The sequence below is a fragment of the Streptomyces sp. NBC_00986 genome, from assembly GCF_045162565.1.
Taxonomy (GTDB): Bacteria; Actinomycetota; Actinomycetes; order Streptomycetales; family Streptomycetaceae; genus Streptomyces.
This window is the reverse complement of record NZ_CP108733.1, coordinates 1,775,157-1,832,827: the sequence shown is the minus strand read 5'-3', so window position 1 is coordinate 1,832,827 and position 57,671 is coordinate 1,775,157. Positions and strand designations below refer to the sequence as shown.

39 protein-coding genes and 4 pseudogenes (1 of these 43 only partly in view) are annotated in these 57,671 nt (G+C 68.1%); 22 read left to right on the top strand and 21 right to left on the bottom strand.

Annotated features, from left to right (window positions below):
* Positions 1–464, top strand: the 3' end of a protein-coding gene (locus tag OG504_RS08105; RefSeq protein ID WP_405989135.1) for an alcohol dehydrogenase. The gene continues 559 nt to the left of window position 1, outside the view; 464 of the gene's 1,023 nt are visible here — the last part of the coding sequence; the start codon falls outside the window, past its left edge; its stop codon occupies positions 462–464.
* Here OG504_RS08105 and OG504_RS08100 read toward each other — a convergent pair.
* Together OG504_RS08100 and OG504_RS08095 are read right to left on the bottom strand one after the other, a co-directional pair.
* The gene (locus tag OG504_RS08100) at positions 454–1,449 is read right to left on the bottom strand and encodes an LLM class flavin-dependent oxidoreductase (RefSeq protein WP_405989134.1); all 996 of its coding nucleotides are present in this window, start codon (positions 1,447–1,449) and stop codon (positions 454–456) included. The two genes, OG504_RS08105 and OG504_RS08100, sit on opposite strands and share 11 nt — an antisense overlap.
* A gap of 67 nt (positions 1,450–1,516) precedes the next feature.
* Complete coding sequence (locus OG504_RS08095; protein ID WP_405989133.1) at positions 1,517–1,939, bottom strand: (2Fe-2S) ferredoxin domain-containing protein; 423 nt, start codon at positions 1,937–1,939, stop codon at positions 1,517–1,519.
* A gap of 72 nt (positions 1,940–2,011) precedes the next feature.
* On the opposite strand from OG504_RS08095, the gene OG504_RS08090 reads away from it, so the two are divergent.
* A complete protein-coding gene (locus tag OG504_RS08090; protein WP_405989132.1) occupies positions 2,012–2,503 on the top strand; it encodes an HAD family acid phosphatase in 492 nt (163 codons plus the stop codon).
* A gap of 21 nt (positions 2,504–2,524) precedes the next feature.
* Here the strand turns inward: OG504_RS08090 and OG504_RS08085 are convergent, their stop codons facing one another.
* From OG504_RS08085 to OG504_RS08070, 4 genes and pseudogenes are all read right to left on the bottom strand, one after another.
* Positions 2,525–2,740, bottom strand: coding sequence for a dodecin (locus OG504_RS08085; protein WP_019057614.1), 216 nt, complete (start codon positions 2,738–2,740; stop codon positions 2,525–2,527).
* A 100-nt stretch (positions 2,741–2,840) separates the two neighbouring features.
* Positions 2,841–3,005 (bottom strand): annotated as a pseudogene (locus OG504_RS08080) (L-histidine N(alpha)-methyltransferase); the annotation flags it as partial.
* A gap of 59 nt (positions 3,006–3,064) precedes the next feature.
* A pseudogene (locus OG504_RS08075) lies at positions 3,065–3,442 on the bottom strand (DUF6083 domain-containing protein); the annotation flags it as partial.
* A gap of 159 nt (positions 3,443–3,601) precedes the next feature.
* On the bottom strand, positions 3,602–3,865 hold the full coding sequence (locus OG504_RS08070) for a helix-turn-helix transcriptional regulator (protein ID WP_405989131.1): 264 nt from the start codon (positions 3,863–3,865) through the stop codon (positions 3,602–3,604).
* Between the two features lie 1,593 nt (positions 3,866–5,458).
* Between OG504_RS08070 and OG504_RS08065 the strand changes: the two genes are divergently transcribed.
* Entirely contained in the window at positions 5,459–9,472 is a 4,014-nt protein-coding gene (locus tag OG504_RS08065) for a helix-turn-helix domain-containing protein (RefSeq protein WP_405989130.1), read from the top strand.
* Positions 9,473–9,946: 474 nt separating this feature from the next.
* On the opposite strand, the gene OG504_RS08060 is transcribed toward OG504_RS08065, so the two are convergent.
* From OG504_RS08060 to OG504_RS08045, 4 genes and pseudogenes are all read right to left on the bottom strand, one after another.
* Positions 9,947–10,324 (bottom strand): DDE-type integrase/transposase/recombinase, encoded by a 378-nt coding sequence (locus tag OG504_RS08060; RefSeq protein WP_405989129.1) that lies wholly within the window; start codon positions 10,322–10,324, stop codon positions 9,947–9,949.
* The gene (locus tag OG504_RS08055) at positions 10,260–10,505 is read right to left on the bottom strand and encodes a hypothetical protein (RefSeq protein ID WP_405989128.1); all 246 of its coding nucleotides are present in this window, start codon (positions 10,503–10,505) and stop codon (positions 10,260–10,262) included. Before OG504_RS08055 ends, OG504_RS08060 begins: the two co-directional genes overlap by 65 nt.
* A gap of 8 nt (positions 10,506–10,513) precedes the next feature.
* Positions 10,514–10,651 carry a hypothetical protein gene (locus OG504_RS08050; RefSeq protein ID WP_405996639.1) on the bottom strand — a complete coding sequence of 46 codons (138 nt, stop codon included), beginning with the start codon at positions 10,649–10,651 and terminating at the stop codon, positions 10,514–10,516.
* An 89-nt stretch (positions 10,652–10,740) separates the two neighbouring features.
* Positions 10,741–10,803: pseudogene (locus OG504_RS08045) on the bottom strand (transposase); the annotation flags it as partial.
* A 114-nt stretch (positions 10,804–10,917) separates the two neighbouring features.
* On the opposite strand from OG504_RS08045, the gene OG504_RS08040 reads away from it, so the two are divergent.
* Positions 10,918–11,112 carry a hypothetical protein gene (locus OG504_RS08040; RefSeq protein ID WP_405989127.1) on the top strand — a complete coding sequence of 65 codons (195 nt, stop codon included), beginning with the start codon at positions 10,918–10,920 and terminating at the stop codon, positions 11,110–11,112.
* 22 nt (positions 11,113–11,134) lie between these two features.
* Here the strand turns inward: OG504_RS08040 and OG504_RS08035 are convergent, their stop codons facing one another.
* From OG504_RS08035 to OG504_RS08005, 7 genes are all read right to left on the bottom strand, one after another.
* Positions 11,135–12,205 carry a pyridoxal-phosphate dependent enzyme gene (locus OG504_RS08035; protein WP_405996275.1) on the bottom strand — a complete coding sequence of 357 codons (1,071 nt, stop codon included), beginning with the start codon at positions 12,203–12,205 and terminating at the stop codon, positions 11,135–11,137.
* A 109-nt stretch (positions 12,206–12,314) separates the two neighbouring features.
* Positions 12,315–13,298: an aspartate carbamoyltransferase gene (pyrB, locus tag OG504_RS08030; protein ID WP_405989126.1), complete on the bottom strand. Its 984-nt coding sequence runs from the start codon at positions 13,296–13,298 to the stop codon at positions 12,315–12,317.
* Between the two features lie 29 nt (positions 13,299–13,327).
* On the bottom strand, positions 13,328–14,347 hold the full coding sequence (sbnB, locus tag OG504_RS08025; RefSeq protein WP_405989125.1) for a 2,3-diaminopropionate biosynthesis protein SbnB: 1,020 nt from the start codon (positions 14,345–14,347) through the stop codon (positions 13,328–13,330).
* 25 nt (positions 14,348–14,372) lie between these two features.
* Positions 14,373–15,401 carry a 2,3-diaminopropionate biosynthesis protein SbnA gene (gene sbnA / locus OG504_RS08020; RefSeq protein WP_405989124.1) on the bottom strand — a complete coding sequence of 343 codons (1,029 nt, stop codon included), beginning with the start codon at positions 15,399–15,401 and terminating at the stop codon, positions 14,373–14,375.
* Between the two features lie 107 nt (positions 15,402–15,508).
* The gene (locus OG504_RS08015; RefSeq protein ID WP_405989123.1) at positions 15,509–16,804 is read right to left on the bottom strand and encodes an MFS transporter; all 1,296 of its coding nucleotides are present in this window, start codon (positions 16,802–16,804) and stop codon (positions 15,509–15,511) included.
* 90 nt (positions 16,805–16,894) lie between these two features.
* Positions 16,895–29,854, bottom strand: coding sequence for an amino acid adenylation domain-containing protein (locus tag OG504_RS08010; protein ID WP_405989122.1), 12,960 nt, complete (start codon positions 29,852–29,854; stop codon positions 16,895–16,897).
* 139 nt (positions 29,855–29,993) lie between these two features.
* The gene (locus OG504_RS08005) at positions 29,994–30,212 is read right to left on the bottom strand and encodes an MbtH family protein (RefSeq protein ID WP_405989121.1); all 219 of its coding nucleotides are present in this window, start codon (positions 30,210–30,212) and stop codon (positions 29,994–29,996) included.
* 859 nt (positions 30,213–31,071) lie between these two features.
* Between OG504_RS08005 and OG504_RS08000 the strand changes: the two genes are divergently transcribed.
* From OG504_RS08000 to OG504_RS07915, 18 genes are all read left to right on the top strand, one after another.
* Positions 31,072–32,235 carry a glycine amidinotransferase gene (locus OG504_RS08000; protein ID WP_405989120.1) on the top strand — a complete coding sequence of 388 codons (1,164 nt, stop codon included), beginning with the start codon at positions 31,072–31,074 and terminating at the stop codon, positions 32,233–32,235.
* 245 nt (positions 32,236–32,480) lie between these two features.
* Positions 32,481–33,584, top strand: a complete 1,104-nt coding sequence (gene dpgA, locus OG504_RS07995) for a 3,5-dihydroxyphenylacetyl-CoA synthase DpgA (RefSeq protein ID WP_405989119.1) — start codon at positions 32,481–32,483, stop codon at positions 33,582–33,584.
* A gap of 14 nt (positions 33,585–33,598) precedes the next feature.
* On the top strand, positions 33,599–34,327 hold the full coding sequence (dpgB, locus tag OG504_RS07990) for an enoyl-CoA-hydratase DpgB (RefSeq protein WP_405989118.1): 729 nt from the start codon (positions 33,599–33,601) through the stop codon (positions 34,325–34,327).
* A 3-nt stretch (positions 34,328–34,330) separates the two neighbouring features.
* Entirely contained in the window at positions 34,331–35,692 is a 1,362-nt protein-coding gene (gene dpgC / locus OG504_RS07985) for a (3,5-dihydroxyphenyl)acetyl-CoA 1,2-dioxygenase DpgC (RefSeq protein WP_405989117.1), read from the top strand.
* A gap of 56 nt (positions 35,693–35,748) precedes the next feature.
* Positions 35,749–36,987: a PLP-dependent aminotransferase family protein gene (locus OG504_RS07980; protein WP_405989116.1), complete on the top strand. Its 1,239-nt coding sequence runs from the start codon at positions 35,749–35,751 to the stop codon at positions 36,985–36,987.
* A complete protein-coding gene (locus OG504_RS07975) occupies positions 36,984–38,180 on the top strand; it encodes a cytochrome P450 (protein ID WP_405989115.1) in 1,197 nt (398 codons plus the stop codon). The genes OG504_RS07980 and OG504_RS07975 overlap by 4 nt, the downstream gene beginning before the upstream one ends.
* Before the next feature lie 31 nt (positions 38,181–38,211).
* Positions 38,212–38,409, top strand: coding sequence for a ferredoxin (locus OG504_RS07970; RefSeq protein ID WP_405989114.1), 198 nt, complete (start codon positions 38,212–38,214; stop codon positions 38,407–38,409).
* Between the two features lie 33 nt (positions 38,410–38,442).
* On the top strand, positions 38,443–39,591 hold the full coding sequence (locus OG504_RS07965) for a glycine amidinotransferase (RefSeq protein ID WP_405989113.1): 1,149 nt from the start codon (positions 38,443–38,445) through the stop codon (positions 39,589–39,591).
* Between the two features lie 90 nt (positions 39,592–39,681).
* Complete coding sequence (locus tag OG504_RS07960; RefSeq protein ID WP_405989112.1) at positions 39,682–41,265, top strand: AMP-binding protein; 1,584 nt, start codon at positions 39,682–39,684, stop codon at positions 41,263–41,265.
* Entirely contained in the window at positions 41,262–42,443 is a 1,182-nt protein-coding gene (locus tag OG504_RS07955; RefSeq protein ID WP_405989111.1) for an Ldh family oxidoreductase, read from the top strand. The genes OG504_RS07960 and OG504_RS07955 overlap by 4 nt, the downstream gene beginning before the upstream one ends.
* On the top strand, positions 42,433–43,731 hold the full coding sequence (locus tag OG504_RS07950; RefSeq protein WP_405989110.1) for a 3-phosphoshikimate 1-carboxyvinyltransferase: 1,299 nt from the start codon (positions 42,433–42,435) through the stop codon (positions 43,729–43,731). The genes OG504_RS07955 and OG504_RS07950 overlap by 11 nt, the downstream gene beginning before the upstream one ends.
* 20 nt (positions 43,732–43,751) lie before the next feature.
* Positions 43,752–45,056: a 3-phosphoshikimate 1-carboxyvinyltransferase gene (aroA, locus tag OG504_RS07945; RefSeq protein ID WP_405989109.1), complete on the top strand. Its 1,305-nt coding sequence runs from the start codon at positions 43,752–43,754 to the stop codon at positions 45,054–45,056.
* A 77-nt stretch (positions 45,057–45,133) separates the two neighbouring features.
* On the top strand, positions 45,134–46,468 hold the full coding sequence (lat, locus tag OG504_RS07940) for an L-lysine 6-transaminase (protein WP_405989108.1): 1,335 nt from the start codon (positions 45,134–45,136) through the stop codon (positions 46,466–46,468).
* The gene (locus tag OG504_RS07935) at positions 46,465–47,196 is read left to right on the top strand and encodes a TauD/TfdA family dioxygenase (protein ID WP_405989107.1); all 732 of its coding nucleotides are present in this window, start codon (positions 46,465–46,467) and stop codon (positions 47,194–47,196) included. Before lat ends, OG504_RS07935 begins: the two co-directional genes overlap by 4 nt.
* Positions 47,197–47,225: 29 nt before the next feature.
* Positions 47,226–48,779 (top strand): aldehyde dehydrogenase family protein, encoded by a 1,554-nt coding sequence (locus tag OG504_RS07930; protein WP_405989106.1) that lies wholly within the window; start codon positions 47,226–47,228, stop codon positions 48,777–48,779.
* A gap of 64 nt (positions 48,780–48,843) precedes the next feature.
* On the top strand, positions 48,844–49,155 hold the full coding sequence (locus OG504_RS07925) for an NIPSNAP family protein (protein ID WP_405989105.1): 312 nt from the start codon (positions 48,844–48,846) through the stop codon (positions 49,153–49,155).
* A 41-nt stretch (positions 49,156–49,196) separates the two neighbouring features.
* The gene (locus OG504_RS07920; protein ID WP_405989104.1) at positions 49,197–51,167 is read left to right on the top strand and encodes an FAD/NAD(P)-binding protein; all 1,971 of its coding nucleotides are present in this window, start codon (positions 49,197–49,199) and stop codon (positions 51,165–51,167) included.
* Positions 51,164–52,648, top strand: a complete 1,485-nt coding sequence (locus OG504_RS07915; RefSeq protein ID WP_405989103.1) for an adenylosuccinate lyase family protein — start codon at positions 51,164–51,166, stop codon at positions 52,646–52,648. The genes OG504_RS07920 and OG504_RS07915 overlap by 4 nt, the downstream gene beginning before the upstream one ends.
* 223 nt (positions 52,649–52,871) lie before the next feature.
* Here the strand turns inward: OG504_RS07915 and OG504_RS07910 are convergent, their stop codons facing one another.
* The 4 genes and pseudogenes from OG504_RS07910 to egtD all read right to left on the bottom strand — a co-directional run bounded on the left by OG504_RS07910 (position 52,872) and on the right by egtD (position 57,529).
* Entirely contained in the window at positions 52,872–54,014 is a 1,143-nt protein-coding gene (locus OG504_RS07910) for a glycosyltransferase (protein WP_405989102.1), read from the bottom strand.
* A 301-nt stretch (positions 54,015–54,315) separates the two neighbouring features.
* Positions 54,316–55,446: pseudogene (locus OG504_RS07905) on the bottom strand (IS3 family transposase).
* 180 nt (positions 55,447–55,626) lie between these two features.
* Positions 55,627–56,376 (bottom strand): transposase family protein, encoded by a 750-nt coding sequence (locus OG504_RS07900; protein WP_405989101.1) that lies wholly within the window; start codon positions 56,374–56,376, stop codon positions 55,627–55,629.
* A gap of 172 nt (positions 56,377–56,548) precedes the next feature.
* Positions 56,549–57,529, bottom strand: coding sequence for an L-histidine N(alpha)-methyltransferase (gene egtD, locus OG504_RS07895; protein ID WP_405989100.1), 981 nt, complete (start codon positions 57,527–57,529; stop codon positions 56,549–56,551).
* Positions 57,530–57,671: the final 142 nt, after the last annotated feature.

Sequence of the window (57,671 nt, the reverse complement as noted above, 5' to 3'; positions counted from 1 at the left end):
ACGCGGCCGCCATGGGTTTCGAGACCGTGGCGATCGCGCGGGGCGCCGAAAAGGCCGACTTCGCCAAGCAGTTGGGCGCGCACCACTACGTCGACAGCACGGCGGACACGGATGTCGCCGACGCGCTGAAGGCCCTCGGCGGTGCCAAGGTCGTGCTGGCCACGGCGGGCAATGCCGACGCCGCGACGGCGACCGTGGAGGGGCTGCGGCCCCGTGGCGAGCTGGTCGTCATCGGGGCGGACACCGCGCCGTTGGGGATCAGCCCGCTCCAACTGCTCATGAGCGCCAAGGTGGTTCGGGGTCACCCGTCCGGCACCGCGCAGGACGTGCAGGACACGCTGGCCTTCAGTGCCCTGCACAACATCCGCCCGATGGTGGAGACCGTACCCCTGGACCAGGCCGGCGAGGCCTACGAGCGGATGCTGTCCGGCGCCGCGCGCTTCCGGATGGTGCTCACACCATGAGGGAGGCGAGCCGCCGGTAGGAGTCCAGCAGGGCTTCGCGGTCGTAGGTGCTGGTGGTGACGAGGACCTCGTCCGCCGCCGTCTCCTTCAGCACCGTCTCCAGCTCGTGGGCCACCTGTTCCTCGGTGCCCGCGAGCTGTCCGGTGAGCCCGGCCTCGTAGAAGCCGAACTCCTTGTCGGTCATGGGCAGTTGCTCCACGCGCTCGGCCGGCGGGAGTGGTGGGAAGGTGCCGTGGGTGCGCGAGTACGCCATCGACCAGGCCTCCGGGACGAGCAGCCGCCGGGCCGCCTCGGGGGTGGCGGCCACCGCGATCGTGCCCGAGATGACGACGTACGGTTCCGATGCCCAGGCGGAGGGTCGGAAACCGTTGCGGTAGTGGTCGATGCCGCGCCGCATCTTGTCGCGGTTGCGGAGGTCGCCGATGACCATCGGGAGACCGGCCCGGGCCGCGATGTCCGCGCCCTCGCCCATCGCGAGCACGAACGGCGGGACGCTCAGCCCCTCGGAGGGCCGCGCGTGCGCGCCGGTGGGTGACGTACCCCGGAACCAGTCGAGGAGTTCGTCGAGTTGTCCGGCGAAGTCGTCCGCGTCGTCCTTGTCCCGGCCCAGCGCCTTGCGCACGCCGCCGGTGAAGCCCACCGAGCGGCCGAGGCCCATGTCGATCCGGCCGGGGAACAGCGACTCCAGCACCCCGAACTGCTCGGCCACGACCAGGGGTTGGTGGTTGGGCAGCATCACCCCGCCCGTCCCGACCCGGATGCTCCGGGTGGCCGAGGCGACGGCGGCGGCCAGCACGGTCGGCGCCGAACCGGCGACCCCGGGCACGCCGTGATGCTCCGACACCCAGAACCGGTGATAGCCCAGCCCCTCGACCTCCCGCGCGAACCGCACGGTGTCGCGCAGTGCCTCGGCGGCCGGATGCCCCTCGCGGGTGCGGGAGCGGTCGAGGACGGAGAAAGGGGTCGAGGCGATCACTGAACTCACATCAGTGTCAACGCCGGGGAGACCTCGGCATTCCCGTTCCCGCACGTGGAGGTCCCCTGCGGGCTCCTCACCGCCGGGACCGGACGCGTGCGTCCCGGGGCGGGTCGATGAACTGCAGCTCCAGCGTGACGGGCGGCGCGGCTGTGCCCGGCCCGCCCGCGGCCGCCCACTCCAGCACTTCCTCCGTGCAGTCGTCGTCCATCGCGAACCCGATCCAGGTCGGCCGCCCACCGGCCCGGCGCCCCGCGGCCGACGGCTGGACCACGATCACGTTGGCCTGGTCGCAGGGGCCCAGGCAGTCCGTCGTACGCACCGCGAAACCGTGTTCGGCGGCATCCGCGCGCAGCCGTTCCAACTGCCAGGCGTGGTCCGTGCCGGGGTGTTTGCGTGGGTCGCCGCAGCAGCAGCCCCGGCAGACGACCAGGGTGCAGGGCCGCTCGCGGGCGGCGCCGATGAGGAACGTACGGGGAGCGGGAGTGGCGGCAGACATGCAAGAAGCATGAGGCCAGGGCTCTCCCGGGCCGTTGCCGGGGTGGAGGATCCGACTGTTTAGGGTGGGCGGGTGACCGCCGACAACAAGCGCCCGCTCGCCGTGTTCGACCTCGACAACACCCTCGCCGACACTGCGCACCGGCAACGGTTCCTGGAGCAGAAGCCACGCGACTGGGACGGCTTCTTCGGCGCCGCGTCGCAGGACCCGCCGCTGGCGGAGGGCATCGCGCTCGCGCTGGAGAGCGCCGAGGAGTGCGAGGTCGTCTATCTGACCGGGCGGCCCGAACGCTGCCGACGCGACACGCTCGCCTGGCTCGCCGCGCAGGGGCTGCCCGAGGGGCGGGTCCTCATGCGCCGCAACGACGACCGCAGGCCCGCCCGGCGCACCAAGCTGGAGAAACTCAGGCAGCTCGCCCGCGACCGTGACATCCGGGTCCTCGTGGACGACGACGAACTGGTCTGCGACGACGCCGAGCGGGCCGGCTTCAGGGTCGTACGGGCCCGCTGGACCTCCCCCTCCGCCGCGCTGGAGGCGGCACAGGAGGGGGAGGGCCGGACCTGAGGGCTCTCGTCCTTACGGAGGTCAGTCCTCGTCCTCGATGCGGAAGCCGACCTTCAGGCCGACCTGGAAGTGCTCGATCTGCCCGTTCTCGATCTGGCCCCTGACCTGGGTCACCTCGAACCAGTCCAGGCTGCGCAGGGTCTGTGCGGCGCGGGCGACGCCGTTGCGGATGGCCTGGTCGATGCCCTCGTGAGAGGTGCCGACGATCTCGGTGACCCGGTACGTGTGCTCGGACATGCGGGTACTCCTCTCGGCCGTGACGGGCGCGTCACGCGTCACTCCACACACCACCGTGCCCCAAGGTGCGGCAGTGCGCGAGACGGCCCGTCGTCCGGTGTCAGCGCACCACGCTCAGTGAGAGCGCGAAGCGTCCTTCCCTGTCGGTCCACCAATGGGTCAACTCCAGCCCGGTGGCGGCCAGTTCGGACCGTACGCCCTCCTTGCGGAACTTCGCGGAGATCTCGGTGCGGAGTTCCTCGCCGGCCGTGAAGTCGACGGCGAGGAGATCTCGGGGTTCGGCGGAACGGAAGGGGGAACGAATGCGCCGCGGTCGATCAGGCGGCGTGTGTTGACCGCCAGAGCGCGGCGCAGTCCTGCCAATTCGGGAGCAGCTACAAAGGCGTCGCGGGCCGGGCACAGCAGGGCGTGCGGCAGTCGGCACCAGCCGCTGCCGTCGCCCGCCGGATGTGCGACACCGCGGCTGACGTGCCAGTGGCAGGTAGCAGGCACCTTTTCGGCAGACAGTTCGTCAGGGTGCATGCGGACGGGCCGCTCGTTGGTGCGGTGGTACCACTCGATGCGGTTGCCGCAATCCCGGCAGCGGGCGCTTTGGCCGCACCGCAGCAGACGGCTGGCACTGTCACCGCTGACGCGGAGGGAACGTCTCGCGTGCACGGGGCTGCCGTCCCGGCGGTGCGGGGAAGGGGGTGTTGAACGCATGCGGGCGAACCTGCCAGCCAACACGCCGCGCGACCGGTGTCACTGCCGCAGTTGTCCCCCGGGCGGCCGTATCAGTTCGGGCTGGCTCTCGATGATGCGTGTGTGTGTTCGCTTCAGGTCGCCAATTCGGGTGGTTGGTGAAAGCTGTCCCGAAGTCGATCAGTCGTCGGTCTTCGAAGGGGGTTCGTGCCCGTTGCACAGCGTGAAGAAGAACTCGTCGAGCGGGGTGCTCAGGGTGTGTACGAGGGCGTGCCAGGTCTTCAGAGTGCCGATTGTGCGGCCCTGCCCGATCTCGATGAGAGTCCGCCTGGCGAGGCCGCTACGGGCGGCGAGCCCGTCGTAGCTCCACCCTCGGGCCGCCCGCAGGCGCGCGAGCTCCAGGCGGAGCGCCTCGAAGTCAGGATCGGGCGGAAAGATCGTCACCTGACCATCCGACGGGGCAGACCCCTGCCCTGTCAGTGCAGACTTCTGCCCTATTTCCCCAGGTGATAGCCCGAGTGAGGGGGCAGAGGTCTGCACTATCGTGTGCTGCCGCTCCCTTGAGCGGACAACGGCGCGGGACAGGACTGGGAGGAGCGCGCGTCCTATGAGGCTCCGCACGACATGCTCGGCAGCGCGGCGTGCCTGGACTGTGGAGCTGCGGCCCGGCTCGGGTGGGCCGCAGCTTGTATGTCAGCGGTGCGATCACCGGGGCGTACTGCTCGCGGCCTGCACGCTCCGCGGCACTTGAACACCTGGCCGGGCACGCCCGGCGCGACGTTCTGCCGTCATATCTGCGCACTTGCCAGTGTCACGAACGGGGCTGCCGTTGGCATCCCCGTCATCGTGGCTGCGCAGGCCCTGTTCGGCTCCTTCTCGCCCGGGAGCGGGGCGGTCGGCTTTGGCGACTTGCCGATGCCTGCACGGCCTGCGCGTCTGTGACGGTGCAGGCCGCCATGGTTCCGGAGACTCTCCTGCGTGCCACTGTGATGTCGGCGGACGGTCTCTCGCATCGGTGCAAACGGCAGCCCAAAGGGCCGGGTGACCAGGTCCGGGTGCGGGAGATGCTTAGCTACTTGGCCGCAACCCTGTCGGGCCACACCGGGGCTGCGGCCCGGCTGCTCGCCGTGCAGTGCGCACTCCGCATGGACTCCGGGGGGCGGGTCCGGCTGCCGACGGGGGTCCTGCGCAGCCTTCGCCTAGACCGCGATCCGCTTCCGTGGAGTGAACTGGAGCAGGCACGATGGCTCCGCAGGATGCCGACTGTCCCGGGCTCTGCCAACGGCGTGGCGGTCGCTCAGGTCCTCGCCGGCGTGTGGTTTGCGCAGCGTCCCGCACGCCCGGACCGCAGGAGGGCTGCTGGCTGGGCGCTGCGTATGGCGAGCGGCGGCCGTGTGGGCGCCGGTGACCCGACTCTGCGGTTGACCGCTCTATGGCTTGCGGCGCACACCGACGCTTCGGCCAGCCGTGGGTGTACCGAGATGGACCGGATCGCACATGAGTGTGGACTCGCTCCTGAGGTTGTGTTCCGTGCCCTCGACCGGTTGGCGACATCCCTCGTTTCACGGAGCGTTGCCTTTGACTCGGGAGACCTGTACTGGGAGCTGCTGTCGAAGGGTGATGAGCGTCAGTGGGCAGAGCTGGCGCCGACGTGAAGCTCCGGGCTGTTACGCGGCCAGCCCTCCCGCCCACGGTTGCCGAAAGCGTCCTTCCTTCAACGACGGCCAGTGCGGACCCAACTGTCCGCGCCTCGACGCCGCCGGACTGGATCCGTGGCGTCGGCCGTTGCGAGTGCCAGGCGTCGAGGCCGTTCTTGGAGCACACTCGGCGATGGTGCGTCCGGCCTCCCGGCGAGCCGGGTGGTCCGGCTTGCCGGCATCCGTATTCCCAAGTCGGTCGTGTTCGGTTTGCAGGATGACGTGTTAAGCAGGCGGCATCCGCAGCAGACGGCCTTGCCAGGGGTCGCCGACCGTGGGTTCCGCTCGAGGCCCTGTGCAGGCGGTGGAATCTCACGCATAGGGAGCGTAGATTTCCCGCATGGACGATTTTCCGGCGTGGCTGCAGGCTGCGCGCAAGGCCCGCGGGTGGTCGCAAAGTGATCTCGCGCTGAGGTTGGGAGTCGGCCAGCAAGCGGTGAGTAATTGGGAGCGTGGCCGCACCGTGCCGAAGGGCAGCGTGCGTCACCTTGTCGAGAGTGTTATGGGCGCGAAGTCTGACGGGGGCGGCTCTGTCGTGCCTGCCGTGGGCCTACCTCGGATCACGGACCTTCCACTCAAGGCCCTTGATGAGTACACCTTCGAGGCCTTCTGCACTGACTTGGCCGCAGAGGAGTTTCCCGGCGCCCACGTGCAGCGTTTTGGCGGCCGGGGCGAGAAGCAGTACGGCATCGATGTGCGTGTGGTTACTGCGACCGGTGAACGTATCGGCATCCAAGCCAAGCGATACGACAAGTATCAGCCAGCATCGTTCAAGGCTGCGGTGGAGGAGTTGGACCTCACACAAGCGGAGGTGGAGCGATGCATCTTGATGGTGACGGCCAAAGTAAGCGTCAAGGTCCAGCAGGAGGAAGCCAAGCATCGTGAGTGGGAGATCTGGGATGCCGATGTCCTGTCGCGGAAGGTGGCTGGGCTCGACAAGGACAGGGCGGTGCGCCTCGTCGACCGCTACTTTCCCGGGCTGCGTGAACCCTTCCTTGGGGTCAGTGCACCCACGCCATGGCAGACCGCTGAGGAAGCATTCGACAATGGCCGGCAGGGCGACCGCTTCTCGTACCGATGGACACTCGTCGGCCGGACTACGCAGCTGGACGAGCTAGCCCGGTTTGTCGAGGATGAGGCCGCCGACGCGCCCTTGATCGCGCTTTTGGTCGGCGCTGCAGGCACTGGCAAGAGCCGTCTGCTGAAGGCGCTGTGCGATCGGCTCGACAACACAGCCAAGGTCGCCAGATTGGCACCCCGCGAAACGCCTTCGCCCGAGGCGTTCGAGCTGCTGCCGCATAGCCCAGGCCTCGTCGTCATCATTGATGATGCTCAGGAACTCGGGGCAGGACTGCGCACCCTGCTCACCCATCTACGGCGTCAACGGCCCGAGGCGAAGATTCTTCTCGCTGCACGCCCTTACGGGCTGCCAGCCGTCCGAGACGCGCTGCGCGGCCTTGGAATCGATCACACAACGATCCCCACCTGGCCGCTAAGAGACCTGTCCACGATGGAGGCAACCTCTCTTGCTGCTGAGGCTCTCGGCGAGGAGAAGGGGCACCTCGCCTCACGCCTGGCGCATGCAGCCAAGGATTGCCCATTGCTCCTGGTGGTCGGGGCAGTGCAAATACGGGACGGTCATCTGAGTTCGTCGGTCCTGCAAACCGACGAACAGATCCGCCAGCAGCTTGCGGACGCCTTCCTGCGGACCGCTATCCCGGACCATGCAGCCGATCCCGCCCGCCTCGGTCACGTCTTGCGCGCGGTATCCCTCCTGCAACCCTTCCGTGAGAATGTGCCTGTCTACCAGCAGGCCTTGGAAGATCTCACCGGTCTGCCGTTTTACGACGCTGCACCCCACCTCAGAGTCCTTGAGGAAGCAGGTGTCCTGCTTCGCCGAGGTACATCGCTGCGCGTGGTGCCGGATCTCCTAGGCGACATGGTCCTGTCGGACGCGGCCCTGTTGCCAACGACGGGGAGCTCGACGGGCTATCTCGCGCGTGCCCATGCGATGCTGCGCACCGCCCAAGAGCCCCTTCTGCACGCCCTGGTCAACACCAGTCGAGTGGAGTGGCAATGGAGCCAGGACCACGCCAGTGCGAATGGGCTCGCCGAGCCCTTGTGGGTGGAAGTCGCTCAAGCGATTCGCGAGGCAGACGAAACGGAACGAGCCGCCTATCTGCCCTTCCTCCGCCAGATCGGGGTCTTTCAGGCGGGGCGCACACTCGCCCTCGTGAAGTGGCTATACGAGCATCAGTCTGAGGTCCGGCTCCACCGTGCGCTCCCACCGGTGCTCGAAGCAGTTGCATACGATCTTCAGCACGTGGACGAGGTGTGCGATCTGCTGTGGGACCTGGGCAGGAGCGACGCGCGCCCCCTCAACGCTCATCCCGATCACGCCCTGCGGATCCTGACGAGCCTTGCCTCCTACGAGGTGGGCAAGCCATTTGCCTACCAGCGTGCGGTCATCGAAGGCGTAAGTCGCTGGGCGGCAACGGACCAACCATCTGTGCACCCACGTATGCCCCTTGAGCTGCTCGACCCGGTATTCGCGGTCGAAGCGGAATCCACCATCCAGGACGGCTGGACGCTGACCTTCCAACGGACCAGCATCCCTATAAGCCAGATTCTCGGCGTACGGCGGAAGGCGCTTGACCTGCTTTTCCGTGAGTATGCCCAGCCTGGTGTCCATCGCTCGGCGCGAGCTGCTCTCTCGTTCGAAGCAGTCCTGCGTAACACGCAAAGAGCAGGCGATGATCATGTCACTGACGTGTTGCGGGAGCTATGCGAACAGACACGCAGAATCAACCCTGGACCGATCGCCGCCGTTGCGATTCGACGAGCTGTCGAATGGAATCTGGCGTACGGATCCGAAACTAATCAGGCGGCAGCCGAGGAGGTACTACATGCCCTGCCAAGCTCCACAGTTCACGATGTAGCCGTCGCCCTGCACACCAATCGGTGGATCCATCTACGTCACGCCGATGACCAGGAGGAGGCTGGTACGGCCTGGGAGAGCTACCTGGAAGCCATAGCGCAAGCGACGAAAGGCTGGTCCCTTGAGGCCACGTGGCAGCAACTTCAGAGCCTCCTCACGGAGGGGTACGACGTCTTCGGGTACGCCCCTCAACATGCCCAACCTTTCATTGAGCATCTCGTTGAGGCCCGCCCAGAATTGCAGGATTTGATCTGCGTCGAGAGCGTGCAAATTTCGGATCGAGTCCAGCAGACTCTGCTGCCTAGCGCCCTACAAGCACTTCTGCGTCACAACCCCCAGAGCGGTCTCGAGAGAGCAATGCAGCTCATCAGGACGGGAACGGATTCCCTGAAGAGAGGGGTGGCCACGGCACTTACAGAACGTCGACATGGCCGTGAACTGCCCGCAACGGTGATCGGCGATCTGGGACAGGTCCTCGCGAAGGATACCGATGCCTTTCTGCGTTGTCTCATTATCCGCGCGGCCGGCCCTCTCTCACGTTCAGATCACGCAGCCGCTGTCGATCTGGTAGCAGCCGTCCCGTTCATGGGGTCCTCCGCCGTCGCAAGCGAACTCTGCATGGCCATAACCGGATACGGCTGGCTTTCCTGGGCCGATCTGTCTCCTCAACAAAGCGCTTCACTCTTGCAGCAGTTGGTCCGGATTGAGAACCTCGACGCCTACGAAGTCCAGACGGTCCTGTCCACCCTCTCCACCACCCACGCTGATGCCGTCCTGACCCTTTTGATGGAGCGTGTTGAGCACTGGGAGACGGCAGTAGAACAGGAACCCGGGTACGTCCCTCTGCCCTATCAGTGGCATGTGTCGTTGCTCCTGTCCGACACATCCGACCGCATCAAACACCTTCGTCGCATCCTCGCCTGGACCGCGGCGCTTGAACCCGGATCACGCCCGGCTTCAAGGCGCGAGCACTACGCTCCCGAACTCTTCCGAGCGGCAGCCAGACACTCAGACCGCGACGTTCGGCTCCTTCTCCTCGGCGCCCTCCGGTCAGAGAACTCTCAAGAACGGCGAGCAGCAGCGATCCTCTTCGAGTCACTTGACAGCGACATGGTTTGGAAAGCCCCCGAATTCGTGAGCGAGGCGCTGCAAACAGCGGCTGACGCATCGGACGAACTGATGCGCACTCTCGGCGGCAGTCTGCTCCGATCAGTCAGGGAGGATGCGTACGTGGGCACCCCGGGACAGCCCCTCGCTGAAGACGTAGAGACCCGGGATCGGGCCGACCGGATGGTTGCCACCCTTGAACCAGGATCGGTACAGGAGCGCTTCTACCGCTCCCTACGAGAGTCGGCGGTTCACAGAATCGCATGGTTCGCAGCAGAGGATCCCGCACCGGATCACCGCGTCTGGTGAGCCATAACCCGTCAGTGGTGCGCGTACGTCAGAGCTGCAAAATTCAGGCTATGAGGACATTGCGTTGTTCAGGCTGTCCCTCCCCCCTCGCAACGTGAAGACCGTGGCTGTAGGGGAAGTTGGAGTGCCAATCCCCTCGCGGCGTGGAGACGATCTATGTGGCCAGTCCCTTGGCGAGAGTGGCTCGGTAGTCACGTTAGTAGTCGATCGGGCTCTTGAACCCGCACATGCTGTGTAGCCGCCTGACGTTGTAGAAGTCGGTGATCCAGGTGGCGGTCCTGATGCGGGCCTCGGTGCGGGTGCGGAAGGCATGCCGGGTGGACGTACTCGACCTTCAGCACGCTGTTGAACGCCTTGCTCACTGCGTTGTCGAAACATGACCCGACCCGGCCTGTGAACTGGGCCACGCCGGCTCTGCGGTACGCCCGCCAAAAGCTCTGAGACGTGTACTCACTACCCCTGCCCTTGTCATGATCACGCCCCGTACGTCGCCTCCGCGGCCATGTTGAGCGACGCCACCACCAGCTCCGCATCATCCCGCTCGCCCATCGCGTAGCCCAGCAAGCGGCGGGAGAAAAGATCGATGACCGTCGCCAAGCACAGCTTGCCCTCATCTGTGTCGATCTCTGTGAGATCGCCGCACCAGACGAGTCGGGCTCCTCGGCGGTGAAGTCCCGGCGCACGAAGTCCGGGGCCGTCGGCCGCTTGCCCGGCCTGGTCAGCGACCGGCGCAGCCGGATCTTCCGTCCGGCTGGCTTGAGTTCGGCCATGACCTTGGCGACTGAGTTCACCGACACTGGCCAGCCGCGCCGGACCAGCTCGATGAACACCTTCGGCGAGCCGTAGGTGCACCGGACCGCTGGAGGATCTTCTCGATCTCCTCGGCCAGGTGCTGCCAGTGCACCTCCCGCGCGGTCGGTTCACGGTCGCGCCACTTGTAGAACCAGGACTTGGACACGCCCAGCGCCCGGTAGTCGATGCGGTGCGGAATCTTCTGTTCGGCCTTGCAGGTGCTGATCACCCTGACCGCCACGGCAGGATTTACGTCAGATACTTCACCCGCAAGGCCACGAATCCCTTGCACACATCACGCTCCATCTCCAGCTCGCGGATGCGCTTGTATTTCTCCCGGGCCTCGGCCCGCAGCCGCTCCAGCTCCGCCCGCCTACCTTCCCGCAATCGGCCACCCGACCCTGCCTCGCCGACGCCTGGACGGGTGTGTCTGACGACGGCGAGTCGTTGACCTTGGCCTGCGAGACCCACCTGTGCAGCGTCCCCGGATGCACACCGAGCTCTTCGGCCGCCTCCGGGATCGGCTTCCAGGTTTCCATCACGATCCGTACCGCCCCTCGCGGAACTCCGTGCTGTAGATGCGTTTCCTGGATCCCACGACCCTCAACTGTCCCTCCGGTCACTGTTTCCACGCTACGAGGGGAGGGGGCAGCATGACGCTCCCCTACAACTCGGGCGTCGCGGAGGGAGTCACGGACCGGAAAATGATCAAGCGCCAGATGGCAGGACGGGTCGGCATCCGGCTCCTGCGTAAACGTGTCATCTTCGTCGCCCACTCGTGCCGCAGTAACCAGCTCCCGTCCGGCCAAGCTCTCTGGTCGATCAACAGCTACGAGGATCGTGTATGAGCCCGGAGCCGCACCCATCGCACTATGAGCGCGGGTGAAATTCGGCCAGCGCCTCTGTAACCGCATCGGGATGGGCGTGGATCGTCCAGACAGATCCACGGTGACCACGGGGGCTGCGCTGGGGCGGCAAGTCCGCACCGGTAACCAGCGTGACTGCGGTTTCACCAGGGGCTACCAGGCCGGTTGCCGCGGCTTGGCGCAAGCCCGCCAGTGCAGCCGCGCCGGCCGGCTCGCTTCGCACCGCGGCCAGTTGCTCAAGGTCGCGCATCGCGTGGGAGATCTCCTCCTCCGACACGGTGACGAAGGTTCCCGCCGCATGTCGCACCTCGTCGAGCGTCCATTCACCGATCGACGGTGACGGTACCGCGATGCCGTCCGCGGAGGTTGCCCCGGCGTCGGGCACGCTCGTCGTCCGGCCGAACCAGGCGTCCGCCAGAGGCGCGCACCCGCTGGCCTGGACGGCGATGATCCGAGGGAGCGTGGAGACTGCGCGGCAGGCCTTGAGCTCCCGGAACCCCTTGGCCATCCCGACGAGCGTCGGCCCGTCGCCGACCGGGACGGCCACCACGTCGGGCACACGGTGTCCCAGCTGCTCCCAGATCTCGAAGGCGACGGTCTTCTTGGCCTCGATAGTGACCGGGTTGACGCCGGTGTTGCGGTCGACCCAGCCGAAACGTGCGGCCACGTGCCGGGAGAGGTCGAACGCGGCGCGGTAGCCCTCCAGGACCCGGAACACCTGCGCTCCGGCCGCCGTCATGGCGTCGACCTTGGTAGCGAGACAGTCCTCCGGTACGAAGATCACTGCGGTCAGGCCGACGGCTGCGGCTCCGATCGCGGTGGAGACCGCCGCGTTGCCCGTCGAGGCGGTGGCGACGACGGTGGCGCTGCGGCGCAGACCGCCGTCGATGACCAGTGCCGTCGCCCGGTCCTTGTTCGATGCGCTCGGTCCGACAGTCTCGTCCTTGAACCAGAGGTTCGGTATCCCCTGCGCCTCGCCCAGCCGGGGCACCGAGCGCAGGGGCGTTCCTCCGACCCGCAGCGGGTATGCCGATCTACCGTCAGGTCGTGGGAGCAGTGCTTGATAGCGCCACATGTCGATGTCCCCACCCGGCGCGGGGAGCAGGTGTGGGCCGTAGTCGTACCTGAACGACAGGTTGCCGTGCCGGTTGCGCTCCTCGATCACTTCACCCATGACGCCCCGCCTACTCGACCGCGCCGAGTACGAGCGCGAGGAGTGCCATACGCACCACCACGCCGTTGAACGCCTCCTGCCAGAGGCGTGACCACCGGGTGGTGTCGATGTCCTGCGGAAGCTCGTCCATCCTGGGAAGCGAATGGAGGACGATCGCATCGCTCTTTGCCTTAGCGGCCAACAGCTCGCGAGTGATCTTGTAGTTCGCCGGCGTGCTGGGCCTCGCCTCCTCGCTCGCCTCATGATGAGCCAGGGTGTAGTCGGGCTGGATCACCGGCTCGACCAGGATCACATCCGCTTCGACGATGGCCTGCTCGACGTGCTCTGCCTCCCGGAAGTCCAATCCGGACCGGGCGAACCGTGCTTTGTACTCCTCCGGCATCCGCATGTCGGGGGAACCAGGGAACAGGGCGTCGGCCGGAGGAGCCACGAAGGTCACAGGGCAGTCGAACTGTGACAGCGCGTGGCCCAGGGAGTGCATGGTGCGCATGCGCATGTCGCCGACCGCGAGCCAGCGAAGGCCGTCGATGCGGCCTCGCTCGCGCAGCACGGTGTAGAGGTCGGTCAGGACCTGGGTGGGGTGTTCGCCCCAGCCGTCTCCGGCGTTGATGACCGGCACGCTCGACCATCCTGCGGCCTCCTGCGGGGCGCCCGCCTGGAAGTGGCGCATCACGATGACATCGCCGTAGGCCTCAAGCATCCTGACGGTGTCCTTGAGGGACTCCTGGTAGAAATCGCCCGCGCGCGTGGTCTTGGGATCCGCGAAACCGGTCACTCGTCCGCCCAACCGGTGCATCGCGGCTTCGTGCGAGAGGCGGGTTCGGGTACTGGGCTGGTAGAAGGCCGTGACCATGGTCTTGGCCCTGAGCAGATCGGTGTTCTGCCGGTTGCGCGCTATCGGTTCCAACCGATCCGCGATCTCGAAGACGCGGAAGAACTCCTGCCGTTCGAACTCGTTGAGCGACAGGATGTCGCGCCCGGTGAAGCTGCGCATGAAACGGATCTCCTTTGTCCGAGGTGCGGTCAGGCCGCGTCGTCCGGATGCCAGCGGATCTGGTCACCGAAGAAGTCGGGAATGTCGAGTGCCTGCCCTGCTGCGACGGCCCACGCGAGGACCTGCTGTCCCACGGCCAGATCCAGCACGCCCAGGCCGAAAGGTGAGAAGACGATGGGACGAGAGGGGTCCAGTTCGGTCTGACCGAGGATCACTTCCGCGAGCGTGCCGTTCACGAAGTCACGACTGCCGTGGAGCTCCTCGGCCAGATGTGGAGTGGTTCCCGCTTTGAGGCAGTGCTCGACGTCGTCGACCACGTTGTTCGCCCGCAGCACGATCTCGGGGGCCAGATCCCGCAGCGAGAGGTTGAGAACGAGTTGGTCGGCTCGGAACACGTGGGTCGCCGGCACGTACGGGGCGAGCGCGGTAGTGGCGAAGACCACCAGGTCGGCGTCGAGGGCCTGGTCGAGGCTGCCCGGTTCGGCCCGCCCACCGTGGCCCGAGCCGTTGAGATGCCGGACCAGCGCCTCAGCGGACCGCTCGTCAGTGTCGTGGCAGATCGCCTGGCGCAGCGGTGCACCGGTGGCGTCCAGGTAGCCGCAGACGGTCCGGGCGATGTATCCCGCGCCGATCACACCGACCGTGGACGGCTCGCGCTTGGCCAGGACCCTGACAGCCAGCGCGGCTGAGGCGGCCGTGCGCGCGGCGCTGATGACCGCACTCTCCAGAACGGCGACCGGATAGCCGGTGTCGTAGTCGTTCAGCACCAGCAGAGCCGAGGCTCGCTGGCGGCCCTGGGAGACGTTCGCCGGAAAACTCGCGATCCACTTGATGCCGGCTACCGCGTGCTCGCCGTCCAGGAACGCGGGCAGAGCGATGATCCGTGAGTCGGGTTTGTCGGGGAACCGAAGAAAGTAGCTGTCCGGATTGACCGTCCTTCCGTCAGCATGTCGCAGGTACGTCGTGCGGACGCGGTCAAGGACGTCCTCCTCCCGCCCGACAAGCGCCCTGGTGACCGCGGCGTTGGTGACGATCGACAGTGAACCCATGATTTCCCTTGCTCCTTGCTCCACATCAGCTGCTGACCGAACAGAAGCCACCGGGCGTCAGCTGCCGTGGCAGCCCGCGGCCGAGATTTTGTCCGGTGCCGACACGCTCCAGCACGTTCGGGCCGAACCGGGCGAGGACCCAGTCGTCGTCGTAAACGGTCTCCAGGTAGCGGTCACCCAGATCCGGTGATATCGCCAGCACCCGGCTGCCAGGTGCGATCCGGGAGCCGCTGGCCTCGACGGCGGCCAGCGTGGTCCCGCTCGACCCGCCGAGCAGCAGGCCATAGCGGCGCGCCACCTGGCGACACACGCGGATCGTCTCCGGTTCCTCGACGACGCACTTGTCGAATCCGTCGTCGTGGAAAATCTCAGGGCACCGACTGGTGCCCAGGCCAGGGATCCAGCGCGGGCCGGCCGGACCACCGAAGGTCACCGAACCGGTGGTGTCCACCCCGACGATCCGGGTCGGCGCGCCGATCGATCGGAAGTGCTCCAGGCACCCCATCAAGGTGCCGGACGTGCCGACACCGATGAAGAGCCAGTCGGGGATCCCGAACTCCTCCACTATCTGAGTGGCCGTGATCTTCCGGTGCGCGCCCGGGTTGGCCGGGCTCGCGTACTGGTTCAGCCAGACCAGTTCCGGCTCGGCGACCAGCCTGCGCGTGATGTAGTCGATGCGGGTCTGCAGGAAGCCACCGTTGTGGTCGCGGTCGGTCACCGTGACCACCTGGGCGCCCAGCGCTTCCATGTAACGCACGCTGCGCGGGCTCGTGTTGGGGTCAGTGACCAGCGTCACGCGGATGCCCTTGGCTGCGCAGACCGCGGCCAGCGCGATGCCGAGGTTTCCGGAGGTGGATTCGATCAGCCGCACCGCCGTGTGCAGGATGCCGTTCGCCTCGGCGGACTCGACCATCTCACGGGCTGTAGTCAGCTTGATGGAGCCGGCCGGATTCAGGCCCTCAAGTTTCACGAAGGTCTCGAACGCCGGTTGGAAGCCGTCCAGCCGGACGAACGCCGGACCGTTCGAGAGCTCGAATGGGTAATCGGCGATCATCGAGTGCACCTTTCAGTGCCAGAGCTGACCAGGCAGGCGTCAAAAGCTGTTGCCACCATGCAACTTCCTTAGAATCTCGCTTGACTCGGCGCAGCGCCTGACAGGTTTTAGTCGACGGTCGCCGGCCGCAGCCGCTGCGACCACTGAACGACGGGCGGCACCGCCAGCCCGACCGCCACGAGCATGGCGCCCGTCACCCACCAGCCGGGAGCACCCCAGGTGACGCAGAGGTAGCCGAGGATGGAGGGAGCTGCCACGCTGGAGAGGCTGGAGCCGAACAGTGAGATGCCCGTGTACTGCCCCTGCGCATGGGCCGGGGCCAGCGAATACCGCAGTTCGAACGCGCCGGCAGCCTGCCAGAGCTCACCGACGGTGAACACCACGCAACCCACCATCATCACCAGCAGGGCGAGCCACCCTGGCATCCCACTGGTCAGGCTGATCAGGATCATGCCGACGAGCAAGGACCAGCCCGAGCGGCGCCAGAGCCGTGCGGCTGCCGAGGGCGAGTCGACGTTCTTGCTGGCCTTCACCTGGAAGAGCACCACCATGCTGGTGTTGATCACCACGCTTGCCCCGACGAACCAGTGCGGCGCGTGCGTGTGGAGGATGATCCACAACGGCAGTGCGAAGCTGAGTACCTTGCCGTGGAAGGACATCAGGCCGTCGAGCAGGGTAAACACCAGAAAGGGGTAGTCCCGCAGGGCGTTGCTGGGCCCCTGTACCTTCGTCGGCCGCTTGACTGGTGGCAGGGACGGCAGCCTGAGGACCACTGCGCCGGCCAGCAGGAAGCTCACGGCGTTGGCCAGCACCAGGAAGTCGTAGGCGGTGCGGGTGTCCACCTCCACCATCAGCGCGGTCACCGAAGCACCGAGGGCGCCGGCGAGGTTGACGGCCGAGCGCATGTACGCCCGGAAACGGACGGGGTCCTTGCCGGCGAAGCCGCGTACCAGGGGTGCGCGAGAGGACTTGTTCCCCGAACTGGCCAGTTCGGTCAGGCAGATCACCGTCACGAACATCCAGAACGAGTGGACCAGCACCATCGCCGCCATGCCCAGGGCCTGCGCGACCAGGGTCAGCAGATAGACCTCGCGCGGACCGCGACGGTCGGCGAGCTTGCCGACCGGGACACCGGCCAGCAGGCCGATTACGGCACCGACGCCCATGCCCAGGCCTACCTGGGCCACTGACAGGCCGACTGAGCGGGTGTAGAAGAGAGCGGCTGCGGTCATCCACATGCCGCCGCCGATCATGTTGATGAAGCTGCCGGTCGCCAGGATGCGCCTGGGGCCGGGCTCCAGCAGCAGTCCACGCCTCACCAGCCAGGACTCCTGAGGCGCCACGTCCTGGGCGGACGTGTCGGCGGTCGGCGCGTTGTCGGTGCTGCTTGCTTTGATTTCCATGTCCGGAGAGTTCTGTCCTCGGCTAGTGGATGGAGCGACGTACGACGGGTGGTTGGTCTGCGGCGAGCGGGTCATTTTTTGGAGGGGGGCTCACTCCGATCCGAGGGCTTTGTTCAGCGCCTGGCCGAGCATCGCCAGCGGCGCCCTGGCCTCGGACTGCCCGATGCCTACCAGTGGGGCCATATCCAGCAGTTGGAAGTGGCTGCAGGGGATCCGCACCTCCTCGATGCGGCCAGTGATGACCGGACCCCAGGTCTCCGCTCCGGGCACGATCCGGTGTTTGCCGACGGTGGCCCGCACAAACAGGGCGTCGCCCCTGTAGATCCCGGGGACGTGCCGGGGGCGCATCTGCTGGTGGTAGTGCAGCGCGTTGACGATCATGGGCTGTTCGTCGCCGGCGAGCACGTTGAGCACTGGCACGCCGTCCGGGCCGCCGGCCGCCAGCCAGGCGATCTCCTCGGCCACCGCCACAGGGTCGCCCTCCCGGTAGCGCAGGTACTCCTCGGGCACCGGAGTGCCGACGAGTGACTGGTCGGGCCTCATGTCCGTGTCCAGGACCACGACCAGGGAGACCGTCTCACCGGCTGCCTGGAGCTGGACCGCCGCCTCGTGCGCCAGCACGCCGCCCAGCGACCAGCCCAGCAGGCGATAGGGGCCGTGCGGCTGGACGGAGCGGATGTGCTCGACGTACTCGCGCGCCATCCCCGCCAGTGTCCTCGGCCGGTGCCGGTTCTTCGCCAGGCCCACCGACTGGATGCCGTAGAGCGGGATCTCCGGGTCCAGGTCGCGCAGCAGCCCGCTGTAGACCCAGGCCAGGCCGCTGCCGGGGTGCAGACAGAACAGCGGGGTACGGGAACCGGTCCGGCGGATCGGGTACACGATCTCGAAGGCGTCACCGATGCCACCGGTCACCAGCCAGCGGGCCAGCCGTTCGGGGGTCGGCGCTTCGAACAGCGCCCGCACCGACACCGCGCACTCGAACTCGGCGCGGATTCGGCCCACCAGCCTGGTCGCCAGCAGGGAGTGGCCGCCCAGGTCGAAGAAGTTGTCGTCGCCGCTGATTCGAGGCAATCCGAGCACCTTGGCGAACAGCCGGCACAGCACGTCTTCTTGTTCGCTCGCCGACTCGCGCCGCTCGCTTTGGCCCGCCGGCAGGCCGGGAGCGGGCAGGGCCCGGCGGTCCAGCTTTCCGTTCGAGGTCAGCGGCAGCCGTTCGAGCGTCATCACAGCCGAGGGCACCAGGTGGGCGGGCAGCCGACGAGTGAGTGTCTGGCGCACTTGGGACGCCAACTTCTCGGCGCCGGCCTCGGTTCCGTTGGCGGGCACCACGTAGGCCAGCAACTGGGTGTCACCCCGGGCGTCCGGTCGTGCGACCACCGCCGCCTGCACGACACCGGGTATCGCTGCGGCCACGGCCTGCACTTCGCCGGGCTCCACCCGGTAGCCGCGTATCTTGACCTGGTCGTCGGTGCGTCCCTCGAACACCACGTGGCCGGCGGCGGTCCACCGGGCCCGGTCTCCGGTCCGGTACATCCGCGCGCCCCGCTCGAACGGACATGCGACGAACTGTTCCGCAGTCAGGTCCGGGCGGCCGACGTAGCCGCGCGCCAGTCCCGCGCCCGCCAGATAGAGCTCGCCCACCACGCCGGCTGGGACCGGGCGCAATGAGTCGTCGAGTACGTACAGGCGGGTGTTGGCGATCGGGGACCCGATCGGCACGGTGTCGCCGTCCACCAGGTCTGGGGTCAACCGCACGGTCGCGACGCCGATCGTGGCCTCGGTGGGGCCATAGTGGTTGAACACCGCACAGGTCCCGGCCTCCGCCAGTACCTCCCGGACCCATGCCGGCGCCGCTGCCTCACCGCCCAGGACCAGCGAGGTGGTCGGCAGCACTTCGGCTGCACCGGCGCTGGACAGCGCCGCCAGGTGCGAGGGCACCGCCTTCACATAATCTATTTGATGTTCAGTCAGATACCGTGCGACCGCGAGCGGATCGGTGACCTCGTCGGCGTCCAGCACGTGCAGTTGGCCACCGGTGGCCAGGCTGGCGAAGACCACGGTGTTCCCCAGGTCCGTCACCTGGGCCTGGAGCAGGGCGTATCGGCCGCCCGGCCGTCCGAGACCGACCCGCTGCGGGACCGAGGACACGTAGTTCACCAGGGAGTCGTGGGTCACTGCCACACCCTTGGGCAGGCCGGTCGAACCGGAGGTGTACATCACGTACGCCAGCCCCGCCGGGGCCGGCGCCACCTTCGGCCGGGTCTGCGGAGCCGCTGCCAGCCGCACCTGTGCTGCCGGCTCGTCCAGTGCCAGCACCTGCACGTCGGCACTCGGGTCTGGGGTGCTCGGCGACGACGCCAGGGCGCCGTCGGTCACCAGCAGGGTGGCGCGGCTGTCGGAGAGCAGGAAGGCCGCCCGTTCGGCCGGGTGGGCCGGATCGACGGGCAGGTAGGCCGCGCCGGCCTTCCAGACAGCCAGCACGGCGCTGATCATGTCGGCCCCGCGCGGCAGGCACAGGCCCACCACGGACTCCGGTCCGGCTCCCTCGGCCCGCAGCAGGTGCGCCAGGCGGTTGGCCCGGGCGTCCAGTTGTGCGTACGACAGCCGCTGACCGCCGGCTACGAGGGCGACCGCCTCCGGGGTGCGGTCCGCCTGCGCCTCGAACAGCCCAGCCACGCACGCGGCGTCTGACGCCCTGGTGGACGCCGTGTCGTTCCACTCCTTGAGGATCCGCTGCCGCTCGGCGCGGTCGAGGATGTCCACCGCGCTCAACCGCACGGTCGCGTCGTCGGCCACCGCCGCCAGCACCCGGGCCAGACGGTCGAACATGGCGCGGACCGTTGTCTCGTCGAACAGGTCGCGTGAGAACCGCACGTAGGCCTGCAGCGGACCGGGCCGACCGGAGTCGTCGACGGTGCTACGGAGGTTCAGCGTCAGGTCGAACTTCTCCCGCCGGGTGCCGCTGAACATCGCCTCGGTCCGTGTGCCCGGCAACCGCAGCCGGCTGTCGGCCCCGCTGCCGACTTGCAGCATTACCTGGAACAGTGGGTTGCTCGCCGCCGAGCGGGGCGGATTGACCGTTTCCACCACGCGTTCGAACGGCACGTCCTGGTGCCCGTAGGCGGCCAGGCTCGCCTCCCGCACGCGGGCGAGCAGTTCCTCGAACGCCGGGTCCCCGGAGGTGTCGATCCGCAGCACGAGGGTGTTGATGAAGAACCCGACCAGACCGCTCAGCGCCGCATCCGTGCGCCCGGCCGCCGGGGTGCCGATCGGAATGTCCGTCCCAGCGCCCAGCCGGGTCAGCATGGTCGCCAGGGCCGCGTGGGCCACCATCGTCAGCGTCGTCCCGGTGCGGCGGGCCAAGTCGGCCAGCGACGCGTGCAGGTCCTTTGACAGCTCCGCTCGGAACGACCCGCCGCGCTGCGAGGCCACCGCCGGACGCGGCCGGTCGGTCGGGTAGCCGAGTTCGCTCGGCAGGCCGGCCAACTGCTCCCGCCAGAACGCCAGCTGGGCGCTGGCCACGGAAGCAGGGTCCTGCTCGGAGCCGAGGATCTCGCGCTGCCACAGCGTGTAGTCGCTGTACTGCACCGGCAGCGGCGCCCAGTAGGGCGCCCTTCCTGCCAGCCGGTCCCGGTAGGCGGTGGACAGGTCCTCGGCGAACGGCTGGAGCGAGAGTCCGTCGCTGCCGGTGTGGTGGAACAGGACCGCCAGCACGTGGTCGTCCGCGCCCAGGCGCAGCAGGCTGACCCGGAGCGGTGCCTGGGCCGACAGGTCGAAGGAGTACCCCACGATCTCTCGCAGCCGCTCGGGCAGCTCCTGCTCCGAGCAGTCCATCGTGTGCACCACGACCGGCGCGGCGGGCAGCACGGTCTGCAGCGGGAGGCCGTCGACCTCGTGGAGGGTGGTGCGCAGGGCCTCGTGCCGCTCCACCACGTCGCCCAGGGCCGAAGTCAGCGCGTCGGTGTCCAGCGGTCCGACGATCCGGTGGATCAGCGGCAGGTTGTAGGTGGGGCTGGGCCCCTCCAACTGGTTGAGGAACCAGAGCCGCTGCTGGGCGAAGGACATCGGCACCGGCCCAGTACGTTCCGTGCGGGCGAGCGGTCGGCGAGCTCGGGTCGCGCCCTCCAACTGCCGGGCCAGTGCGGCTGGCGTCGGTGCCTCGAACACCTCACGCACCGCGACCTCGCGCCCGAACGACTGGCGGATCAGCGAGACCAGGTGGGTGGCCAGCAGCGAATGGCCGCCCAGCTCGAAGAAGTCGTCATCGACCTTGACGCCCTCGACGCCGAGGACGTCGGCGAACTGGGCGCACAGGATCTCCTCCTGGATCGTGGTTGGCTCCCGGCTCGCCGATTCCGTCGGCCGGGCGCCCGACGCGGGGAGCCGAGCATGGTCGATATCGCCAGCTGCGGTCAGCGGCAGCGTGTCAAGCACGACGACGGCCTCGGGGACCATGGCGTCGGGCAGGTGGCGCCGCAAGTGGGCGCCGAGCGCGGCAAGGTCGATCTCCTCCTCGCCCACGACGTAACCGATCAGCTGCCGACCGCCCTGGTGCTCCTCGGCCGCGTTGACCGCGGCCTGGCTGACATGGGGGAAGGCGGTCAGAACCGTCTCGATCTCGCCCGGGTCGATCCGCAGACCGGGCACCTCAAGCCGCTCGTCGGCGTTCGCGGCGAATTCGAGCAGCCCGTCGGCGGTCCACCGAACCCGGTCGCCGGTGCGGTACATCCGGGCGCCGGGCCAGCCGAAGGGGTCGGCCACCAGCCGCTGCGCGGTCAGCTCCGTACGGTTCAGGAAGCCTGCGGTCAGGCCCCGGCCGGCCAGATACAGCTCACCGACCACGCCCGTGGGTACCAGCGCGAGCGTCTCGTCCAGGACGTAGGCGACGACACCGTCCAGGGGATGGCCGATCGGCGTCCGGTCGGGCCCGGCCTGCCCCGCCCGCCAGACAGTGGCGGCCGCGAACGGCATGGCCGGGCCGGGACGGTAGGCACTGAGCACGGTTGCGCCCGGGGCGTGGTCCAGCACCCGGCGGAAGGTGTCCGGCGAAGGGGCGCCACCCGCCACGACGGTGGTGATGCCCGCCAGGCAGTCTGGATACTGCTCGGCGATCAGCGCGAACAGGCCGGGGGGCACCGCGAGCCCGCTGATCGCCTCGTCCTCCAGCAGTTCGCCGATTTCGTCGACGCTCAGACCGGTCGTCGGGGCGATGACGGCGGTGCCGCCGTGCAGCAGCGGAGACCACAGGCAGTAGGTGGCGGCGTCGGACTCGTAGGGGGGCAGGAGCAGGATCCGCTCGTGCTCCCGGGGAGCGAGGACGCTGTCGCCGACGAGGCCGAGGACGTTGTGATGGGTGACGGCGACACCCGTGGGCCGTGCCGAGCCCGAGGCGTAGAGCACGTAGGCGAGCTGGTCGGGGTGCCCGGGCACGGCCGGATCGTGCGAGGGGCAGGTCGCCAGGTTCGGGTCATCGACCCGGAGCACAGTCGCGGCGTCCGGCAGCGCGCGCTCGGTCATGGCGGAGTCGGTCAGCAGGATCAGGGCGCCGCACTGGGCGTGTATCCACTGACGGCGCTCCGGTGAGGATTCTTGGGGCAGCGGCACGTAGTACGAGCCGGCCTTGAGGACGGCAACCAACGCCACCACCAGTTCGGCACGGCGGCCGAGCAGGGTGGTCACCGGCCGGTTCGGACCGGCCCCCGCAGCGATGAGGCGGTGCGCCAGCCGGTTGGCCCGCAGGTCGAGCTCGCGGTAGGTCAACTCCGTCGGGCCGCACCGCACTGCGACCGCGTCGGGGGTGCGTTCGACCTGGCAGCGCCAGGCAGTTGGCAGGGAGGTGCCGGTGAGTCGGCCGGCCGGGAGCGGGCCGCGCCCCTGCCCCAGCAGTTCGGCTTGCTCCGACGGGTCGAGCACGTCGACGACCTGGAGCCGGACCGCCGGATCCGCGACCACTGCCTCCAGCACCCGCGCCACGCGCCTGAACAGCCGCTCCACCGACACCGCGGTGAACAGGTCGGAGGCGAACCGCACGTACGCCCGCATTGGGCCGGGCAGGCCGTCGGCCCCGATCGGCGCGTGCAGCCGCACCGACAGGTCGAACCGCGAGGACTCCCGATGGACGGGGAAGTCCTCGACCACGGCGCCCGGCAGCACCAGTTGCGCGGGTTCCTCGACCTGGACCTGGAGGGTGATCTGGAACAGCGGGTTGCGACCGGCGGAGCGTGGCGGATTGAGCTCCTCCACCACACGCTCGAACGGCACGTCCTGGTGGGCGTATGTGGCCAGGCCGGCCTGCTTGACCCGCCCCAGCAGCTCTTTGAAACTCGGGTTCCCCGAGGTGTCGACGCGCAGCACCACGGTGTTGACGAAGAAGCCGATCAGGTCGTCCAGCGTGTCGTCGGCGCGCCCGGCCACCGGCACGCCGATGGGGATGTCCGTTCCCGCGCCCAGCCGGGTGAGCACAGTCGCCAGCGCCGCGTGCGCCACCATCGACAGGGTCGTCCCGGTTTCTCGGGACAGGCCCAGCAGCCCGGCGTGCAGACGCTCGTCGAGTTCCAGTTCGACCGCCCCGCCTCGCTGCGAGGCCGCAGCGGGCCGCGGTCGGTCGGTCGGATACTCCAACTCCACCGGAAGATCGGCGAGTTGCTGTTTCCAGTAGGCGAGTTGCGCGCTCACCGTGGAGTGCTGGTCGGTGTCGGATCCGAGCACCTCACGCTGCCACAGCGCGTAGTCCGCGTACTGGACCGGCAGCGGTGCCCACCGCGGAGCCGTACCGGCCAGCCGCTCCTGATACGCCTGGGACAGATCACGGGCCAACACACTCACCGACCAGCCGTCGGTGACGATGTGGTGGAAGAGCGCCACCAGCACGTGCCGGTCAGGGCCCGCTGAGATCAGGCTCACCCGCATCGGCGGCTCGGTGGCCAGATCGAAGGCGTGGTCCGTGGCGGACCGCGCCAGCCGCGGCAGCTCCGGCTCGTCGGCCTCCAGCCGGTGCACGGTCACCGGGGCCGGCGGCAGGACCACCTGCACCGGCTGCCCCTCAACCTCGCGCAGGACAGTGCGCAGGCTCTCGTGGCGTTCGGCCACGTCGCTGAACGCCCGCTCCAGCGCATCGACGTCCAGCGCCCCGGTGATCCGCAGGATCACGGGCATGTTGTAGGTGGCGCTGGGGCCCTCCAGCTGGGAGATGAACCACAGCCGCTGCTGGGCGTAGGACATCGGCACCAGCCGCGGACGCGGCCTGACGGTCAGCGCCGCGTGCGCCCGGTCCCCGGCCCCCACTTGGGCGGCGAGCCCCGCAGGGGTGGGCGTCTGGAACAGCTCGCGCACCGAGAAGTCGCAGTCGAAGGCTCGGCGGATCCGCGAGGCCAGCTGAGTGGCCAGCATCGAGTGGCCGCCCAGGGCGAAGAAGTCGTCGTCGACACCGACCTGGGCGAGGCCGAGCACCTCGGCGAAGAGGTCGCAGAGGATCTGCTCGCGCGGATCGACGGCCGCTCGGCTCGCGCCGTCGGCCGCGTACCGCGGGGCGGGCAGGGACCGGTGGTCGAGCTTGCCGTTGGTGCTCAGCGGAAGCGCGTCGAGGAAGACGAACGCCGAGGGGACGAGCGCCTGCGGAACGGCTGCGGCCACCTGCGCGCGCAGCGCCTGCGCGGTCACGGCCTCCTCGCCGGGCGCGCGCACGGCATAGGCGACCAGCCTCTTGTCACCGGGCCGGTCCTCCCGCACCACGGTCGCCGCCTGCGCCACGCCCGGGTTCGCGGTGATCACCGCGTTCAACTCCCCGGGCTCCACCCGGATCCCGCGGATCTTCACCTGGCCGTCGACCCGGCCGGCGAAGAGCAACTGTCCGTCTGCCGTCCACCGCGCGAGGTCGCCCGTGCAGTACATCCGCCCGCCCGCGCTCTCGAACGGGCACGCCACGAACCGTTGCGCCGTCAGGTCGGGTCGGTTCAGATACCCGTGCGCGATCTGGGGTCCGCCGAGGTAGACCTCGCCGACGACGCCGACCGGCACCGGCTGGAGCCGGTCGTCCAGCAGGTAGGTCTTGGCGTTGGGTACCGGTCGGCCCAGCAGCGGAGCGCTCGGCGGCCACTGGGAGACCTCGGCGGGCAGCGACAACCGGGAGACCATCGCCGCTTCCGAGGGCCCGTAGGTGCTGTGCAGCCGCACGTCGGGACGGGCCGAGTGGAATGCGCGCTTGCGCTCGTTGAGCTGCAACGGCTCGCCGTTCTGCGAGACGTGCCGCAGCGCCTCCAGCGCCAGGCCCTGGTCGCGCGCCGCCGCGAACACCGCGGTGATCACCAGGTCGGGGGCGAAGAACTCGGTGACCCGCTCGCGGTCCAGCCAGGCGGCCAGCCGGTCCGGGTCGGGGCTGGTGTCGTCGTCCGGCACGCACAGCGTCTTGCCGAACATCAGCGCGTGGAGCATCTCCTTGACCGCCACATCGAAGCCGACCGCGCTGAACTGGGCGACCCGTGCGTCCGGCCCGCCCGGCTGCGCCGCGTCCAGGAACGAGGAGGTGTTGATCAGGACACGGGCGGGCAGCACCACGCCCTTCGGGCGGCCGGTGGTCCCTGAGGTGTAGACCACCTGGGCCGGCGTGTCCAAGGTCAGTGGCGTTGGCCGGTCGCGGTCGGTGGGGTCGTGCGGCGAGCACCGCCGCAACTCCTCCAAGCTGTCCGTCCCGTCCAACAGGACCAGTTCGCAGCTCAGCCCGGACGCGAACCGCTGGTGGGTGAGCACGACCGCCGGGCGGGCATCCTGCAGCATGAAGTCGATCCGATCCGCCGGGAAGGCGGTGTCCACCGGCAGATAGGCCGCACCGGCCTTCAACACCGCCACGAAGGCGACGGTCAGGTCGACCCCTCGCGGCAGCAGCACACCCACGTGGCAGCCCGGACCGACCCCGCGGGACAGCAGCAGACGCGCCAGCCGGTTCGCCCGCTCGTTCAGCTCCGCGTACGTCAGCGCACCGTCGTGCGCGCTGACCGCGAGGGCCGCCGGCCGCCGCGCCGCCTGCTGCTCGAATCGCACCGGCAGCAGGTCGCCCAGCGCCACCTCTGGTCCGCGGGCGTGGGCCAGCACGTCCTCGCGCTCACCGTCGAGATGCAGGGGCAGCTGGGACAGCCGCAGTTCCGGGGCCGCCACCCCCTTGGACAGCAGGGTCAGCAAGCGCTGGGCCAGCAGGTGTGCCGTGTGCGGACGGAACAGGTCCACGGCGAAGTGCAGCCGACCCCGGACGCCTTCCGGTGCCGCGTCGGAGCCGTAGTGCTCGGTGAAGCTGAACAGGAGGTCGAACTTCGTGGTGCCGGTCTCCAGCGTCTCGGTCCGGGCGGTCAGCCCGGGCAGGGTGAAACCCTCAGCGATGGTCTCGACGTTGACCTGAAGCATGACCTGGAACAGCGGATGGCGCGCCAGCGAGCGGTCCGGGTTGAGCGTCACGACCACCTGCTCGAACGGCACGTCCTGGTGCTCGTAGGCCGCCAGGTCAGCCGTCCGAGCCCGTTCCAGCAGGTCCCGGAAGGCCGGATCCCCGGAGGTGTCGGTGCGCAGGGCCAGGGTGTTGACGAAGAATCCGACCAGGTCGTCGAGGGCGGCATCGGTGCGCCCGGCCACCGGAGTGCCGAGCAGGATGTCCTCACCCGCGCCGAGCCGGGTCAGCAGGGTGGCCACTGCGGCCTGCAGCACCATGAACACGGTGGTCCCGGTGGCCCGAGCCAGCGCGACCATCGCCGCGTGCACCTGCGGCCCGATCTCCAGCGGCACACTCTGGCCGCAGTGGGTTGCTTCGGCCGGCCGAAGCTGGTCGGTGGGCAGCGTCAGCTCGCCCGGAGCCCCCTCCAGGGCGGTGCGCCAGTAGCCCAGCTGCCGCGAGACCAGGCTCTTCGGGTCCTGCTCCGACCCCAGCAGCTCGCGTTGCCACAGCGCATAGTCGACGTACTGCACCGGCAACGGCGCCCAATGCGGAGTCTGACCGGCGCTCCGGGCCGCATACGCCGTGTGCAGATCACGCATCAGCGGGCGCATCGACTGGCCGTCGCTGCCGATGTGGTGGAGCACAAGGTGCAGCACGTGCTCGTCATCCGCGGTGGAGAACAGACGCACCCGAAGGGGTACGTCGCGGGTGAGGTGGAACGGCACCAGCCCGGCCGCATGCAGTGCCCCATCCAGGTCCTGGACGTGCTCCGTCTCCAGCGTCGAGCGGACCCGCTCGACGGGCAGGACCACCTGGTAGGGCATCCCCTCGTGTTCGGCGAACACCGTGCGCAGACTTTCGTGCCGCTCCAGCACGTCATCGAGCGCGGCCCGCAGCGCCGACCGGTCCAAGGCACCGCTCAGGCGCACCGCGGTCGGGAGGGTGTACGTCACCGACGGGCCCTGTAGTCGGTTGAGGAACCAGAGGCGGAACTGCGCCGCCGACAGCGGGATCCGCTCGGGGCGTGGGGCCGGCAGCAGGGCCGGGCGGGCCGGCGGGGCCTGGTCCAGCAGCGCGGCGAGCCCCGCCGCGGTGGCGTTCTCGAAGACCTGGCGCACCGTGAGCTCGGTGCCGAAGGCGGCTCGGATCCGGCTCACCAGGCGGGTGGCCAGCAGGGAGTGGCCACCCAGGGCGAAGAAGTCGTCGTCGATCCCGATGCCCTCGATCTCCAGCAGCTCGGTCAACAGGTCGCACAGCCGCGCCTCCGCGGCGTTGCGCGGCGCGCGTCCCTGTCGTGGCGCGAGGTCCGGTGCGGGAAGGGCGCGTACGTCGACCTTGTTGTTCGCGGTCAGTGGCAGCCCGTCCAGCCGCACGACCGCGCCGGGGACCATGTAGTCGGGCAGCAGCTGGCGGGCGTGGTCGTCCAGCGCGGTCAGGTCGAACTGCTCATCGGCGACCAGGTAGGCGACCAGCCGCTTCTCACCGGGCCGGTCCTCGCGGGCGATGACGGCGACCTGGCGCACGCCGGGGAAGCGGGCCAGCACGGACTCGACCTCGGCCGGCTCGATGCGGAAGCCGCGGATCTTCACCTGGGTGTCGCCGCGTCCGACGAAGTCGAGCAGTCCGTCGTGGGTCCAGCGCACCCGGTCACCGGTGCGGTACATCCGGCTGCCGGCCGGTCCGAAGGGGTTGGCCAGGAACCGTTCGGCGGTCAGGTCCGGACGGCCCAGGTAGCCGCGGGACAGGCCCTGGCCGGCCAGGTAGAGCTCACCGGTGATCCCGGTGGGCACCAGAGCGAGGGCGTCGTCGAGGACGTAGGCACTCATGCCGTCCAGCGGGCGGCCGATCGGGACCGGGGCGGGCACCTGGTCGGCTCGGTGCCATGGGGTGGAGGTGGCGTACAGCGTGGTCTCGGTAGGACCGTAGTTGCTGCGGACCACCAGTCCCGGGCAGTGATCGAGGGCACGTCGCACGGCCACCGGTGACACGACGTCACCACCGGTGATGACCACGCGCACTCCTGCGAAGCATTGCGGACGCTCCTCCGCCATCACCCGGAACAGGCCTGCGGTTACGTTGACGCCGGTGATCCGCTCCTCCTGCAGGATGTGGGCCAGTCGCTCCACGGTCAGGTCCGCCTCGGGGGCGATGACGGTGGTGCCGCCGTGCAGCAGGGGGTACCAGAAGGAGTAGGTGGAGGGGTCGAACTCGTAGGGGGTCAGCAGCAGCACCCGGTCGTGGTCGCCAGGAGTGAAGAGCGAGTCGTGGACGAGGTCGAGGACGTTCTGGTGCGTGACGGCGACGCCTTTCGGCGCACCGGTGGAACCGGAGGTGTACATCACGTAGGCGAGCTGGTCGCCGTGGCCGGGCACGGCCGGGTCGTGCGACGGCCAGTGCGCCAGCTCGGGGTCCTCGACCCGTATGACGCTCTCGGCCTGCGGCAGGCCGCGTTCGGCCATCGCGCCGTCGGTCAGCAGGACGCGGGCCTGGGACTGGAGGTGGATGGACTGGCGGCGCTCCAGAGGGGCCGCGTGGTGCAGCGGCACGTAGAACGAGCCCGTCTTGAGGACGGCGGTCAGGGCCACGACAAGGTCGACCCGGCGGCTGAGGAAGGTGGTGACCGGCCGCTCGGGGCCGGCTCCTGCGGCGATCAGTCGGTGGGCCAGTCGGTTGGCGCGCTCGTCCAACTCGCGGTAGGTCAGGGTCGTTCCGGCGCAGCGCACCGCCACCGCGTCAGGGGTATGTGCGGCCTGTCGACGCAGAGCCTCCTGGAGGTTGGCGCCGTCGAAGGCGCCGGTGGGCACCGGGCCGGTGCCCTGCCGGGCCAGGTCGGCGCGCTCCTGCGTGTCCAGCAGGTCGATGGCGTGGAGCCGTAGAGTCGGATCGGCCACCACCGCCTCCAGCACGCGCACCAGGCGGCCGACCAGGCGCCGTACCGACGCCTGGTCGAACAGATCGGCCGCGAAGCCCACGGACGCCCACATCCGGCCCGGCTCGCCGTCGGCCCCCGTGGTGGCCCTGATCAGGATCGAGAGGTCGAAGGTCTCCCGGTCCAGGGTCGAGCACAGGTGACTGGACCCGGCGTGCGCCGGCCCCAGGACGCTTCCGTCCTCGTGGCTCACCTCCAGCATGATCTGGAACAGCGGGTGCCGCCCCGCCGATCGCGGCGGGGCAACCGCCGCGACGACGCGCTCGAACGGGACGTCCTGATGTTCGTGGGCGGCCAGGCTGGTGTGCCGTACCCGCGCAAGGAGCTCACCGAAGGCGGGGTCGCCCGAGGTGTCGGTACGGATCACCAGGGGGTTGGCGGCGAGCGGGGCGGGACCGGCGGGCGCGTGGTCCGCGTTCGCGACCGCGGGCATGCCGATCGGGACGTCCGTCCCCGCGCCCAGGCGGGTGAGCACGGCGGCCAGCGCCGCGCACGCCACCATCGACAGCGTCGATCCCGTGCCCCGGGCCAGCTCGGCCAGGCTCGCGTGCAGCCCGGCACCCAGCTCGACCACGAAGTCGTCGCCGCGCCCGCAGGTGTGCGCGGGCCGCGGCCGGTCCGTCGGGTACTGCAGCTCGACCGGAAGACCCTCCAGACCGGCCTGCCAGAAAGCCAACTGGTTGCGCAGCGAGGAATCCGCCATCGTCAGGTTGCTCCTAGAGGTGGTTGTCGTCACCGCGGACGACGGGCGTGCAGAGACCGGTGACGTTCGGAAAGCTCGTCGGACGAGGTGGACGGGGTTCCGGGTGCGCAGAGCCACAGCGGCCTGCCCGAGGGGTCTGTCAGGAGGTCCGGTCCATCTGAGCGGCCAGGCTGCGCGGCCGCATGTCGGTCCAGTTCGTGTTTACGTACTCAATACAGGATGCGCGGTCGGACACGCCGAAGATGACGGTCCAGCCGTCCGGCACCTCAGCGAACTCCGGCCACAGAGAATGCTGTCCTTCCTCATTCACCAGAACAAGAAAACGGCCGTCGGGGTCATCGAACGGATTCGACACCAATCATCTCCTCGGTTTTTGAGAGTCACCTGGAACGCTCCAGGATTCATAAAAAATTACCCGGTCTTGGGTGCGGCTTTGCGAGGGCTTAGGGGAGGGAGGCATGCTTCAATTGCACTCGAACACGCAGAGCGGTGGACAAGTAAAGGAATGATCCTCAGGCCGAAATTCCGACACCAAGGCTCCCGTGAGTGCATCAAGGCAGCGAAAATTCTCCGTACCCAGCTATCGGAAGAGAAGTCGAGCCATTCCGGACATCCCTGCGGAGACGCTACTGGATGCGTCGCAACCGTAGTTGGGAGTGTTGGCCGAGGCGGCCCTGCCGGCGATGCGCCTTGTCCTGGCCGGCGGTCGGAAGACCGTGAACCGAGGCCCAGGGCTGGGTGGCGACGTGGCGAAGTCACAGAGTTTTCACAGCTCATGACGGACCGTTGCACAAGTCGGACATGGCTGGACGGCACGGTTCGATGTCGGCGCCAAGGCTGCCGCGCGGTCGTGAGGGTGGGCTCGCGGCCCTTCTTAAAGGTGAACCCAAAGGATGTGCGAGGGAAAGTAAATTATCGATCCCGTGCCGCGATAACCACACTCGTGGTGTGTCCATTTTGTTCGCCACTCCCCGTTTTGGCGTACACCGTCTATGGAATAGTTCGACCGTGCGGCGTGTCGCCCTAAGAACGTAACAGGTCGATCTTGCGGCCTGACAATGGCGCCATCGTGTGATGCACGTCACACTGTAATGGCTTCCTTAATCATTTGCATTTCGATCAGCCGCTGTGCTTCGCTGGTTGGCAGATGGCTGTCCGGTGATTTGGCAAAAGCGACCCACATCAGGGTCCGGTGAAAAAATCACGGGGGTTCTGAAATGCAGCTCAACAGCTTCGACGAGTGGTCTCCTCTGAGAGAGGCGATCGTCGGATCCGCAGAAAATTACGAGACGCACGAGCGCGAGCTGTCATTCGATTTGTTCTTTCATGACAACATCGCCCGTGACAACGCCTTCCGATCCGAGTGGTACTACCCTCGACTCGCTGCCCGCGGGGCTGACGGGAGGGGCGGAGCCGGCCGACGGTTGCCGATCAAGGAGCGGTACGTCGCCGAGCTGAACGAGGATCTTGAGGGCATTGTCAAGGCGCTTGAGAGCTTTGGTGTGACCGTGCACCGGCCCGTGGCGGTCGACGCGGCAACCGCCGAGGTTCGGACGCCGGCTTGGTCCGCGTCGGTTGTTCCGCCGCTGAACGTGCGTGACAACACGCTCATTCTGGGCGATGAGATCATCGAGACACCGCCGATGATCCGGTCCCGGTACTTCGAGACCCAGCTCCTCAAGCCGATCTTCCAGGAGTACTTTCGGCACGGGGCCCGCTGGACCGTGATGCCGAGACCCTTCATGACGGACGCCTCCTTCGACCTGTCGTACGTACGCGGCTCCGCGACGGCGGGCGGTCCGACCGAACCCATCGAGGATCCGCAACCCTCGCCGTACGACGTGGGCTTCGAGATGATGTTCGATGCCGCGCAGTGCCTGCGGCTCGGCCGGGACATCGTTGCCAACGTCTCGACGGCCAACCACGTGCTGGCCGTCGACTGGCTGGAGCGTCATCTGGAAGGCCGCTTCCGGATTCACCGGGTGCGGCAGCTGAGTGACAGTCACATCGACAGCATGGTGCTGGCGTTGCGGCCGGGAACGCTGCTCGTCCGCTCGGAGGATGTGGCCGACAGGCTTCCCGAGGCGCTCCGGAAGTGGGATCTGATCGTTCCGCCGGCACCCGAGAGTGACAATTTCCCCCGGTACGACGACGACGATCTGATCCTGACCAGCCCCTTCATAGACCTGAACGTGTTCTCGGTGGATCCGGACACGGTTCTGGTCAACGACGCCTGCCCGGAGCTGATGCGGAAGCTGGAGGGGCACGGGTTCACCGTGGTCCCGATCCGGCACCGGCATCGGCGGCTGTTCGGGGGAGGATTCCACTGCTTCACCCTCGACACGGTGCGGGCGGGCGGCCCTGAGGACTATCTCGGCTGAAGGCCGCGGCGTTCCGGCGTACCTACCGTACGCAGCGGGTCGCGCGCGGCGGTTTCCGAGGACGTACCCGCAGACCTGACGACCGCCTCTCCGGTCGGCTGCACGGCCGTGGCCTCGTCGACTGAGTACTCCGCCGACCCCTGCCGTCAGGCCGGGCAGGAGGCTGCCGCCGCGAGTGCATCCGTGGAGTTCGGTTACGGCGGGATTGGCACGTTCCGGTTGGGATCGAGTTGGTGGGGTGAATTATGGAGCTCGCCGAAATATCGCCGTTAGATCTTCTGGACAGGTCTGATGGGTTGTCGCCGCGAATCCTCGGGGTCGGCACGGCGGTACCGAGGACGTCGTACAGCCAGCGGGAAATTCTGGACAGGTTCGAAATCACTGATCCGCGCGTACGTTCGATCTTCCTGAACAGTGCGATCGAAAGACGGGGCCTCACGCTGCCGACGCAGCACTCGGACGGCTCATGGGATTTCGAGAGCCAGGGAGACCTGCTCCGTAAACACGCCATGACGGGCCTGGCCATGGGGCGGGAAGCGATCGAGAAATGCCTTGAGGACGCCGGTGCATCTCTTTCCGATGTGCGATACCTTACCTGTGTCAGCACAACAGGGTTACTCACTCCTGGTTTCTCAGCGCTGCTGATAAAGGAATTAGGGATAGACCGGCACTGCTCGCGCCTGGACGTGGTGGGCATGGGCTGCAACGCCGGCCTGAACGCACTGACCGCAGTCGCCGGCTGGGCCGGTGCCCACCCTGGTGAGCTTGCCCTCATGGTGTGCATCGAGGCATGTTCGGCGGCCTATGTCTTCGACGGAACGATGCGCTCGTCGGTGGTGAACAGCCTGTTCGGCGACGGCGCGGCGGCCGTTGCGGTCAAGGCGCCGGACGGCGCGGAAGTCGGGGGGCCGGCGCTGCTGCGCTTCTCCAGTTGCATCATCCCCGACGCGGTAGATGCGATGCGCTACGACTGGGACGACGATCATGGGAAGTTCAGTTTCTATCTGGACCCGGAAGTTCCTTATGTGGTGGGCGCCCATGCTGAAATATCCCTGGATCGTCTCCTGCAGGGAACCGGTCTCCACCGCTCTCACATTTCTCACTGGGTCCTGCATTCCGGTGGCAAGAAGGTGATCGATTCGGTCCGTATGAATCTTGGACTGACTCGGCATGACGTTCGGCACACCACAGGCGTGCTGCGGGATCACGGCAATGTTTCGAGCGGTTCGTTTCTTTTCTCGTACGAACGGCTGCGTGACGAGAATTGTATTCAGCCCGGAGATTTTGGGGTCTTTATGACTATGGGGCCGGGGTCCACCATTGAGATGGCCTTGGTCGGCTGGCAATGAAAGGAACCACTGCGATGATGAACGCCGATCTGACTCCCACCTCCTTGCCCGACGATCTCGGGTTCATGGTCGAGGTGGACGGCGCATACCCGCTCGCGGAACTGACGGCCGCGCTGAACTCCATCTGTGATCAGGTGGAGCGGCGTGGCGAGAACTCGGTCCTCGTCCTGCGACTCGGCACGGCCCCGGCGGAAACCCGGGAGTGGCCCGGAGAGGGCAGCGTACAGGCGGTGAACCGCTGGGAACGGGCGGTGCGCCGGCTGGAGCAACTGTCAGCGGTGAGTATCGTCGTCGCCCAGGGGACCTGCTCCGGCCCGGCGTTAGACCTGTTGCTCGCCGCTGACTTCCGGATCGGTACGCCGGATTTCGAAATCCTGTTGCCGGTCAACGACGGCCACTTCTGGCCCGGAATGTCGCTCTTCCGATTGGTGAAGCATGTCGGGCTGGCCCGTGCTCGCCGGATCGTCCTGTGGGGCACCGACATCGCCTTGGACGAGGCCCGTGAACTCGGCCTGATCGACCAGGTCAGCGACGACGTCCCCGATGCGGTGCGCACTGCGACGGTCCTCACCAGCCGGATCTCCGACAGGGAGACCGCCGTCCGCCGGCAACTGCTGATCGAGGCCGGGACGTGCGAGTACGACGACGCCCTGGGCGCCCATCTGGCCGCCTGTGACCGGGAGCTGCGTCGATTGCGCAGAGCCGGGGCGGCAGTCGGTCCTTCCATGGCCAGGGAGCTGTGATCTGTGAAGCACTTCGATCCCCCCACCACTGTGGAGGCCGTCCGATCGGCGACCGCCCCCGGCTTATGCGGTGACCTCGACGAGGATGCCGCGGACCTGGCCTCCCAGGCGGCCCGCTGCGAGGGCATCCTGGCCGAACTGCCGGCCAGGGCAGACCGGGACCCCGCTCAGCAGGAGCGGGCGCAGCTCGCGCTGGACGCCGCCCGTGCCGCCCGCCGTCACTTCCTGGCCCGACACACCGAGGGCGTGTACGACCGCCTCACCCAGGCACGTTCCCGCTATGTGCGGCTGCCGGACCTCGTGTTCGCCGCGGCCGAGACCTTTCCCGGACTCGTACCGACCCGGAAGCAGATGGCCGTCGAAGCCCGCTGCGGCCAGGTGGACAAGGATGGTCGCGAGATCGATCAGGGCATCTTCTGCGGCGCGGTTCTGCGCTCGGCCAGGGCTGGACGCCATCTCATCGACGCCATGCTGATGCCCACCCCCCGCGCGTTGGACCTGATCGACGAATTCCGCGCCGAGGGGCGGTCCGAGCTGGACACGCTGCTGCTGGAGCGCCGGGATCAGGCAGCGCACGTGACCTTCCGAAACGCGGACTGTCTCAACGCCGAGGACGACCGGTTGATCGCCGACATGGAGACGGCGGTCGACCTGGTGCTGCTGGACGATCAGGTCCGGGTGGGAGTGCTGCGTGGTGGGGAGGTGGACCACCCCAAGTACCGGGGCAGGCGAGTGTTTAGCGCCGGCATCAACCTCAAGGACTTGCGCAACGGGGCCATTTCCTTCGTCGACTTCCTGCTGGGGCGCGAACTCGGCTACATCAACAAGATGCACCGCGGCCTGCTGGTCGACACGCACGGCGCGGCGTGGTCCGACCGTACGGTCCAGAAGCCGTGGATCGGCGCGGTCGACACGTTCGCCATCGGCGGCGGCATGCAACTGCTGCTCGTGATGGACCGGGTGATCGCGGAGGAGAGCGCGTACATCAGCCTGCCGGCGGCTGAGGAAGGCATCGTGCCCGGGCTGGGCAACCTACGGTTGACCCGGTACCTCGGAGCCCGGCTCGCACGTCAGGTCATTCTGAGCGGGCGCCGGATCGCGATGACTGATCCCGAGGCCCGTCTGGTCTGTGACGATATCGTGCCCGCCGACGGCATGGACGAGGCGGTCGGGCGCGCGGTACGGGAACTCGCTGTCCCCGCGGTGGCCGCGAACCGGCGGATGCTGAGCCTGGCCGAGGAACCGTTGGACCTCTTCCGCGAGTACCTGGCCGAATTCGCGGTGGCCCAGGTGGCCAGGGCGTACAGCGACGACGTGCTGGCCAAGGTCGAGCGGCGCTGGCAACGCTCGCAGGCACGGGGATGAGCGCCGGCGTGGTGCGACTGTCATCGTCCTCGCTGCACCGCTCGCTGCAGGAGCCCGTGCTTGACTCGATCGGATTCCTCAACGAAGTGATGGGCCGCCACCCTGAGGCCATCTCCTTCGCCCCTGGTGCCCCACACCCTGTCTTCCTCGACGATCTCGACACTCACCACTTCACGGACCGGTTCCTCGACCATCTCGTGGAGGGCGGACTGAGCCGCAGGCAGGCGCGCAGGCTGCTGGTCGAATACGGGCCGAGCCGGGGGATCATAAACGAGCTGGTGAGCCACGCGCTCAGACGTGACCAGGGCATCGCCGCCACATCGGCGTCGGTGGTCATCACCGTAGGTGCCCAGGAGGCCATGCTCCTGGTTCTCCGTGCCCTCTTCCGTTCCGCTTCCGGGCAGGTCCTGGCGGTGGCCAACCCGAGCTTCGTCGGTATCACCGGTGCGGCACACCTGCTCGATATCCCATTGCTCCCGGTCTCCGAGAGGGACGACGGCATTGACGTCGACGCTCTCGAAGCGGCCTGCCGGACCGCACGGCGCTCAGGGCGGCACATCCGCGCCTGCTACGTGGCAGCCGATTTTTCCAACCCGGGCGGGGGCCGGATGTCGCTTGAGTGCCGGCACCGGTTGCTCGAAGTGGCCGAGCGCGAGGACTTCCTGGTCCTTGAGGACAACGCCTATGGGTTCACCGCGGACGCCGGTGACGAACTGCCGTCCCTGAAGGCCCTGGACGGCGGCGGGCGTGTCGTCCACATCGGGACGTTCGCCAAGGTCTGCTTCCCCGGCGCCCGAGTCGGCTACGTGGTCGCCGACCAGCAGGTCGAGAACGGCTCCCGGCTTCTCGCGGACGAGCTGGCCGCGCTGAAGACCATGGTCACGGTCAACACCTCCCCGCTGAGCCAGGCCGTCATCGGCGGCATGCTCGTCGAACACGGAGGCTCACTCAGGGAGTTGAGCCGGCAGAAGGCCCAGCTCTACCGGCGTAATCTCGACCAGCTGACGACAGCACTGGACTCGCACCTGCCGGACGTGGGGGCGGCCGGGATCCACTGGAACCGGCCCGAGGGCGGGTTCTTCGTCAGGCTCCACCTGCCGGTACCGGCCGACGACGACCTGCTGGAGAAATCCGCAGCGAAGTACGGCGTGCTGTGGACGCCTATGGCTCCGTTCTACCTCGACGGTGGCGGCGACCGGCAACTCCGGCTCTCGTGCAGCTACCTCGACCCAGACCAGATCGACACCGGTATGCGGCGGTTTGCTGCCTTTCTGCAGAAGGAGATCATCCGTTGAGTGCGCAGGACGCTGTTCCCTATCCCACCGTACGGACCTGCCCGTTCTCCCCACCGACCGAGTTCGCCGGCTACCGCGAACGTGAGCCGATCCGCCGGATGCGCTACCCGGACGGCCAGCTCGGCTGGCTGGTCACCAGCCGCAGCCTGGCCCGCAAGGTGCTCTCAGACTCCCGGTTCAGCGCCCGGTCCGACCTCAAGCGGGTCCCGGTGCTGCGTCCCGGCGCGGATCCGTTCTTCGGCGCCCCGGCGCTGCCCGGCTGGATCCTGGACCTGGACGCACCGGAGCACACCCGCATCCGCCAGCAGTTGACCGGCAAGTTCACCGCCCGCCGGATGCGGGGGATGCGCCCCTACGTCGAGCAGGTCGTCGCCGGTCTGCTGGACGACATGGAACGGGACGGCGGCCCCGTCGACCTCATCGAGGCCTTCACACTTCCGCTGTCCACACAGACCATCTGTGAACTGCTCGGCGTTCCCTACAGCGAACGCGACGCCTTCCAGCGCGACAGCAAGGTCCTCTTCAGCCTGGGCTCGACCGCCCAGCAGGCTTCCGAGGCCATGGACCGGCTGTATGTGCTGGTACGCAGCCTGGTCAGGACCTCGGGGGAGCACAGCGGTCTGCTGCACCAACTCGCCGAGGACGGCGTCCTGAACGAGGACGAGATAGTCGGTGCCGGCGTGATGATGCTGACCGGCGGGCACGGGTCGACATCCAGTGCCATGGCGCTGGGCGCCTATGCCCTGCTCAGCCACCCCGACCAACTCGCCAAGTTCCAGGCCGACCCGGCGCTCACCGACAATGCCGTCGACGAACTGCTGCGGTATGCGACCATCTTCCACTTCGGAGTCCCGCGCGCCGCTCTTGAGGACTTCGAGTTCGAGGGCCGACCCATCAAGGCCGGCGAGCCCGTCACGGTCGCACTCCCCGCGGCAAACCGGGACCCTGCCTGGTTCGCCGAGGACCCCGACCGGCTGGACATCGAACGGCGCACCTCCGGGCATCTCGCCTTCGGCCACGGCATCCATCAGTGCACCGGGCAGAGCCTGGTGCGAGTGGAGATGCGTGCCGCCCTCTCCGCGCTCTTCAGCCGCTGCCCGGACCTGGCGCTCGCCGTGCCGCCCGAGGAGATCGCCCTCAACACTCAGACCAGCCCCGTGTACGGGGTGCTCCAGCTGCCAGTCCGCTGGTGACCGGCACTTCACGAGGAGAAAGGACCAACTCGTGCACGTCTCCACGAGCGTAGAGACCTGTGTCGGCTGCGGCCAGTGCGCACTGGCGGTCCCCGAGGTCTTCGACCAGGAGCAGAGCGAAGGCACCGTCGTGCTGCTCGATCCGAACCCGCCCGAGGACCTCCACCCGGCGGTGAGCCAGGCCGCGATCAACTGCCCGGTCGAGGCGATCTCGGTGAGCAAGTCCTGATGAGCCCGTCCATATTCCCGGAGGTCAACCACTGTGCGACTGAACAGCTTTGACGACTTCTCGCCACTCAAGGAGGTCGTCCTCGGCTCCGCGGCCGACTACGTCGAGCGGATTCGCGACATGTCCTTCGACATGTTCATCAGCGACAACCTCTCGGGAGCCCGCGGCTACTACCCCAGCATCACGGACTGGTACACCGGGGAGGGCCGCGGCGACCGCAACGAGCCGCACCGGCTGGCCCTGAAGGAGCGCTTCCTCCAGGAGCTCATCGAGGACGTGGAGGGCATCGCCGAACAGCTCAAGAAGCTGTCGGTACAGGTGCTGCGCCCGATGGCGCTCGATCCGGCGCACGGCGAGATGGCCTCGCCCGCCTGGTCCGCCCCCGTCACGCCCCCGCTGAACCTGCGCGACAACACCCTGATCATGGGCGACGAGATCATCGAGACGCCGCCCACGCTGCGCGCCCGCTACTTCGAGACTCAGTTCCTCAAGCCGATCTTCATGGAGTACTTCCGGCAGGGTGCCCGCTGGACGACGATGCCTCGCCCGATGATGACCGACGCGTCCTTCGACCCCGCCAACATCGAGAACGCCGCTCCCAACATCGAGGTGCCGCTGAATGCGCGGCCGTCGCCCTACGACGTCGGTGTGGAGATCATGATCGACGGCGCGAACTGCCTGCGCCTGGGCCGCGACCTGATCGTCAACATCTCCAACGCCAACCATGCCCTGGCCTGCGACTGGCTGGAGCGGCACCTCGAAGGGCGCTTCCGGGTGCACCGTATGCGCAAGCTGACCCAGAGCCATATCGACAGCGTGGTCGTCCCACTGCGTGCCGGCACTCTGTTGATCCGCTCCGAGGGCGTTCTGGACTTCCTGCCCGAGCCGCTGCGCAAGTGGGACACGATTGTCTCGCCGGTGCCGGAGATCGGTGACTTTCCGCAGTACGAGAACGGCGACCCCATCCCGCCCAGCCCGTACATCGACCTCAATGTGCTGTCCATCGACGAGAACACCGTCATGGTCAACGACGCGTGCAAGACGTTGATCCGCACGCTGGAGGAGCACAGGTTCACGGTCGTCCCCGTCCGCCACCGGCACCGCCGTCTGTTCGGTGGCGGCTTCCACTGCTTCACCCTCGACACGGTGCGCTCGGGCGGCGACGCGGACTACCTGAGCTGACCCGCGTACCGCCCGGTCGCGCGCAACCGGGCGGTACGCGACGACCCGTAGACGGACAACCGTATTCCGACCACAGGCGGAGATTGAGCCATGCCTCATTCCCACAACACCAGCCCGGCGGCGTCTGGTGTCCCATCGGCCGCGGACCACGAACAGACCCTGGAGAGCCGACTGCGGGCCGGCGCCGTACGAGCCGGCTGCGCGCCCGCGATCCGGGACGCCGCCGGCGTGCGTGCCACCCATCACGACCTTCGCCGCATCCGCGACGGCGGTCGTCTGCGACTGCGGGAGGCGGGTGTGGGTCGGCACGACCGGGTCGCGCTGGTTATGGCGGGTGACTGGCGGACGGCCGTGGCGCTGGTCGCCGCCACCTCGGCAGCCGCCGTCGCGCCGCTCGACCCCGGCCTGACCGACAGCGAGCTCGCCGTCTGCCTCGCCCAGCTTGCGCCGCGCGCCGTCCTGGTGGACGCGCCGTCCGCCGCCCGGATGCGTGCACTCGCCGGCGAGGACACCGCTGTCCTCATCTGGGAGGTCGACGACCTCGACGGAGCACCGGACGAGACGGCCGCCGAACTGCCGGCTGAGGACGACCCGTCCCTGCTGCTGTTCACCTCCGGCACCACCGCGGCACCCAAGGTTGTGCAGCTGACCCAGCGCAACCTGGCGGCCGCCGTCGACAACATCGTGTCCACCCTGCGGCTGGATGTCAGCGACTGCGCCCTGAACGCCATGCCGCTTTACCACGGCCACGGGATCTTCCCGGGCACGCTCGCGCCGCTGACCTCCGGGGGGAGCGCCGTCTGCGCCCGGGTGAACACCGCCGCCGAACTGCTGGCCGTCATCCGGTCCGCAGCGCCGACCTGGTACTCCGCCGCGCCAGTCGTTCACCACAGCTTCCTGGCGATGGCCCGCAGTACTCCGGCGGTCCGCGAGGAGCTGCGGCTGCGCGCGATCCGCTCGACCTCCTCGGCGCTGGCGCCCAAGCTGCTGGCGGAGCTGGAGGAGTACCTGGGCGCGCCGGTGCTGGAGGCCTACGCCGCCAGCGAGGCCCCGGGCCAGATCACCAGCAACCCGCTGGACGGGCCGCGCAAGCCGGGCACCGTCGGCACCACCCAGCCTGGTAGTGAGGTGGCCGTGCTGACAGCCGACGGGCAGATCACGAACGCGCCCGGCAGTGTCGGTGAGGTCCTGGTCCGCGGCGCCATCGTGATGCCCGGCTATCTGGGGGTGCCGGCCGACCAGCAGCCCTTCGTGGACGGTTGGCTGCGCACCGGTGATCAGGGGACGCTCGACGAAGACAGCTACCTGGCGCTCTCCGGCCGGGTCGTGGACGTCATCAACCGGGGCGCGGAGAAGTTCTCCCCCACCGAGGTAGAGGAGGCCCTGGCGCAGCACCCGGAGGTGCTGGAGGTGGTGGTCTTCGGCCGCTCGCATCCGACGCTGGGCGAGGAGGCCGCGGCCGCAGTGGTCCTGCATGAGGAGGCCGCCGTGACGGAGGCGGAGCTGATCGCTTTCGCGGCCGAGCGGCTGGCCGGCTACAAGGTGCCGGTGGCGATCGACTTCACCGCCGCGCTGCCGCGTGGCCGCACCGGGAAGATCGTGCGTCGCCGGTTGAAGGAGCAGGCGGAGCGCTCCGAGACCCGCATCGGACACCGAACGGCGTCAGCGCGGTGAGCGGGACGACGCAGGAGGTCCGCTTCGCGGCCGACGAGCTCAGGGACTTCGCCTCCCGGGTGCTCATCGCGGCTGGCGCCACCCGGGATGCCGCAGAGCTGTGCGCACAGGTGCTGGTGCACGCGGACCTCGGGGGAACCGACACCCACGGGATCGTGCGGCTGGGCCAGTACGCCCAGGCCCTGGCCGACGGCCGAGTCAGCCCGCTGGCCCGGCCCCAGGTGGTCTCGGACGCCGGCCCGGTGGCTGTGGTGGACGCCGGCAACGCCCTGGGCCCGGTCGGTCTGAGCTTCGCAGTCGACCACGCCGTGAGCGCCGCCCGCCGGCACGGGGTGACGGTGGTGACAGTGCGCGGCTCCAACCATGCCGGGAGCATGAGTTGGTACACCGCACGGGCAGCCGAGGCCGGACTGGTCGCCCTGGTGCTGACCGGGTCCACCAAGGCGATGGTGGCCCCCAGCGGCGGAGCGGCCGCCTTTCTCGGGACCAACGCGGTGGCGTACGCGGTTCCAGCCGGCGAGGAGACCGTGTCCTTTGACGCGGCGACCAGCTCCGCCTCGCGCAGCATGCTGGAGACCTTCCAGCGGGCCGGGCAGTGCCTGCCGCAGGGCTGGGCCCAGGACGGGGACGGCCGGCCCGCGCTGGACGCGGGCGAGGTGATCGCCGGAATCGACCAGCTGTCAGGACACAGCCTGCTGCCGTTCGGTGGGCCCGAGAACGCACACAAGGGCTTCGGTGTCGGTCTGCTGGTCGAGCTGTTGTGCGGGCCGATCGCCGGAGCGGGCTGGGGCCCGCGCCTTCCCGGGGCCGGGCCGGCGAATGTCGGGCACTTCGTGCTCTGCCTAGACCCGGGCGCGCTCGACGCCGACGCCGCGGACGTCCAGCAGCGCGTCCGGTCGCTCGGCGCCCAACTGCGAGCCGTGCCGCCGCCCGCCGGGAGCCCCCCGGTGCGGGTGCCGGGGGACCGGCAGCGGCGTTGCGCCGCCCAGCGGGCCCACGAGGGAATCCCGCTGCCGACCCAGGTGCGGGCCGAACTGGACCACACCGCCGCGCTGGTGGGCGTGAGCCCGCCCGTTCCCTTGCATCCCCCGACGACCGGACGGACGCGACCCGCCCGGGCGACGTCGGGCCCCGCAGCGCTCACCGTGACCCGGACAGGAGACAACCATGGACGCTGAGGCGTTGACCGTCCTGCGCGGCTCAGTCCGTGTTCCCACCTCGAAGCCGCACACCCAGCGGGCGCTGCTGATGGCCGCGCTCGCCGACGGTGAGTCGACGATCCGTCGGCCCAACGTCTGTTCGGAGTCCACGCTGGTGCAGGAAGCAGCGACGGCGCTCGGGTCTCGGTTCGAAGCCCAGGGCGAGCAGCTCGTGGTGCGCGGTGTGGCTGGCCGGCCCCAGCGTCCGGCCGCGCTGCTGCAGGTTGCCGGTTCCGGGTTCGCCCTGCGGCACCTGCTGCCGATCGCCGCCCTCGCGCCGGCACCTTGCGTGCTCTCCGGCAGCCGACAACTGGCCGCACGGCCGCTCCAGCCCCTCCTGGACGCGCTGGCGGGGTTGGGTGGCCGGGCCGAGCCCGCCGACCGAGACCTTGTCTTGCCGATCGCCACCTGGAGCACTGGCCTGACCGGCGGACGGCTTGACGTACCCGCGGACGAGACCTCGCAGTTCGTCAGCGCGCTGATGCTGACCGCACCCTACGCAGCCGGACCGGTACGGATCGGCATCCCGGGCGTACTGGTCAGCAAGCACTACATTCGGATGACCGGCGAGATGATGGCGCGCTTCGGCGCCCACGTTATGGTCGCCGACGACCTGCGCACGATCGAGGTCGAGCCGTCTGGCTACCGGGCCACGAAGATACTGGTCGGACCGGACGTCACCTCGCTCTTCTACTTCGTTGCGGCCGCCGTCGTCGCTGACGCCGACATCCTGGTGGAGGACGTGGAGCTCGGCGAGGACCTCTTCCTCGACTCGGCGGTGGCGCTGGGTCGCCGTCTCGGGGTCCGGATCACCCAGGAGGGAACCAACCTGCGGATCAGGTCCGGCGAACGGCCCGCCGAGCAGGTGGAGATCGACGCCTCGGACCTGCCGACTCTGGTGCCGGCGCTGGCGGCGGTGGCCTCCAGCCTGCCCCACGGGATGGTGCTGCAAGGCGCCCGCCACATTCATCACCACAAGACGAGCCGGCTGCAGGTCGTGCTGGACGAGCTGGCGCGGCTCGGGCGGGTCCTGCGACCCCACTACCGCGACGGACAGCTGGACGGCTTCGAAACCGACTGTGTCGAGCCCGCTGCGGCCGAGCAGGTCGACGCTCAGGGCGACCATCGCAACTTCATGGCGCTGTTCCTGGCGACCCTGGCAGTCGAGCGCCCCGTTCATGTGCTCGGGGCGAACACCCTGAGCACCTCGTTCGCCGACTTCCTGACCTGCTTTCAGACGCTGACCACCACGCCCGCCCGCGTCTGACCGACTCGAACGGATCACAGATGACGACCCCTTCCAGCCTCCGCGTGGCACCCGGCACCCGGTTGTCAGGCTCCGTCACCCCACCCGGCGCCAAGAGCGGCACGGTTCGCGCCCTGCTCTGTGGCACTCTCGCCGCGGGGACCAGCACCATCGTCAACGCTGGCTCCGGAGACAACATCCGTGCCATGGCCGCTGCCTGCCGAGTGCTTGGCGCCGAGATCGAGGAGCTCGATGCGCGCACCTGGCAGGTGCGCGGTGTCGACCACCGGCTTCCTGGGCGCACTGAACTCGACGCCGGGAATTCCGGGATCGTGCTACGCCTGCTTACTGCCGTTGGCGCCGCTACCGACCACTGCTCGGTTGGCACGCGCTTCGCCGACTCCCTGGGACGGCGCGGCAACCATGAGATCGTCGACGCACTGCGGCAGTTCGGCGCCGACGCCGCCGGACGCGGCCCGGAGGCATGTCCCCCGCTGGTCGTGGGGCGCACAGCGGGCCTGCACGGCGGGACGGTGTCGGTGTCCGGTCGCCGCAGCTCGCAGTTCCTCTCCGGGCTGCTCTTCCTCGCGCCCCTGGTCGGCGAGGATGTGGAGATCCGAGTTCACGACGAGCTGAGCTCAAGCGCGATGGTGGCAACCACTGTGGACGCGCTGGGCCGGGCCGGAGTAATCGTCGAGGTCGGCGAGGACCGGCTGAGTTACCGGATCGCAGGCGGCCAGCGCTATCGTCCGGCCATCCACCCGGTCGCCAGTGACGCCTCCAGCGTCGCCGGCATCCTCGCTGCGGCGGCAGCCGTCCCGGGCTCCCTGACCAGGATCAGCGGCTTTCAGGGGAACGACCACGGTACGGCGGCCCTGATCGAGGCCTTCCGCCGCATGGGCGTCCGGATCGACGCGGAGGGCGAGACGCTGGTCTGCCATGGGGCCGACGAGGTGGCGCCCATCGAACTGGACGGATCGGCGTGCGCGGATGGTGTCCTGCCGATGGCCGCCCTGGCCTGTTTTGCCAACGGCACCAGCGTCTTCTCCAACGTGGAGACCCTCCGGTTCAAGGAGTGCGACCGGATCAGCGACTTCTGCCATGAACTCGCCGCCGCGGGCGCGAAGGTCGAGGAGCGCCAGGACGCGATCATCGTCCACGGCACCGGTCAGGTCCCCGGCGGAGCTGAGGTCTTCGGGCACCACGACCACAGCGTGGTGATGGCCATGTCGGTGCTGGCCCTGCGCAGCCGTGACGGGCTTGCCGTCACCGGCTGGGAGTCGGTCGGCCAGACCTACCGGGAGTTCTTCGACGACCTGCGCTCGCTGGGCGCCGAGGTCTGCTGACGCGGGCCGGGCGGCCGCCTCAGGGCGGCAGTTGCGACACGGAAAAAGATCTGTTCTCGACACACAGGGGAGCACTTGTGGATCCGGCAGATGTGCGCGAGGTGCTGAGCAGCAGCATCCTCGTCGACGGCTACGACTTCATACTCGACCTGGAGAAGAGTTCCGGCAGCTATCTGGTCGACGCCCGGACGGGGCTTCACTACCTCGACCTCTTCTCCTTCTTCTCGTCGCTTCCGCTGGGGATGAATCCCCCTGACCTGCTCGACGACGCCGACTTCATGGCCAGGCTGGCCAGGGCCGCCCTGCACAAGGTGAGCAATCCCGACGTCTATACGGAGGAGTACGCACAGTTCGTCGAAACGTTCGTCCGCGTGCTGGGTGATCCCGCGCTGCCGAAACTCTTCTTCATCGACGGCGGTGCCCTCGCCGTCGAGAACGCGCTCAAGGTGGCATTCGACTGGAAATCCCGGATCTCGGGCACGGCGGAATCCTTGAACCTGAAGGCGATGCACCTGACGAGCGCGTTCCACGGCCGCAGCGGATACACCATGTCGATGACCAATACCGACCCGGAAAAGACTAGGCTCTTCCCGAAATGGGACTGGCCACGCCTGCCCACTCCGGCGCTCCGCTTCCCGCTTCACGAGTACGCGTCGGACAACCGATCGGCGGAGGACGCCGCGCTGCACATGGCGCAACGCACCTTTGAGGAATCCGCCGGCGAGATAGCCTGCTTCGTCGCCGAGCCCATCCTGGGCGAGGGCGGGGACATGCATCTCAGTGCCCGGTTCCTCCTCGGCATGCAGGAACTGTGCCACGAGTTCGACGCTCTTTTCGTTCTCGACGAGGTACAGACCGGCTGCGGTCCGACGGGAACCGCCTGGGCCTACCAGCAACTCGGTCTGTCACCGGACGTCGTGGCCTTCGGCAAGAAGACGCAGGTCTGTGGCGTGATGGCGGGCCGGCGGGTCGACCTCGTCGACGACAACGTGTTCCGGACGTCCTCGCGTATCAGCTCCACTTGGGGCGGGAACCTGGCCGACATGGTGCGGGCGACCCGGATCCTCGACATCGTGGAGCGCGACGAGCTCTTCCGGCAGGCCAGGGACAAGGGAGACACGTTTCTTGGTCTGCTCGGCGAACTGGGCCGTCGGCACCCGAGTCTGGTGAGCAATGTCCGGGGCCGCGGCCTGATGGCGGCCTTCGACCTTCCGGATGCGCCTGTCCGCGATCTTCTGATCAAACGGCTGTTCACCGACGAACGAGTGATCATCCTGCCGTCCGGCGAACGCAGCATCCGATTTCGGCCCTCGCTCACGGTGACGACGGCCGAACTCAGTTCGGCAGTGAATTCCATCGACCAGGTCATGAACACCGTGACCGAAACCCTGGAAACCGGAGGTGTCAAGTGAGCGCACGTGACAGGAAGCCGACCAGCCGGATTTCGTTCGACCAGTACGACGACGCAGTCTTCCGAGAGATGCTCGACCTGCACGGCTACGTCTACATGGACGATGTTCCGGAAGGATTTGACCACGTCGAGTTCTTCAAGGCCTTCGGCGAGCTGCTGCCGCAGTATGCGGGAGAGCAGATCTGGTCGGTGAAGGCCGAAGAACGCTTCGAGGACATGTACCACTCCCTGAACACGCGGCCGTTGATGCCGCACACCGAGTGCTACGAGTTTCTCGGAGCGGCGCCGCGCTATCTCGGTCTGTGGTGCCTGGTTCCCGCCGAGGACGGCGGGGGGCAGACGACACTCGCGGACTTCCGCCCTTTCCTGGACGAACTGACGCCGGAAGAATTCGGGCTGCTCACACAGAAGCAGTACGAGTTCATATCGGCAGACGGCGTCCGCAGCATGGACCTGGGCAGGACAGCCGTGCATCCGATGTACGAGGAGCGAGCCGACGCCCCGCCGATCCTCAGGTTCAGCTACAACTGCGTGGAGCACCAGGACGATCCCTTCCTCCTCGACATCCGCGAGCGGATGGTCAAGTTCTTCGAGCAGAACCACGTCGCCGTCGATATCCAGCGCAACGCTCTGCTGCTCTGGAACAACCACCGCATGCTGCACGCCCGAACCGGATACACCGACGCACGGCGACACCTGCGCCGAGTCTGGATTTCCGACCCGGCGTGACCGACGCCGCGAACCGATTGGGAAACAACGTGCGCAACCTGGAATCCAGGTCCGTCATCGACGGCAGCCCGCTGAGCTCGGCCACCGCCACGCCGGTACCGTCGTTCAATCCGGCACAAACCGACGAAGTCGTCACCACCGCCTGGCTCGACACTGCCGAGACGTTCGCCGCCGCATGCTCCGCTGCATCGGCGAAGTCCGCACAGTGGGCGTCCGTGCCGGCTCCGGTGCGCGGACAGCTGATCGCGAACATCGGTCAACTGGTCGCCGCGAACAAGGAGCAGCTGGCCGCACTCGTCTGCCGCGAAATGGGAAAGCCCTTCGCCGAGTCGCTCGGTGAGGTCCAGGAGATCGTCGACACCTGCACCTTCTTCGCCGGAGAGGGCCGGCGCCTCTACGGCCAGACGGTGCCCAGCGAGATCCGGGACAAGCAACTGTTCACCTTCCGGCGCCCGCTGGGCACCATGGTGGTCATCACCGCGGCGAACTTCCCGGTGGCCGTGCCTTCCTGGTACATCATCCCGGCGCTGCTGGCCGGGAACACCGTGGTCTGGAAGCCTTCGGAACTCACGCCCGCGGTCAGTTGCGCACTGTATGAGATCTTCGCGAACGCCGGTGTACCCGCCGGTACCGTCAACCTGGTGCTCGCCGACGGCGACGCCACGTTCCACGGGCTGGAATCGGCGCTCGATCAGGGCGCCGTGGACAAGGTGGGCTTCACCGGTTCCACCGAGGCCGGACGGATGGTCAGCGAGCTCTGCGGCCGACACCTGCAGACGCCGTGTCTCGAACTCGGGGGCAAGAACCCGATGGTGGTCATGCCGGACGCGGATCTGGACAGCGCGCTGGCCGGGGCTCTGTTCAGCGGCTACGCCACCGCGGGCCAGCGCTGCACCTCGCTGGGCACCATCATCGTCCACGAGTCGCTGCACACGGAATTGGTACAGCGGCTCGACGAGCGCCTTCGTGAACTCGTCATCGGCGAGCCGACCAAGGACGTGTTCTACGGACCGCTCATCGACGAGCGCTATCTGACGGGCTTCACCGGCTGGCTGGACCGGATCGAGGAGCACCACACGATCCACGGCTCGGACGGGGTCGGGCGGATCAGTCGCGCCAACCCGCGGCGTTCATTCACCGGTGACCCGGATCGCGGGCTCTACGTGCATCCGGTGCTGGTCGACGGGCTCCGGCCCGAGGACGACCTCTACCGGCACGAGACCTTCGGCCCCCTGGTCGGCGTGATGCCGTTCGCCACGGAGGACGAAGCGGTGGCGTTGGCGGACGGCCATGGCTACGGCCTCTCCGCCGCCGTCTACACGCGGGACCCCGGCGTCGCCTTCCGGTTCGGCGCCCAGGTGCGCTGCGGCATGCTGAGCGTGAACAACTCGACCGTTGGTGCGGAGGCCCATCTTCCCTTCGGGGGAAACCTCAAGTCCGGCAACGGCAGCCGTCAGTCAGGCCTGTGGATGCTGGATCAGGTCACCCGGTGGCAGTCGATGAACTGGGACTACGGGACCTCGCTGCGCCGGGCGCAGATCGACACCGAACTGATCGAGCACAATCCCCTCTTCCGCCTCTAGAGCGGCAGCCCGTGCGGTGCGCGGCCACCCGGGCCGCCAAGACCGCTCAGGAGGCGGTGCGGACGTGATCACCATTCACCTGACGTACGAGATCGACCCTTACAAACTGGCGGACTTCGAGGAGTACGGCAGACGCTGGGTTCGGCTGGTCAATCGGTTCGGCGGCACACACCACGGTTACTTCCTGCCGAGCGAAGGGGACAGCGACATCGCCTACGCCCTCTTCTCCTTCGGCAGCCTCGCCGAGTACGAGCGGTACCGCAACGCGAGCTTCGAGGACCCGGAATGCCAGGCCGCCTTCGAACTGGCCCGGACCACGCGCTGCATCAGACGGCACGAGCGACGCTTCCTGAAGCCGCTCGGTGCCGGTGTGTGACAAGTGCCCGGGCAGCACCGTATTCAGGAATGGAATTTCAGATGCCATCTTTGACCACGATATGCATAGTCGGCGCCGGTCCCAGAGGGCTGTCGGTGCTGGAACGGCTCTGCGCGAACGAGCGGCAGGAACGGCGCCACAGCGCGGTCACCATCCACGTCGTCGATCCGTCTCCGCCAGGCGCCGGAACCGTGTGGCGTGTCACCCAGTCGCGTCATCTGGTGATGAACACGATCGCCTCGCAGATCACCGTGTTCACCGACGAGAGTGTCCGGATCGCTGGACCGATCGTGCCCGGCCCGAGCCTCTACGACTGGGCCAAGCAGATCCTCCAGGACGAGGAGACCGACCTCGACGACCTGACCCTTGCCGAGGCCCGCGATCTGGAGCCGAACTCCTACCCGACCCGCGCCTTCTACGGGCGCTATCTGCAGGCCGGTTTCCGCACGGTGATCGAGCAGGCCGCAGCGCACATCACCGTCCAGGTACATCGCTCGCGTGCCGTCGCGCTGGCGAGCGTCGACGCCCGCCGACGCGACGGCGCCCAGCGTGTCCGCCTGGAGAACGGCACTTGGCTGGAGCCATTGGACGCCGTGGTGATGGCCCAGGGGCACGTCGCGGAGCGGCCGACACCGCAGGAGGAGCGCAATCTCCGGCTGGCCCGGATCCACCGGCTGGACTACCTCGCCCCGGCCAATCCGGCCGATGTGGACCTAAGCCGCATCCGGCCGGGCCGCCCTGTCCTGCTCCGCGGTCTGGGCCTGTGCTTCTTCGACTACATGGCGCTGCTGACGACGGGTCGCGGCGGCACCTACGCCCGTGAGGGGGAGCGTCTGGTGTACCACCCCTCCGGCGAGGAACCGTTGATGTTCGCCAGCTCGCGCCGAGGCATTCCGTACCACGCGCGTGGTGAGAACGAGAAGGGCGTCCACGGCCGTCACCAGCCGCGGCTGCTCACTGCGGAACGGATCGCGGCCCTGCGCCGGCGATGTGCCGAGGATGAGCCGATGGATTTCCGCCAGGACCTGTGGCCGCTGATCGCGCGTGAGGTGGAGAGCGTCTACTACGGCTCCTTGCTTGCGAATCGTGGTGCGGCGCAGGAACGCGAAACATTCGTCACGCGCTATCTGGGCGCTTCGTCGACGGAGCTTCCGGCGCTGCTCGCGGACTACGGATTCACCCATGAGGACCGCTGGGACTGGGACCGGCTCGAACGCCCTTACGGCAAGGGCGTGTTCGGCGATCGCGAGGACTTCAGGGCCTGGCTGCTGGAGTACCTTGCCCAGGACGTCCGCGAGGCCAGAGCCGGCAACGTGAGCGGCCCGCTGAAAGCGGCCCTGGACGTGCTGCGGGACCTGCGCAACGAGATCCGGCTGGCGGTGGACCACGGCGGGATCGACGGCGACTCCTACCGGGACGACCTGCAGGGCTGGTACACCCCGCTCAACGCGTTCCTCTCCATCGGCCCCCCGGCCTCAAGGATCGAGGAGACCGCGGCACTGATCGAAGCGGGGGTTCTGGAACTGATCGGGCCCGCCGCCGAGGTCCGTCTGGACACTCACGGTTCTGCCTTCGTCGCCCGGTCGCCGCTGATACCGGGACCACCGGTGCGGGCGACCACGCTGATCGAAGCGAGGCTCCCGGAACCGGACCTGCGGCGCACCGATGATCCTCTGCTGCTCCACCTGCTCAGCACCGGGCAGGCGGTGCCGCACCGGATTCCCGGCGCGTGCGGCACGAGTTACGAGACCGGGGGACTGGCGGTCAGCGAACGTCCCTACCGGCTGTTGGACACCCTCGGCCAGGTCCATCCGCGGCGGTTCGCGTACGGGGTCCCCACCGAAGCCGTGCACTGGGCCACCGCGGCGGGCATCAGGCCGGGAGTGGACTCGGTGACCCTGGGTGACTCCGACGCGATCGCGTGTGCGGTGCTGGCCCTGCCGGCACTGGCCGCCACCACCGTCGACGGGGAGTGCGCGGTGCCGATGGAACCAATGGAGGTGGTCGTATGACCAGCTGGATCGACTCCGGCCTGCTCTCGCCTGTGCGGGCGGGAACCGCAGTGGAGGCCGAGGTGAACGACCAGGCCTGGCTCCAAGCCATGCTCGACGCCGAGGCCGCACTCGCTCGGGCCCAGGCCAGGTTGGGCACCGTGCCACCCTCCGCGGCCGAGACCATCGGCCGTGCGGCCAGGGCCGAGCGTTTCGACTTGCGGGCCCTAGCCTTGGCCGCGCGGCAGACCGCCAATCCCGTTGTCGGGCTGGTCCAGGCGCTGACCCGCGAGGTGGCCCGGACCGACGCGGCCGCCGCGGAGTTCGTACACCGGGGCTCCACCAGCCAGGACATCCTGGACACCGCCGCCATGCTTGTTGCTGTGCGTACGATCGGGATCATCCGGAAGGACCTCGACCGGACCGTGGCCTCACTTGCCGTGCTGGCGGCCGATCACCGTGACTCCGTGATGGCCGGCCGCACCTTGGCTCTCCAGGCGGTGCCCACCACGTTCGGACTCAAGGCCGCGAGCTGGCGTCAGTTGGTTCTGGACGCGGACCACCGGCTGGGCCGGTTGGCTGCGGAGGGCCTGCCGGTCTCACTGGGCGGGGCGGCGGGCACCTTGGCCGGATACCTGGAGTACGCACGACTGGACGGCGCGGATCCGCTCCCCCCGGAGGAGTACGTGTCCCAGTTGGAGGCGGCCTTCGCCGCGGAGACCGGGCTGGCCCGGCAGACATTGCCCTGGCACGCGCTCCGCACGCCGATGGCCGATCTCGCTGCAGCGCTGGCCTTCACGACAGGGGCTCTCGGCAAGATCGCCATGGACGTGCAGAACCTGACCAGAACCGAGGTCGGGGAAGTCAGCGAGCCCACCGTGAGCGGGCGGGGCAGCTCATCGGCGATGCCGCACAAACAGAATCCGGTCCTGTCCACCCTGATTCGCAGCGCGGCCATTCAGGTTCCGGTGTTGGCAGCAGGGCTCACCCAGTGCCTGATCTCTGAGGACGAGCGTTCCGGTGGTGCCTGGCACGCCGAGTGGCTTCTGCTGAGGGAATGTCTGCAACTGGCCGGAGGTGCCGCGGAGACGGCGGTCGAGCTGGTGGAGGGGCTGGTGGTCCGCCCGACACGGATGCTGGAGAATCTGTCCCTCATCGGCAGCCAGCTCGTCTCGGAGAGAATCACCGCCTGGATCGCGCCCGAACTCGGCAAGACGGCAGCCAAGCAGCTGCTCGGCGAGGTCTCGGAAGAAAGCCGCCGTACCGGGCGGCCGTTCCACCAACTGCTCGGCGAGCGCGCCGAGCTGGACGGAGTACTGAGTGCGACGCGACTCGCCGTGCTCAGCGACCCGACTGACTATGTCGGTGCCGCACCAGCTCTGGTCGACCGAGCCCTTCGTCCGAGTGGCACAGCCGGTGCTGCACAAGGTCCGCCATCAGATTCCGGCGGTCATCCACTGCCGAAAAGCGAGCCGGAGGAGGCGCCGATGACTCCGGCCTAGATGATCTATCCCAAGGGGTTCAGTGGTCGTAGGCGGGAGGGCGCGCATGGTCGGCTGGTCGGCGTTGTTGTTGTGCCAGATCGCGGCGATGAGCGCGAGGATGCGCTGAAGGACGTGGACGGCCACGCCGCCGGAGGTGCGGTCTCGGTGTCGTTCGAGGTCGAGTCGCCCCTTGAAGGTCTCGTTGATCCGCTCGACGACCTGCCGCTCACTTCGATGAACTTCAGCTTCGCTGCAGAGCTGATCCGCGGAGCGCTTCGAGCAGGGGAATCGTCTGCTCGGGTCCCGGCAGCGCGTTGATCTCCTCTCGGACGCGCTCGGCGGCGCGGCGGTAGGCGCCGTCGGCGAGTACAGCCGATACCGTCGTGCGCACTTCCTCCGGGGTGAGAGTGACCGGGTCCAGGACCTGGGCGGTACCGAGTTCGACGCAACGCTGCGCGTTATACGGCTGGTCCGCACCCAGGGGGATCAGGACCGACGGCAGGCCGTGGGCGAATGCTCCCATGAGGCTGCCGGAGCCTCCGTGCGAGACGACCAGGTCGCACTGCGGCAGAAGCACCTCCTGCGGAACGAACTGTTCGATCCGGACGTGGTCGGGCAGCGGCCCGAACGCGGCGGGGTCGACGCGCTCACCGACGGTAACGACCACGTCCGTGGGAAGATCCTGGAGTTCGGCCAGCACCCGGGAGAACATGTCAGTGGTGTTGTTAACGGTGCCGAGGGTGAAGTACACGGTGGGCGTGCGCGACGTGGCGTCAACTGGACTGACGGCGGCTGCCTGTCGGAACAGAAAGGTGTGTGCAGGCAGGGGGAAGTGCGGATTTCGGAAGCTCGGCGGGAACGGCGACAGTACCAAGTGCCGGTCCAGCATGGTTAGCTCCGGGTCCGGCGGCAGGCCGTATGTGGATCGCAGCTCGTGCAGTGGCTCGGCGACGACTTCCTTGCGCAGAAAACCCCCGGTCGCGAGGACCAGGACAGTCGCACAGGGAATTGCGAGTGATTCGGCCGCGATCGCGGTGCCGAAGTCGACCTCGTCACGCACCAGGACATCGGGCTTCCATGCATGCGCAAGTTCAAGAACTGCCGCGGCATGCCGCCGGGCCCCGCGCCGGGCGAAGCCCTCTGCGAGCTGCCGAACGTCCGCTTCCCGATCGGGTATCTCCACCATCCTGCGCTGTGCGGCTTCGGTGTATTTGCGCGGCTCGCTCGTGGCGAAAGCAGTGAACCCGGCGGCTGCGATCTCGGGCCCCCTCCCTCCCGCACCGGCAATGGCGACCGTGTGTCCTGCAGCTTGAGCCGCTCGGGCCACAGGGATGAGAGGGCGGAAGTGACCGCTGCCACCGATGAACGTGAACAGGATTCGCACCGGGCGAGGCTACCGGCAATGTGTGCATCCGAAACCAGAGGCTTCGCGCATGACCGGGGTCCAGGCTCTCCATGCCTCGATAGCAACCGCGTTCTCGCCTGTCAGTGACCAGCGCGATCCCCTGGAATTGATCATCTAGCGTTTTTGTTCGCCTAGCGAGTCCAGCGCGTTGTAGGCGCCACGGAACGTGAGAGAACTGGTGTGTTGCTGGGTCTCCATCTTGAGGATGCCTGGTGAAGCGCTCCGGGATCGGTGGAGGCTCCGTACTGCCCCGAGTTGGGTGGAGTCGAGTTGCTTGGTTTCAAGCTACTAGCGGGGTGCGGAGTTTGTACTCCACCGGGCTGAGCATGCCCAGTGCGGAGTGTCTGCGTTGTCGGTTGTGGAAGATCTCCAGGTACTCGAAGAGTGCGGTGGACAGCTCCAACCAGGTGCCACCGTCTGCGGTTGAGTAGTTCGACCTGGACCCGGGCCCAGAAGGACTCCATCATCGCGTTGTCCACGCAGTCCCCTATGGAGCCCATCGAGGGCAGCAAGCCGGAGGCTTTCGCGTGTTGGGTGAATCCCCAGGACCCGAACTGCACTCCGTGGTCCGAGTGGATGATGGTGCCGCCCGGCCGCGGGGAGCGGTTTCCGATGGCCATGGCCAGGGCGTTGGTGGTCAGGGCGAGGAGTCGATCGACCAGCCCACCACGCGTCGCGAGAACGTGTCCAGGACGACCGCGCAGTACACCTTGCCTTCAAGGTGGGGTGCTCGGTGATGTCGGTGACCCATAACTGGTCCCGGGCGTGGCGGGTGAAGTTCCGCTCCACCAGGTCGGCGACGGATGGGGCGACATGCTTGGCGCGGGGTCGCCGGTTGCCGGGCAGGCCGTGCAGGCCGGCGCGCTGCATCAGCAGCTCCACGGTGCCGTGGCTGACATGGATGCGCAGGCCCAGACCGAGCTCAGCATGGACCCGGCGGGAGCCGTAGGTGCCGCGGGAGGCGGTGTGGATGCCCGCGATGGCCTCGGTCAGCCAGGCGTGCTTGACCAGGCGGTTCGAGGGCGGCCGATTGTGCCAGACGTAGTACCCGGACTCGGCGACATGCAGTACCCGGCAGGCCAGTTGCACCGGCAGGTCCTCACCGGCCGTCACGCGGATGGCTTTGAACCGCCTTTTGGGGACGTCACCTCACCCAGCAGTTCGGCAGCACGGCGGTGGACGGCCAATAGGCCTCCAGCTCGGCGATGCGCTTGCGGGCCGCAGCGAGTTCGGACTGGTCGGTGCTGTTCGTGCTGGGCAACTGCCCTGTATCGATGAGGTGTTGGCGGCGCCAGACATAGATCGTCTGGTCACTGATGCCGAGGAGCTGAGCAACCTCGGCGGCCTTCCTTCCGGATGCAACGAGATCGAGGACCTTACGGCGGAACTCGGGTGGATAGCTGCGAGGCATCACGGCCTCCGGAGGCTGCTGGACGGTCAATTGTTCAGCAACCCGATTCCATCAGAACTGGGGCATACCACCTCCACCGATCCCGGAGCGCTTCATTCGGCACCGTCGGGGACGGCCTGGATAACGCGATGACGGAATCGTTCTGATCCTCGATGCAGAGCCGCCAGTTACTGAGCTTCTTCAGCCTTGCCTCTCCAGGGTGAGGATGGCTTTGGCGATTGACGTCATGCGGTTGGGGCTGCATCGGGACCTGCGGAAGATCTGCCAGGACTTCAGGCGTGCGATGCCGCGTTCGACTGGTGCCCGTGCTGCGGCCGGGGCCCGGTTGAGGGTCTTCTCGGTGAGGGTGAGTTCTTGCAGGGGCTTGCGTTTGATGCCGGTGCTCACCCAGGGGACGCCACCCTGGTAGGCGAGGTCGGCCAGGATGGGGACGCCCTGGCGCTCGCAGATGCGGATGATCCGGTGGGTGCGGGCGGCGGTCAGGTCGTGGGCTCGGCCCGGCAACGCGGGTGAGAACCACAACAGCCGGCCGCCTGGGTCGGTGACCACCTGCAGGTTGACCCCGTACCGGCGGTGTCTGTGGGAGTAGTCGGCCCGTCCGTCGCCGACCCGGTCGCACTCGGCGAGCGTGCCGTCCAGCAGGACGAAGTCCGCCGCGGCCTCGCGCAGGACTTTCAGCAGACCCGGCGCACGTTCGGCGAGCAGGCGGATGACCGCACTGGTGTAGGCGTGGGCGGTGGACTCGCTGATCCCGAACCCGGCAGCGATCTTCGCCAGGGTGGTGTGTTCGCGCAGGTACACCAGTGCCACCATCGCGCGCTGGGACGGACGGAGCTTGCAGCGCCGGTCACCCTCACGGGTGACGATGAGCATCGTGACCCACTCCACGAGCGCATGGGGCAGGTCGAGTGCGGCAGGACAGATGACCAACGAGGCCCCCGAGCAGCGTGGTTGAGACGTCAGACATCTCGATCAACAGCTCGGGGGCCTCGCTCGTTGCGCTTCATGGACCGTCACCCGATCGGTGGCCAACTCGAAGAAGCTCAGTGATCCGGCCCGCGGATGCACCCACCCGCCCCGAACAGCGGTTGCGGGAAAAGCCTTACTGAACGGTGGCGAGCGTGAGCGTGAAACCGGCGTTCGGGTCGGCCCAGAGCTGATTTGCCCGGAGGCCCGCCTCGGCAATTTCTGTGTGCAGCCCGTCTGTGGTGAATTTAGCGCTGCGCTCCGTGATCCATTCTTCTCCGTGCGCGAAATGCACCGAAAGGTCGAGGCCCCGGACCTTGACGAGCTGTTCGACTCGACTGCGCAGCCTCATCTCGATGTGACTTTCCGCGCTGTTCCATACCGATACGTGATCGAAGGCATCAGGGTCGAAGTCGGCGTCCAGCTCGCGGTTCAGGACGTGCAGTAGGTTCTTGTTGAACTCGGCCGTGACCCCCTGTTTGTCGTCATAGGCGGCAATCATTTCGTGCTCCGTCTTGACCAGGTCGGCGCCAATCAGAAGGAAATCCTGAGGGCGCATGATGTCCCGGAGTCCGCGAAGGAAGGGACCTCGGGCAGGGCGCCGGAAATTCCCCAGCGTGCTGCCAAGAAAGGCGATGAGTCGTGGCTCGTCGTTGGGCAGTGCCGGCAGGACGAGCGGAGCCGTGAAGTCGGCACGGAGGGCGTGCAGACGGATCCCCGGATAGTCCTGGACGAGTTGGGTGCTGGCCTGCTGGAGCGCGTCCGCGCTGACGTCGACGGGGACGTAGTTCAGGTCGGCCGCTCCGAGCGCCTCGATGATCAGCTTGGATTTCGTCGAACTCCCGGACCCGAGCTCGACCATGCTGCGGGCTCCGGTCTGCGCGGCCACGTCCCGGGCGTGGAGCTGGAGCAACCCCAGTTCGGCCCTCCACAAGGGGTATTCCGGGAGCTGGGTGATCTCCTCGAAGAGTTCGCTGCCCCGGGCGTCGTAGAACCACGTGGGTGCAGTGGACTTGGGGAAGCTGGTCAGTCCGCCGCGGATGTCGGCGCGCAGTGCCTTGGCGTAGTGCTCGGCTTCAAGGGTGTCGGTGTAGCCGTAGGCGCGGGTGCTGGTCATGATTGCCTCACTTCAGTCGACGTCCTGCCGGTGGGTACGTAGAGTGACTACGGGAACCAGAAGTCAGGCCCCGTTGTCTCCTTGGGGCGGACGTCCTGCTCGGCGGCGGGTCTGACCCTGAGCCCTCTGCGTCACCAACTGG

What these genes read in the sequence shown, in the direction of transcription:
- OG504_RS08095 (WP_405989133.1), bottom strand. Translation starts at nt 1,939, where the DNA reads ATGTCTGCCGCCACTCCCGCTCCCCGTACGTTCCTCATCGGCGCCGCC.
- OG504_RS08085 (WP_019057614.1), bottom strand. Translation starts at nt 2,740, where the DNA reads ATGTCCGAGCACACGTACCGGGTCACCGAGATCGTCGGCACCTCTCAC.
- OG504_RS08065 (WP_405989130.1), top strand. Translation starts at nt 5,459, where the DNA reads ATGGACGATTTTCCGGCGTGGCTGCAGGCTGCGCGCAAGGCCCGCGGG.
- OG504_RS08040 (WP_405989127.1), top strand. Translation starts at nt 10,918, where the DNA reads ATGACGCTCCCCTACAACTCGGGCGTCGCGGAGGGAGTCACGGACCGG.
- OG504_RS08035 (WP_405996275.1), bottom strand. Translation starts at nt 12,205, where the DNA reads ATGTGGCGCTATCAAGCACTGCTCCCACGACCTGACGGTAGATCGGCA.
- pyrB (WP_405989126.1), bottom strand. Translation starts at nt 13,298, where the DNA reads ATGCGCAGCTTCACCGGGCGCGACATCCTGTCGCTCAACGAGTTCGAA.
- sbnB (WP_405989125.1), bottom strand. Translation starts at nt 14,347, where the DNA reads ATGGGTTCACTGTCGATCGTCACCAACGCCGCGGTCACCAGGGCGCTT.
- sbnA (WP_405989124.1), bottom strand. Translation starts at nt 15,401, where the DNA reads ATGATCGCCGATTACCCATTCGAGCTCTCGAACGGTCCGGCGTTCGTC.
- OG504_RS08015 (WP_405989123.1), bottom strand. Translation starts at nt 16,804, where the DNA reads ATGGAAATCAAAGCAAGCAGCACCGACAACGCGCCGACCGCCGACACG.
- OG504_RS08010 (WP_405989122.1), bottom strand. Translation starts at nt 29,854, where the DNA reads ATGGCGGATTCCTCGCTGCGCAACCAGTTGGCTTTCTGGCAGGCCGGT.
- OG504_RS08000 (WP_405989120.1), top strand. Translation starts at nt 31,072, where the DNA reads ATGCAGCTCAACAGCTTCGACGAGTGGTCTCCTCTGAGAGAGGCGATC.
- dpgA (WP_405989119.1), top strand. Translation starts at nt 32,481, where the DNA reads ATGGAGCTCGCCGAAATATCGCCGTTAGATCTTCTGGACAGGTCTGAT.
- dpgB (WP_405989118.1), top strand. Translation starts at nt 33,599, where the DNA reads ATGATGAACGCCGATCTGACTCCCACCTCCTTGCCCGACGATCTCGGG.
- OG504_RS07960 (WP_405989112.1), top strand. Translation starts at nt 39,682, where the DNA reads ATGCCTCATTCCCACAACACCAGCCCGGCGGCGTCTGGTGTCCCATCG.
- OG504_RS07950 (WP_405989110.1), top strand. Translation starts at nt 42,433, where the DNA reads ATGGACGCTGAGGCGTTGACCGTCCTGCGCGGCTCAGTCCGTGTTCCC.
- aroA (WP_405989109.1), top strand. Translation starts at nt 43,752, where the DNA reads ATGACGACCCCTTCCAGCCTCCGCGTGGCACCCGGCACCCGGTTGTCA.
- OG504_RS07920 (WP_405989104.1), top strand. Translation starts at nt 49,197, where the DNA reads ATGCCATCTTTGACCACGATATGCATAGTCGGCGCCGGTCCCAGAGGG.
- OG504_RS07915 (WP_405989103.1), top strand. Translation starts at nt 51,164, where the DNA reads ATGACCAGCTGGATCGACTCCGGCCTGCTCTCGCCTGTGCGGGCGGGA.
- egtD (WP_405989100.1), bottom strand. Translation starts at nt 57,529, where the DNA reads ATGACCAGCACCCGCGCCTACGGCTACACCGACACCCTTGAAGCCGAG.